Raw genomic sequence first — 41683 nt, forward strand, 5'->3', positions numbered from 1 at the left:
GGTCTTGCCGCAGCCGGTGGGGCCCATGAGCAGGATGTTGCTCTTCTGGAGCTCCACATCCTCCCCGCCGCCGAAGTAGATGCGCTTATAGTGGTTGTATACCGCCACGGACAGGGCCACCTTGGCGTCCTCCTGGCCGATGATATACTGATCCAGCACGTCCCGGATCTCCCGGGGGGTGGGGATCACATCGGGGATATCGGGGGACAGGGCCTCCTCCGGGTCGTAGTTGTCGTCCAGAATGCTCATGCACAGGTGGACGCACTCATTGCAGATATAGGCCCCGGGGCCGGCAATGATGCGGGCCACCTGGTCCTGGTGCTTGCCGCAAAAGGAACAGCGTACGCTTTTGCGCTCGTCGTTTTTTGGCATATCGTTACCTCGTCGTACTCTGGATTGGTTGCAGATGGGAGCAGGTAAAAAGCCGGAAAGGGAGCGGGGCGTTTTCTCCCCGCTCCCCCGCAGATTACCGGGAATAGATGACCTTGTCGATCAGGCCAAACTCCTTGGCTTCCTCAGCGGACATGAAGTTGTCGCGCTCACAGGCGGCAGTGACTTCCGCCACATTCTTGCCGGTGTTGTCGGCCAGGATCTGGTTCATACGCTTCTTGATGATCTCCAGGCGCTTGAGGTGGATGGCCATATCAGTGATCTGGCCCTGAGTGCCGGCGGAGGGCTGATGGATCATGATCTCCGCGTTGGGCAGTGCCAGGCGCTTGCCCTTGGCGCCGGAAGAGAGCAGGAAGGCCCCCATGCTGGCCGCCATACCAATGCAGATGGTGGATACATCACACTTGATGTACTGCATGGTATCATAGATGGCCATACCGTCTGTAACAGATCCGCCGGGACTGTTGATATAAAACTGGATATCCTTGTCCGGGTCCTGGGCCTCCAGGTACAGCAGCTGGGCTACCACCAGGCTGGCGGTAGTGGCATTGACCTCCTCGCCCAGGAAGATGATGCGGTCGTTGAGCAGGCGGGAGAAAATGTCGTAGGACCGCTCGCCCCGATTGGTTTGCTCCACTACATAGGGTACTAAGCTCATGATTGCGAAACTCCTTTATTCTGATGTTGGGGCGCCGGGCCTCCCTCTCAGAGACCCGGGCCCCGGACCATCCCCACCCTTGGGCAGGCTTACCTCAAAGTATGCCCGCCTCACGGCGTCTTATTCCTCAGTTTTCTCCTGAGCGGGAGCCTCCTCAGCGGGAGCCTCCTCGGTCTTCTTCTTGGTGGTGCGGCGCTTCTTGGGCTTCTCCTCGCCCTCGGCAGCCTCACCCTCGGCCTCCTCGACCTTCTTCTTGGTGGTCTTCTTCTTGGCGGGAGCCTTGCCCACCTTGGCGCTGTCATAGATGACCTGCTCGGCCTTCTGGATGGCCAGGCCCTTCTTCACGTCCTCAGCGGGAGCGGCAGCCTTCACCTGATCCAGCTCCATGTGGTACTCGTCGGCCAGACGCTTGTACTCGGCCTCCAGGTCCTCGTCGCTGATCTCAATGTTCTCAGCAGCCACAACGGCGCCCAGAGCCAGGTCACGGCGCACCCGCTCCATGGCGGCGGCGGCGGCCTGAGAGCGGACAATGTCGATGGTCATGCCGGTCATAGCCATATACTGCTCGAAGGGGATGCCCTGAGCCTGGATGCGGCGGGCCATATCCTCCACCATCTGGTCGGTCTCGTAGGCCACCATGGCGTCGGGGATCTCAACCTCCATGTTGTCCATGACCTGCTCCATGATAGCGGCCTCAAAGGCGCGCTTGGCCTGGGCCTCACGGCGCTCGGTCAGCTTGTCGGCCAGGTCCTTCTTGAAGGCCTCCAGGGTGTCAAACTCGGACACATCCTTGGCGAACTCGTCATCCACGGTGGGCAGCTGCTTCTCCTTGACCTCGTGGACCTTGACCTTGAACACCACGGGGGCGCCGGCCAGATCCTCGGCGTGATAGTCCTCGGGGAAGGTGACGTTCACGTCCTTCTCGTCGCCGGCCTTGGTGCCAACCAGCTGATCCTCAAAGCCGGGGATGAAGGCGCCGGAACCCAGCTCCAGGCTGTGGCCCTCGGCCTTGCCGCCGTCGAAGGGAACGCCGTCCTTGAAGCCCTCGAAGTCGATGACCACGGTGTCGCCGTTCTGAGCCTCACGCTCCACGGTCACCATACGGCTGGCGCGGTTGATGTAGGGCTTGAGCTCGTTGTCGATGTCCTCGTCGGTGATCTTGACCTCTTCCTTCTCAGCGGTGAGGCCCTTGTACTCGCCCAGCTTCACCTCGGGACGGACAGTGACGGTGGCCTTAAAGGTCAGGCCGTCCTTGCCGGCCTCCAGAACCTCCACGTTGGGCCAGGACACCACGTCCAGCTTCTCCTGCTCCACGGCATCGGCATAGGCCTTGGGATAGAGCTCATTGATGGCATCTTCATAGAACACGCCGGAGCCGAACATACCCTCGATGATCTTCCGGGGAGCCTTGCCCTTCCGGAAGCCGGGCACGTTGATCTTGTTGCGCTGCTTCAGATAAGCCTTCTGGACCGCGGCCTCAAACTCCTCGCCGCCGATCTCGATGACCAGCTCCACGGCGCTCTTTTCCTGCTTCTCGACGCTTTTGACATTCATCTTGTTAACTTCCTCCTGTCAGCCCCGGGGCCCGGACAGGGGTCCAGGACGGGGCAGCTTTCGCGTTATCCGTTATATATTATCAGATGTGCGCGGAAATTGCCATAGTTTTTTTCAATTATTCCAGGATTTTTTGAGGCTGGAACCCCACATAGTCCGCCGCCACCAGATGATAGACCACCGGACCGTACTTTCCTTCCACCGCCAAACGGTGGCTTCCGCCGTGCAGATGGCCGTAATAACAGGCCTCCACCTCATACTTTTCAAGCAGTGCGATGATCTCCGCACAGCGGTAGCCCTGGTACAGGGGCGGGTAGTGGAGAAAACACAGCTTCTTCCTCTCCCCCGCCGCCTTCAGGGAGGCCTCCAGCCGGATCAGTTCCCGGTTGAACACCTTCTGGTCCCCTTTTTCCTCGTAAAACCAGCCCCGGGTGCCGCACAGAGCGTACTCACCGTATTCGTAGCAGTTGTTGTGGAGGATCTTCAGGGTAGAAAAGCCCTTCTCGGCAAAAAAGCGGTTCATCTTGGATGCGGTATTCCACCAGTAGTCATGGTTGCCCTTGAGCATCAGCTTGCGGACGCCGGGCAGGCTGTCCAGAAAGGCAAAGTCGGCCTCCGCCTCCTCCAGGCTCATACCCCAGGACAGATCGCCGCACAGCACCACCGTGTCCTCCGGGCCTACCGCCTGAAAGCCCTCCCGCAGCTTGTCCACATAGCCCTCCCAGCCGCCGCCGAACACGTCCATGGGCTTATTGGAGGCCAGGGAAAGGTGGGTATCGCCAATGACAAACAGGGCCATTTACTTGAGCATCTCCAGCACCTGGTCCACCATGTGCTCCTTGGAGACGGTCTGGTTAAAGCGCACGCTCTTATTCTTGAGGGCAGCCAGAGGAGCAGGCACGGGCACGCCGGTGAGCTCGGCCAGCTGATCCAGGATAGCGGTGCCCTCCGCCAGCTCGGTGACGCCCAGGGCGCCCAGCACGCTGTCGCAGAACTTGAAGGGGCTGGCGGTGGACACCACCACAGCGGGGATCTCGTCGCCGGTCTCCTTCCGGTACTGATCCAGCACGTCAAAGGCAACGGCGGTATGAGGATCGATGAGATACTTGTGCTCCTGCCACATCTGACCGATGACCTTCTGGGTCTGGGCATCATCGCAGCAGCCGGCGGCAAAGATGCGGCTGAGCTTGGTCTGGATGGCAGGGCTTACCTTATACATTCCCACGGTGTTCAGCTGGTTCATATAGCCCCGCACCTCGGCATCGTCATGGTTGCTCAGGGCAAAGAGCATCCGCTCCAGGTTGGAGGAGATCAGGATGTCCATGGAGGGGGACATCGTATTGTAGAAGGTGCGGTTGCGGTCGTACTGACCGGTGCGGATGAAGTCGGTGAGCACGTTGTTGGCATTGGAGGCACAGATCAGCTTATTGATGGGCACGCCCATCTCCTTGGCGTAGTAGGCCGCCAGGATATTGCCGAAGTTGCCGGTGGGGACGCAGACATTGATGGGGTCCCCCTTCTGGATCTTCTCGTCCCGCAGCAGGTCGCAGTAGGCCGAGATGTAGTAGACGATCTGGGGCAGCACCCGGCCCCAGTTGATGGAGTTGGCGGAGGACAGGAAATACTCCCGCTCTGCCAGCTGCTCCCGCAGGGCCTCATCGGAGAAGAGCTTCTTCACGCCGGTCTGGGCATCGTCGAAGTTGCCCACCACGGAGCAGACTCCCACGTTGCCGCCCTCCTGGGTGTTCATCTGCAGCTCCTGGATAGCAGACACGCCGTCCTTGGGATAGAACACCAGAATGCGGGTGCGGTCCACGTCCCGGAAGCCCTCCAGGGCAGCCTTACCGGTGTCGCCGGAGGTGGCCACCAGAATGCACACCGTCTTGGACTCCTGATTCTTCTTCAGGGAGGCGGTAAGCAGGTAAGGCAGCATCTGCAGCGCCATGTCCTTGAAGGCACAGGTGGGGCCGTGCCACAGTTCCAGGCAGTAGGTCTTGTCGTCCACCTGCCGGACAGGAGCCACCTCAGGTACGTCAAACTTGGCGCCACCGTAGGCCTTGCTGGCAAAGGAGGTCAGCTCGGAGGAGGTGAAGTCGTCCAGATAGGAGTTCATCACAAAGACCGCCCGCTGCTGGTAGGACATATCCCGCATGGTATTCAGGCCGTTGGGAGACAGCTTGGGGAACACCTCGGGGGTCATGAGGCCGCCGTCGGCGGCCAGTCCCCGGGCAATGGCCTGAGCTGCGGTGCAGCGGTCCTGTTTGTTTCTCGTGCTTACATAGTACATACTTTGCTCACTACCCTCATCAGATTATTGAAGAACAGATCCTGCACCAGGGCCAGGCCGTAGCCCCGCTCCAGCAGGAAGTGGTAAAGCCGTTCATAGTCCTGGACTCCGGCCATGCTGCCGGCCAGGGGGCTGCATCCGTCCAGATCGCCCCCCAGGGCGATGTTTTTCTCGCCCCCCAGCTCCAGCCAGTGGTCCAGATGGGCGGCAATGGCCTCCAGATCCGCCTTACCGCCCACAAACTCAGCGTAGAGGTTCAGTCCCGCCACGCCGCCATGCTCTATTATGGCAGTAAATTGCTCGTCGGTCAAGTTCCGGGGATGAGAAAACGCAGACCGGCTGTTGGAATGACTGGCAAAAAAGGGACCGGACAGGGTATCCGCCACATCCCAGAAGCCCGGGTCGGACAGATGGGACACATCCACCAGCACTCCCAGCTCCTCCGCTTTGCGGACAAAGGCCTTTCCCTGAACGGTCAAGCCCTTGTCGGTGTCCTCTGCGTTGGTGCCGCCCAGAGCGTTGGCCCGGTTCCAGGTGGGATTGACCGCCCGGACACCCAAAGCACAGGCCTCCTCCAGCCGTTCCACAGAACAGTCCAGCAGCTCTGCCCCCTCTACAGACAGGAAGGCGGCCATCTTCCCGGCGGCGAAGGCCTTCTCCGCCTCCTCTGCCGTCCGGCAGTGGGTAATCACAGAGGCGTTGGCCTCCATTTCCCGGGAAAAGAGCTGGTATTCCCGCTCAAAGGTCTCCCGGGGTGTAAGCCCGGGGAAATCCTCCGGCTGACCAAAAAGGGCAAAGAATTGAGCGTACCGGCGGAAGGCTCTCCCCCGCTCCAGATCCACATGATAGGAATTGCGGCCAAAGCCGCCCCCCTCCAAGCAGCATTTCAGCACCGTATCACAGTGTCCGCCAAAGACGTCGATCTCCGGCAAGGCACCCGCCTCCTTTTAAAACGCATTTTCCCAATAGTGAAACTCCGGTTCCCGGGTAGCCATGCCCTGGGGCGCATACAGCTCCGCCACGTCGAACCGGGGCTGGAGCCCCATATCAGGGTGTTCCGCCAACCAGCACTCCGCCGTGGTACGCAGCTTCTGCTGCTTCCGCCGGTCCACCGCCGCCCGCCCGGGGGCAAAGGAATCATTCTTCCGCAGCTTCACTTCTATAAAGCATAAATACTTGTCAGTCGTTGCAATCAGGTCGATTTCTCCAAACCGGCAGTGATAACCGGCGGCAACGATGGTATAGCCCCGCTGCCGCAGCAGCTCCGCCGTCTTGGCCTCCCCCCAACGGCCCAGCAGCTTGGCCTCTCCCCCGCTCACAGCTTTTTCAGGAAGGTGCGGCGGTGGATGGGACAGGGCCCGTACTGCCGCAGCCGTTCATAGTGGAGTTTTGTGGGATATCCCTTGTGCTGCTCAAAGGCGTACTGGGGGTACTGTTCCGCCATCTCCTCCATGTACCGGTCCCGGCTCACCTTGGCCAGAATGGAGGCGGCGGCAATAGATGCCGACAGGGAATCTCCCTTTACAACTGTTGCGTGGGGCGTGGTGACGGCTCCGTGCTTTCCATGGTCCCGGTTACCGTCGATGAGGGCGAAGTCGGGCCTGACGCTCAAGCCGTCAATGGCCCGCTGCATGGCGTTCATCCGGGCGCTGAGGATATCAGTTTCATCAATCTCCTCCGCCTCTACCCATGCCACGCTCCAGGCCTGGGCCTGCTCTATAATCAGATCGTAGAGCTGATCCCGCTTTTTAGGGGTCAGCTTTTTGGAGTCGTTGAGGCCGGGGATATCTAGTTCCCGGGGCAGGATCACCGCGGCGGCGTACACCCGCCCGGCCAGGGGACCTGCCCCCGCCTCGTCGCAGCCACACACCAGTTCATGGCCCTGGGCCCAGCAGTCCCGCTCCAGTTCCCACAGATCCATATAGTATATCTCCTTTACACCTCTTGGGGAGTCTCCAGGGTAAAGTTACCCAGCTTGCCGCTGCGGTACTCCTCCAGCAGCACCCGGGCCATACGCTCGGTGTCCACCTCGCCGCCGGAGATCAAGAAGCCCCGCTTGCGGCCGCAGGCCTCCAGCAGCTCCCAGCCAGCTAAACCGGGCTGGGGCTCCACCTTGTAGCGGTCGGTGATGGCCTGGGGATACCGCTGTCCCAAAATCTCCATCAGGTGGCAGGCCAGGGTCTCCCGGTCCATGATTTCATCCTTCACCGCCCCGGTAAAGGCCAGGTGCATTCCGGTGATCTCGTCCTCAAACTTGGGCCAGAGAATGCCGGGGGTGTCCAGCAGGTCCAGGCCCGGGTCCACGTTGACCCACTGCTTGCCCCGGGTGACGCCGGGCTTGTTGCCCGCCTTGGCGGACTTCTTTTTGGCCACCTGATTGATGAAGGTGGACTTGCCTACGTTGGGCACCCCCACCACCATGGCCCGCACCGGGCGGCCCACCAGGCCTTTGGCCTTCCACTGCTCGATCTTGTCCTTCAGGGCGGACTTGATAGCGGCGGAGAATTGATTGACTCCCTTGCCGTCCCGGGCGTTGGTCTCCATGACCCACCAGCCCCGCTGGCGGAACCAGTCCCCCCACACCTTGTTCATGGCCGGGTCGGCCTGATCCGCCCGGTTGAGGATGATGAGCCGGGGCTTGTCGCCCACAATCTCATCGATATCCGGGTTGCGGCTGGAAATGGGAATGCGGGCATCGATGATCTCCGCCACCAGGTCCACCAGCTTCAGATCCGCCTGGATCTGCCGCCGGGTCTTTGTCATATGGCCGGGATACCATTGGATGTTCATGCTCCCGCCTCCTTTGGTTTGGTTAGAATAGATTTTATGCTCCATTATACACAAGATATAGTAGTTTGAAAAGAGCAAACACGCACAAAAAAGCGGCTCCGGATCAATCCGGAGCCGCTTTGCGGAACAGAGAATTTACTTGAGCCAGCCGACAGAGACACAGGAGCTGAGGCCGTACCAGGTCACGTTGCGGCCCAGGCCCTCAAAGAGGGCGCGCACGCCCACATACTCCACACCGTTGACGGTCTTGATCTCCACCTCAGCGGTCTTGTCCTCCACAGTGATGGTGGCCTTGGAGCCGTCCCGGGTCACAGTGGCGGTCAGTCCGTTGACCAGGTCGCTCAGCGGCGCATAGATCGTGCCGGGCTCAGTGTAGAAGGGACTGTTAAAGGTCAGGGGCAGGCCGTTCCACATAATGGTGGGCTTGCTGTTGTCCCGGGTAAAGACTACCTCGCCGCCGGAGACCGTCATCAGGGCCTGGGTGTCCTTGATGTCCTCCTCGGGGCAGGTCATAATATCGCGGTCCAGCACCACGAAGTCGGCCAGCTTGCCAACCTCCAGGGAGCCCTTGATGTCCTCGTTGAACTCGCCGTAGGCCGCCCAGATGGTGAAGGAGCGCAGGGCCTCCTCCCGGGTCATGCACTGCTCGGCATGCCAGCCCTCGGGCGGCTCGCCCAGACGGTCCTTGCGGGTGACCGCGGCATACAGGCCATGGTAGGGATTGACCAGTTCCACGGGGGCGTCGGAGCCGTTGATGATGATACTGCCGCTGTCAATGATGGTGCGCCAGGCGTAGGCGCCCTTCAGCCGCTCGGCGCCGATGCGGTCCTCGGCCACCAGCATATCGGAGGTGGCGTGGGTGGTCTGCATGGAGGGCAGGACCCCCATATCAATGGCCCGCTGGATGTCTTCCAGGGTCAGGATCTGGAAGTGCTCGATGCGCAGGCGGGGATCCTCTCTGGGATTCTCCTCCATCACCCGCTCATAGGCGTCCAGCAGCTGGTGGTTGGCGCCGTCGCCGATGGCGTGGCTGCCCGTCTGATAGCCGTTATCATAGGCCAGCTTCACCAGCTGGTACATCTCCTCGTCGGAGGATCTGTAATTGCCCAGATGACCGGCCCGGTCGCTGTACTCCTCCAGCATGGCGGCGGAGCGGGCCCCCAGGGAGCCGTCGCTGAACAGCTTGACCGCCCGGACGTCCATGTGTTCATTATACAGACCGTCCTGAGGCTTATTGTTGCGCAGATAATCGGCCTGAGCCCCCTCGGTGGAGGACAGGGACATCAGAATATAAGCGCGCAGCTTCAGACTGCCGTCCTCATACAGGGGCTTGTACACCTCGTTCAGGGTCTCCACGGAGGTGCCGGCGTTCATGGCCGAAGTGAGCCCGTAGGAGAACAGCTGATCCTGGGCCAGCAGCAGGGCCTGCTTCTGCTCCTCGATGGAGAACGCGGGGAGCAGGGCGCTGATCGGACTCATGGCGGTATCGGTCACACAGCCCAGCAGTTCTCCGTCCTCCGTCTTCAGATACTCGCCGCCCTGGGGATTTGGGGTATCCTTCGTGATGCCCGCCAGCTCAAAAGCCATGGAGTTCACCCAGCACATATGGCCGTCCGCCCGGGTGAGGTACACCGGGTTGTTGGGGGCCACCGCGTCCAGCTCCTCCTTGGTGGGATAGTCGCTGTCCTCCCACACGGTGTTCATCCAGCCCCGGCCGCGGATCCACTCGCCGGGCTGGGCCGCGTCGGCCGCCTCCTTCACCGCGGCCAGAATGTCCTCCTTGGGTTTCCAGAAGGCATCGATCTGAAGCAGGCTTTCGCCAAGACCGTTGATATGCATATGGCCCTCGATCAGGCCGGGGATCACGGTGTTGCCGCCCAGATCCACCACCTTGGTGCCGGCGCCGATGTAGGCCTCCACACCGGCCTCATCGCCCACATAGACCAGCCGGTCGCCCTTGACGGCAATGGCGCTGGCCACGGTGAACTCCTCATCCACCGTATAAATATTGCCGTTGCGGTATACACTGTCGGCAGCTTCGGGTGCCGCCGCAGAGGCGGGGAAGAGGGAGAGAAGCATGGTAAGTGCCAAAATCGTGCCAAGAATGCGTCCAAAGCCTTTGCGTGACATGAATTTCGCCTCCTATTTGATTCTTCTTTCTCAGTTTCCCGGTGTGTGCGATTGGGCCTATCCTCCTTTCCTCTTGCTCTTGCCTGTAGCGTATCATGAAGCATTTTCTTTTGCAAGACGGTTTTTCAAAAGTCCATTTATGCCTCTGTATTCCTCTATTCTGTCTGAAACCATTTAAAAACCTTAAAAATATTTCAGTTTCTTTATGAATTATAACCAAAACAAGAATATCAAACTTCGTCGTTCTCAATTTGGAAATGCATTTTTGTGCAAGATGGCAAATAGTTTGCATATTCTAACCACTTTTAGACATAAAAAAAGAGAGAGGCAACTGCCTCTCTCCTTTTTCGGATAAATCCAATGCGATTAGATGCGCTCCTTAACCTTGGCGCTCTTACCCACGCGGTCACGCAGATAATACAGCTTGGCGCGGCGCACCTTACCCTTGCGGACGATCTCGATCTTGTCCACAGCGGGAGCGTGGATGGGGAACACCTTCTCCACACCAACGCCGTAGGACACGCGGCGAACAGTGATGGTCTCCTCGATGCCGCCGTGCTTCTTGGCGATCACGGTGCCCTCAAAGACCTGGATACGCTCGCGGTTGCCTTCCTTGATGTGCACGTGCACACGGACGGTGTCGCCCACATTGGCCACGGGGGGCTCAGCCTTCTGATACTTGGCGCTGAAAGCCTGCATAAGATCCATTTGATTTTCCTCCTGTTGATAGGCGTTCTTACCGGCCATATTCCCGCCGTCCTTCTCTGGACAGCAGCCGCAGAGGACCGCCCTTTATTGAGTCCGAGATAGTATATCATGCCCCGCCACAAATTGCAAGCAGATTTTTCATTTTTTCTTGGTTTTCCGCAGCGGGATGGCAGACAGCCACAGAGCAACCAGCAGCAAGGTCAGGTTGCCCTCCCCTACCCGCCACAGCAACAGCGCCCCCATGGTCAGGCCCATGGACAGCCCAACGGAAAGCAGGCCCACCACCGGCTGTGCCCAGTCCTCCCTGCCCGCCAGGGTCAGCAGGCAGCTCAGCGCCCGGCCTCCGTCCAGCGGCCCCACCGGCAGCAGATTAAACAGGCCCAGAGCCAGATGGAGGCCGGTAAAGCACCACCAGGTCTCCCCCAGTCCCGAACAGAGCCAGGCACACAGCAGGTTGACCGCCGGTCCGGCCAGGGCGGCCGCCAGCTCCCGGGCGGGGCCCAGGGGACAGCGTGCAGACAGGGCCATCTCCGCCCCCACGCAGGAGAGTTTCAGCCGGGCCACTCTGCCTCCCAGCAGCCGGATGGCGGCATAATGGCCCAGCTCATGGAGGGCGCAGGCCGCCAAAGCCTGGGGCACCAACCCCCCGCTGTCCAGATAGTACAGCAGGGCCCACAGCAGCAGGGCCCCTGCCGTGATCTCCACACGCCCCCATCTCATTCAGTTGGTCTCGATATAGTAGATGGGATTGATCCGCACCCCGTTGAACCGCAACTCCAGATGCAAATGGGGTCCGGTGGTGTTGCCGGTGTCGCCGGACAGGGCCACCGTGTCCCCTGCCTTCACCGTCTGGCCCTGACTGACCAGCAGCTGACTGCAATGGGCGTAAAAGCTCTTTACCCCGTTGGCGTGGCTGATCTGGAGATAGAGGCCGTACTGATCGGGGTCGTCGCCGATATAGTCTACCACCCCATCGGCAAAGGCCTTGACCTGGGTACCGGTGTTCACTGCCAGATCCACCCCGTTGTGGAACTTCTCCTCCCCGTCCACCGGGTGCTCCCGCCAGCCAAAGGGTGAGGTGAGCACCCCCATCACCGGGCTCACTGTCTCCCCCACATCCAGCCGGTACTTATCCATGGAGGTGTTGTCCGGCAGAGCGGGACCGGTGTAGTCCACGTGCTCCACCGCCGGTTCCGGGGTGGGAGTCGGCTCTGGGGTGACCTCCGGCTGTGGCGCCGGTGTGGCGGCCACCGCCGGGGTCGCCTGGGGGTCGATCTTCAGCCCCAGGGTCCCGGTGCCTTCCTGACGGCCAAAGCCGCTGAGCCAGGCAGCCTGGGCGGCATAGAGGGCGTTCTCCCCCGCCGTTCCGCCGGTCTTGGCCTCTTCCCCGCCCAGCATCTGGCTCCAGGCATCCCCCAGGGTATCCAACATCGGCTCTCCCTTGGAGATAGACTGGCCCAGGTCGGCAAAGACCGCCTGAAAATCCGTGTCCCCCCGCAGCAGTCCCAGCACCTGCTCCCGCAGGTCGGCGATCCGCTCCGGGAAGATCCCTTTTCCGATAAATACCGCCAAAAACAGTGCCAGACAGACCACCAGCTGGGTGATCCGCCGCCTCTCCCGTGGGCCCAGCACTGTTTTTCCCTTCTTTTGTCCCGTTCTTCTGCTGGCAACCCTGCTTCGCTGCTCTCTCATGCCGGCCCGCATCCCTTCTGTATGAGTGTGGGCTATCTATATGCGGCAGAGCAGTGGTTTATGCGGACAACCCGATTTAAGGTTTGCCCCCCATGATGGCGTCCCAGTACCGTTTGGCGGCCTGTTCCACCTTGTTATCTCCGTACTGATAATAGTGACTGCCCGCCAGAGCGTCGGGCAGATACTGCTGTTTCACCCAGTGGTTGGGGAAATCGTGGGGGTAGAGGTACCCCTGCTCCCGCTCCATCCCGGCCGAATCGGCGTGGACGTTCTGGAGGTGCCGGGGATAGTCCCCCGTCTTGCCCTTGCGGATGTCAGCCTGGGCGGCGGCAATGGCCTTGTACACCGAGTTGGACTTGGGGGCGGTGGCCAGCAGGATGGCCGCCTGGGCCAGAGGCAGCCGGGCCTCGGGCAGGCCCAGCTGGAGGGCGTTGTCCACCAGAGCCTTAACGATGAGGGCCGCCTGGGGATAGGCCATGCCTACATCCTCGCTGGCCGAGCACAGCAGCCGCCGGATTGCAGTGATCAGATCCCCCGCCTCCAGCAGCCGGGCCAGATAGTGGCAGGCGGCATCCGGGTCGGAGCCCCGGAGGGACTTCATCAGGGCGGAGGCAATGTCGTAGTGGTCGTCCCCCTCCCGGTCATACCGCATGGCGGAGCGCTGAGCCACCGTCTGGGCGTCGGCCAGAGTGACAAGGAGCTTTCCTTGCTCCCGCTTGGCGGAGTTGAGGAGCAGCTCCACCGCGTTCATGGCCTTGCGCACGTCCCCGCCGCAGGCGGAGGCGATATGCTCCTTCACGCCCTCCTCGCACACTACCTCGCCCTCCAGCCGCTCCCCCATGAGTCGGATGCCCCGCTCCACGGCGGGCAGCACGTCGGCGGCGGTGAGGGGTTTGAATTCAAAGACGCTGGAGCGGCTGAGCACCGCGTTATAGACATAGAAGTAGGGATTCTCGGTGGTAGAAGCGATCAGGGTGATCTTGCCGTTCTCCATGAACTCCAGCAGAGACTGCTGCTGTTTCTTATTAAAATACTGGATCTCGTCCAGGTAGAGCAGCACCCCGTCGGGGGCCAGCATGGTGCCGATCTGAGCAGCCATGATCTCCTTGATGTCGGAGATGGAGGCGGTGGTGGCGTTGAGCCGGTGGAGGGGCCGGTTGGTGCGCTTGGCGATGATGTTAGCCACCGTGGTCTTGCCGGTGCCCGATGGGCCGTAAAACACCAGATTGGGGATGTTGCCTCCCTCAATGATGCGGCGGAGCAACCCTCCCTCCCCCAATATGTGGCGCTGGCCCACCACCTCGTCCAGAGATTGAGGCCGGATCTCGTCCGCCAAAGGCCGGTATGTCATGGGAACGACCTCCCTTAAAAGCAGAATGGAGCGGAATTACTTCCGCTCCATGCCATTTTGAACCTTTCACAAAGGTTCAAAATGTATTTGACTGAACGCGAAAGACAACCCTGACGGTTTTCTTTCACACTATCTTTCCCTCCGAAACCTTAACCCCGGAGGTTCCTTCCTCAGTCCAAGCAGAATGGAGCGGAATTACTTCCGCTCCATTCTAACACGCGTTCGAGTATTCGTAAAGGGAACGGGGCGGGAAAATTCCCGTCCCACGGGATGTTTCAGCTCCCGGAGCGCGGGGTCACCTGCCTGGTTGTCAGGTCCAGCTGGTACTGCACCCCGTCTACTGTGTAAGAAAACGTGTCCTGGCTGTCGTTCACCGACCAGTCAGAGCCTATCTTGGCCGCCGACAGCACCTGCACCCGTCCGTCCCGGTAGATGACCAGCAGTTCCTCGGAAAAATGCATCATATTCCGGTGGCGGATGGCCAGGACGGTGCCCCAGGGCGTATCCGCCTGGAACTCCGGGATGTTGGTGCCGGGGTCGCCCTTGTGGAACACCTCCCACAGCTCCTGCTGATAGGCCGCCTCCTCCAGCTTGATCACGTTGCCCTTGGTGGCACTCACCGGGGCGTCCTTATACAGCCGCAGGAAGGTAACTGCCGCCTGCTCCCGGCTGTAGGTGCCCAGCGGGTCAAAGGTCAGCGCGGAGGTAGAGGTGCTTCCCATGATGTCCAGTCCCACCACGGAAGCAATGCTGTCTATGGCCCAGATGGCCATTTCGCTATAGTCGGTATAGCCGCTGTACAGCGCAATCCGGTGGTCCTCCGGGTCCAGCTTCTGATAGACCCGGGCCAACAGACAGGCCGCCTCCTGCCGGGTAATGGTACCCTCCGGGTCATAGAGGGTGCCGTCCCCCTTGCCGTTGACCAGGCCCATGTGGTAGGCAGCCTGGATATAGCCTCGCTGCTCTCCCGTGGGCAGATCTGTGAAGCAGGAGCCGCTCTTCTCATCGGAGAACCGCTGCCACCAGGTCAGCCCGTCGCCGAAGTCCTCCTCCCCCCAGAATTCGTCGTTGCGGTCGGGGCAGTAGGTCATATAGTCGTTGACCAGCTGCTCATCGGTTCGGCCATAGGTCACGGCCAGATAGCGGATGACCATCATGGCAAACTCGCCTCGGGTCATAGGCTGCTGCCAATCCTCCTGAAGGGACTGGGGCACCAGGCCAACCTCCACCGCACGGCTCACCTCCTCTTCCGCCCAGGGAGAGGGGCCGTCCTCCACCGCCATGGCAGTAGGCAGGCAGCCCAGCAGCAATGCCAGGGAAAGGGCTAGAGATGCAATTCGTTTCATGATCATGACCTTCCTTTCTGCTTGGACGTTTCTAATCTTATTCTACTACAAAAACCCTCCAGCCGGGGCATTTGTGACAGGATTTTTATAAAAATTTCAGAAATGACACAAGGCCGCCCGAAGGCGGCCTTGTGAACAGCGCTTATTCGTACAGGGGGTATTTGGCGGTGAGCTGGGCCACCTGGGCACGCAGGTTCTCCTGGTTGCCCTCGAAGTTGGTAGCGGTCTGCCACATGACCTGGGCGATGACCTTCATGTCCTCCTCCACAAAGCCCCGGCTGGTGGCGGCGGGAGTGCCCACCCGGATACCGGAGGTGACGAAGGGCTTCTCGGGGTCATTGGGGATGGCGTTCTTGTTGACGGTGATGTTGACCTCGTCCAGGCGGTGCTCCATCTCCTTGCCGGTGAGGTGGGCGGGCCGCAGATCCACCAGCATCAGGTGGTTATCGGTGCCGCCGGACACCAGATCAAAGCCCTCCTTCAGCAGGGCGTCCGCCAGGGCGGCGGCGTTCTTCACGATCTGCTCCTGGTAGGTCTTAAACTCCGGCTTGAGGGCCTCGCCCAGAGCCACTGCCTTGGCGGCAATGATGTGCTCCAGAGGGCCGCCCTGGCTGCCCGGGAAGATGGCTGAGTCGATCTTCTTGGCCAGCTCCTCCTTGCACAGGATCATGCCGCCCCGGGGACCCCGGAGGGTCTTGTGGGTGGTGGTGGACACCACGTCGGCATAGGGCACCGGGTTGGGATGGAGCCCGGCGGCCACCAGACCGGCGATGTGTGCCATATCCACAAAGAGGTAGGCCCCCACCTCATGGGCGATGTCGGCAAAGGTCTTGAAGTCGATGATGCGGGGATAGGCGGAGGCGCCGGCCAGGATCATCTTGGGCTGATGCTTCTTGGCCAGATCCCGGACCTGGTCGTAGTCAATATACCCCTGCTCATTGACGCCATAGGCCACCATGTTGTAGTTCTTGCCGGAGAAGTTGACGGGAGAGCCGTGGGTCAGGTGGCCGCCGTTGGCCAGATCCATGCCCAGCACGGTGTCGCCGTGCTCGCACAGAGCCTGATAGACCGCGAAATTGGCGTTGGCGCCGCAGTGGGGCTGCACATTGGCGTGGTCGGCTCCGAAGAGCTGGCAGGCCCGCTTGCGGGCGATCTCCTCCACCACGTCCACGCACTGGCAGCCGCCGTAGTACCGCTTGCCGGGATAGCCCTCGGCATATTTATTGGTGAGCACCGTGCCCGCCGCGGCCAGCACCGCCTGGCTGACGAAGTTCTCAGAGGCGATGAGCTCAATGTTGCGCTGCTGCCGGGCGTACTCCGCCTCAACGGCCTGACCTACCTCCGGGTCCTGGGCGGTAAGAAACTCCATGATATCCTTGACCAATGTCTGTCGCCACCTTTCAAAATTTTAGCGATTTAACTCATTATACCGGATGATTCCCAAAATTACAATCGTCACCATAGGAAAAACCCTCTCGTTTTTTGCTGCGTTGTGTGTTATATTGTCTAACGAGGTGATCCTATGAAAGACCATCAGGATGTCATTGCCATTGTGGAGGAGCTCAAGCGCCTCTACCCCGACGCCCTGTGTTCCCTGCAATATCCCAAGCCCTATGAGCTGCTCTTCGCCGTCCGTCTGGCTGCCCAGTGCACCGACGAGCGGGTCAATATGGTCACGCCCGCCCTGTACGCCCGCTTCCCCACTCTGGAATCCCTGGCGGAGGCCGACGTCAGCGAGGTGGAGACCTACATCCACTCCACCGGCTTCTTCCGGGCCAAGGCCCGGGACATCGTGGCCGCCGCCAGGATGCTGGTGGATGTGTACGGCGGCGTGGTACCCGACAATATGGAGGACCTGCTAAAGCTGCCCGGCGTGGGCCGCAAGACCGCCAATCTGATCCTGGGCGACGTATACAAGACCCCCGGCGTGGTGGTGGCCGACACCCACTGCATCCGCATTACCGGCCTGCTGGGCCTCACCGACGGCACCAAGGACCCGGTCAAGACCGAGATGCAGCTGCGGAAAATCCTTCCCCCGGAGGAATCCAGCGACTTCTGCCACCGGATGGTGCTCCACGGCCGGGCGGTGTGCGTGGCCCGGCGGCCCGACTGCCAAAACTGTACCCTGCGGCCCTGGTGCGATCATTTCCAGAAGAGCGTTGGAGATTAAGCCGATTAGTTCCAAATAGTTTCGCCCTGTTGGGCGAGTGCCTTTCTGTGCGGACAGAAAGGCACCAAAGAACCGTCAAAGGGGAGAGGGATTTCGATTTCCCTCTCCCCTTTGAAATCCCCTCTCCTTAAAACGACCAATCAGGGGGGAGACTGCGGTCTCCCCCCTATTGGATGTACCCCCCCTGGGGACGGGCCGATGAGGACATCGGCCCCTACATCAATCTTGGAAGTCTGTTTGTAGGGGCGGGCGCCCACACCCGCCCGCCCATCCCATCTAGTCGAATTTTGTGCGTGCAATTTTGTGCACTCTCCCATATTCCACCCAAACTTTCATACTATATATCCAAGATGCGTGCAATCGCACGCAAAGCAGGATGGAGGTGTGAAAGACATGGGAAAAGAAGTCAAACACATTGGCTTACGGGTCACGCCTGAGATCCATCAGAAACTGCGGTATATTGCATCTTATGAGGGCAGAACCATCAATGGACAGGCACATTATCTGATCCAAAGCTGCATCCGGGAATTTGAAAAGGAGCACGGGCCGATTCCGGCGGAGGCATCAAAATGAGCGGGCCGCTGGGCTTTGTGCTGGACCTGCTCTTCCCGCCCAAGTGCGTGTTCTGCGGGAAGGTGCTGGACTCCGGCGAAAGCGGCTTCTGCCGGCGCTGCCAGCGGGAACTGCCCTGGCTCACCGACGGCGAAGCGGAACTGACAGGGGAATTTTTCTCTCTGTGTGCCGCGCCGCTGCGCTATCAGGCTAAGGTGCGGGATTCCATCCACCGGTACAAATTCAAAGGACGCCGTGGCTATCATAAAGTATACGGCAAATTGGTGGCCCAGTGTGTCCATGATCATTTGGACGGGCGGTACGATCTCATCACCTGGGTGCCTCTCTCCGACCGGCGAAAGAGGGAGCGTGGCTATGATCAGGCCTTCCTGCTGGCCAGCGCCGCCGCTCTGGAGCTGGGAGATGTGGCGGTGGAGACCCTGCGGAAGGAGCGGAATACCGATCCCCAGTCCGGCATCACCGAGGATGCCCAGCGCCGGGCCAATGTACTGGGCGCCTATACCCCGGTGGACCCGGAGCTGGTGGCGGGAAAGCGGGTCCTGCTCATTGACGATGTGGTAACCACCGGTTCCACCCTGTCCGAATGCGCCCGCACCCTGCGTACCATGGGGGCAGAGGATGTGGTGTGCGCCGCCCTGGCCCGGGCCAGATAGGCGGACTGACCGGTCATCTGCCGGGAAAATTCAGAAAATTAGCGGAAATTTACGTTGAAATGGCGGGCATACTTCTGTATAATATAGAGGATTCAGACTGGGGCATTGCATCCAGTCTTGTTTGACTGAGTTGGCTTTCTGGTCAGTCATCACCATTCATCATACAGAGTAAAACGTCGAGGTGCAGGTATGTTCAGTAAAGATATCGGTATCGACCTGGGTACTGCTTCTATCCTGGTCTATGTAAAGGGCAAGGGCGTGGTCCTGCGGGAGCCCTCCGTGGTGGCCATTGACAAGAATACGGGCAAGCTGCTCAAAGTAGGCACTGAGGCTCAGCAGATGCTGGGCCGTACTCCCGGCAACATCGTGGCCATCCGTCCCCTGCGGGAGGGCGTCATCTCCGACTATGACATGACCGAGCGGATGCTCAAGGAGTTTATCCGGAAGGTGACCTCCTTCCGGCTCTTCAAGCCCCGCATCGTCATCTGCGTCCCCTCCGGTATCACCGAGGTGGAGGAGCGGGCCGTCATCGACGCCGGCATCCAGGCCGGCGCCCGCCGGGTCTACCTCATTGAGGAGCCCGTGGCCGCCGCCATCGGCGCCGGTATCGACATTGCCAAGCCCGACGGACATATGATCGTGGACATCGGCGGCGGCACCACCGATATCGCCGTCATCTCTCTGTCCGGCATCGTGGAGTCCACCTCCATCAAGATTGCCGGCGATCAGTTTGACGAGGCCATTGTCAAGTATATCCGCCGCAAGCACAATGTGCTCATCGGCGAGCGCACCGCTGAGGAGCTGAAGATGCAGATCGGCTGCGTCTTCCCCCGCCCCGAGGAGCAGACCGTGGAGATCAAGGGCCGCTGCCTGATGACCGGCCTGCCCCGGGTGTTCTCCGTGTCCTCCAGCGAGATGATCGAGGCCTTTGAGGAGGTCTCCACCCGCATCCTGGAGGCCATCCACGGCGTGCTGGAGCGCACCCCTCCCGAGCTGGTGGCCGATATCTCCACCAACGGTATCTGCATGACCGGCGGCGGCTCCCTGGTCTGGGGCTTCGACAAGCTTATCGAATCCCACACCGGCATTGAGACCCACGTGGCCGACGACGCCATCTCCTGTGTGGCCTACGGCACCGGCAAGAGCCTGGACGACGTGGACTCCATGCAGGACGGTACCATCAACCTGTCCCGCCGCAAGCAGATGAATTAAATCCTGCCGATTTTCTTCCGGAGTGCTGCAATTCTTGCAGCACTCCGTTTTTTTGCTCGATGTTCGTCAAAAAATATCATACTTGACTTTTGGCCTTTTAAGTGCTAAACTGCAAAATCAGTATAAGTGCTTCCTGTATCTCTCAGATATGGGGGTGCAAACAAGGAAAAGAGGTCAATCTCATGAATAAGCGTATCTCAGCCGGACTGCTCACCGGCGCACTGGCCCTCACCCTCACCGCCTGCGGCGGCGGCACCTCCGGCGCCGCCAGTTCCCCCGCCGGCAACTCCCAGACTCCCTCCGGCGGAGAACCCGCCGCCAGCGGCGAGACCTACACCGTAGGCATCTGCCAGCAGATGACCCACGATGCGCTGGACGCCGCCACCCAGGGCTTCAAGGACGCCCTCAATGAGAAGCTGCCCGGCCAGGTGACCTTTGAGGAGCAGGACGCCGGCGGCGAATACGCCAACTGCGGCACTATTATGGACGGCTTTGTGGCCGATCAGGTGGACCTGATTCTTGCCAACGCCACCTATCCCCTCCAGGCCGCCGCCTCTGCCACCGCCGACATTCCCATTCTGGGCACCTCGGTGACCGACTACGCCACCGCCCTCTCCATCACCGACTGGACCGGCACCGTGGGCGGCAACATCTCCGGCACCTCCGACCTGGCTCCCCTGGACCAGCAGGCCGCCATGCTCAATGAGCTCTTCCCCGACGCCCAGAACGTAGGCCTGCTCTACTGCTCCGGCGAGCCCAATTCGGTCTATCAGGTACAGACCATCCAGGGCTATCTGGAGGATATGGGCTACACCTGCACCCAGTATGCCTTCACCGACGTCAACGACCTGTCCTCCGTGACCCAGACCGCCTGTGACAGTTCCGACGTGATCTACATCCCCACCGATAACACCGCCGCCGCCAACACTGAGACCATCGCCAACGTGGTTCTCCCCGCCGGCGTGCCGGTGATCGCCGGTGAGTCCGGTATCTGCTCCGGCTGCGGCGTGGCCACCCTGTCCATCAGCTACTACGACATCGGCTACAAGACCGGTGAGATGGCCGCCCAGATCCTGACCGGCGAGGCGGACATCTCCACCATGCCCATCGAGTACGCCCCCACCGTGACCAAGATGTACAACGCCGCCAACTGCGAGACTCTGGGGCTGACCATGCCTGAGGACTACGAGCCCATCGCCTGAACACCCACGCCCGGACAAAAGAGCGGAGAAGGGACTTCCCTTCTCCGCCCTTTTCCGGTATGCGATGCAAGATTTTAATCATTTGGAGGCAGAATCATGGACTTCCTGTTCTCATTTTTCAACTCTCTGCCCGGCGCCTTCGGCCAGGGACTGGCCTGGGGCATCATGGCCATCGGGGTGTATATCACCTTCCGCATCCTGGATATTGCCGACCTGACGGTGGACGGCTCCCTGGCCACCGGCGGCGCGGTGGCGGCCCTGTTTATCAGCCAGGGCTGGAACCCCTGGCTGGCCCTGCTGATGGCCGTCATCGCCGGAATGCTGGCGGGACTGATTACCGGCCTGCTCCACACCGCCTGCGGCATCCCCGCTATTCTGGCCGGTATCCTGACCCAGCTGGCCCTCTACTCCATTAACCTGCGCATCATGGCTCTCTGGAGCGACGCCAAGACCAAGGCCACCCTGGCCCTCAGCGTGGACAAGCAGGATTTGCTGGTCTCCTCCCGCTACATCCGGGAGCTTGACCTGACCAATCCCCTGTTCCTGCTGGCCATCTTTACGGTGGTGCTCATTGCCGTGCTCTACTGGTTCTTCGGCACGGAGCTGGGCTGCGCCCTGCGGGCCACCGGCGCCAATCAGGCCATGGCCCGGGCCCAGGGCATCAACACCAGCTGGTGCAAGGTACTGGGTCTGGTGGTGTCCAACGGCCTTGTGGCCCTGTCCGGCGCTCTGCTGGCCCAGTATCAGGGCAGCTCCACCGTGGATATGGGCCGTGGCGCCATCGTCATCGGCCTGGCCGCCGTCATCATCGGCGAGGTGCTGCTGGGCAAGGTGTTCCGAAACTTCGCCCTGAAGCTGCTCTCCGCCGTCATCGGCTCCATCATCTACTACATCGTGCTCCAGTTCGTGCTGCGCCTGGGCCTGGAGTCCACCGACCTGAAGCTGCTCTCCGCCGTGGTGGTGGCCCTGTTCCTCAGCATCCCCTACTGGAAGGGCAAGTACTTCACCAAGACGGTTCGAAAGGAGGCGGCGCGCAATGCTTGAGGTGCGTAATCTCTACAAGACCTTCAATGCCGGCACCATCAACGAAAAGCGGGCCATGAACGGCCTGTCCCTCACGCTAGAGGACGGGGACTTCGTTACCGTCATCGGCGGCAACGGCGCAGGCAAATCCACCCTGCTCAATCTGGTAGCCGGTGTCTTCCCTCCCGACAGCGGCACCATCTCCATTGACGGCCAGAATGTGACCAAGCTGCCCGAGCACAAGCGGGCCAAATTCATCGGCCGGGTCTTTCAGGACCCCATGATGGGTACCGCCGCCACCATGGGCATTGAGGAAAATCTGGCGCTGGCCTTCCGCCGGGGCCAGGGCCGGGGACTGCGCTACGGCATCACCAACGCCGAGCGCAAGCAGTACCGGGAGAAGCTGGCCATCCTGGGCCTGGGGCTGGAGGACCGGCTCACCAGCAAGGTGGGCCTGCTCTCAGGCGGCCAGCGGCAGGCCCTCACCCTGCTGATGGCCACCCTGAAAAAGCCCAAGCTGCTGCTGCTGGACGAGCATACCGCCGCCCTGGACCCCAAGACGGCGGCCAAGGTGCTGGAGACCACCGAGCGGATCGTCCGCCGGGACAAGCTCACCACCCTGATGATCACCCACAATATGCGGGATGCCATTGCCCACGGCAACCGGCTCATCATGATGGACAGCGGCCAGATCGTGGCGGACATCCGGGGGGAGGAGAAGCAGAATCTCACCGTTCAGGACCTGCTGGACAAATTCCATGTGGAGAATGACCGGATGCTCCTCAGCGAATAGGACAAACGAATCAAAAATGCCTGGGTACCTTGGTACCCAGGCATTTTTACTTACAGGCTCTGTATGCCCTTCTCCCGCTCATAGATGATACGCAGGCCGTCCAGCACCAGCTGGGGGTCCACCACGTCGATGAGGTCGGTGTTGTCCGCCACCATCCGGGCCAGGCCGCCGGTGGCGATCACCTTCACATCCGGTTCTCCCATTTCTTTTTTGGCCTGGCGGATCAGATACTCGATAGCCCCGATGTAGCCCATGACAGCCCCTGCCTGGATCTGGCCCACGGCGGTGGTACCCAGCACGGTGGCCGGTTTCACCAGCTCCACCCGGGGCAGCAAAGCAGTCTTTTGGAACAACCCGTCGATAGATACCCGTACCCCGGCGGTGATACAGCCGCCCAGGTACACCCCGTCCCGACTCACCGCGTCCAGGGTAGTGGCGGTGCCGAAGTCCAGCACAATCAGAGGTTTCCCGTATTTGGCCATGGCAGCGATGTCGGCCGCCGCCCGGTCGGGACCCAACCGCTCCTCACTGGCACAGGGCACATAGGGAAGCCGGGGGTCCAGTCCGTCATCCAACACCAGAGGGGTCTTGCCCACATACTTTTTCATGGCGTTGGTGAGGGTGTGCATCACCTGGGGCACCACCGAGCCGATCACCACATCCTCGATCTGGTCTAGCTCCAGGCCGAAGCGCTGGAAATACTGGCACACCAGCAGCCCCAGCTCATCAGAGGTGCGGTCGCTGTCCGTCATGGTGCGGAAGCTGCCCTTCAGCTCCGCCCCCTCATAGATGCCGAACACCATATTGGTGTTGCCCACGTCCACCGCAAGCAGCATAGCCATCCTTCCCTTCTCTTATAAATGACTGAGGTAACACACCGCGCCGCCATCCTCCAGGACAGCCACAGCGTAGGTGTGAGGTCCAAAGGTACCAACCGAACCGGGATTCACGATCCACATCCCGTTTTCAAACTCGCAGAAGGCCTCGTGGGTGTGGCCAAAGCACAGCAGATGGGCCCCTGCTTCCCTGGCCGCCCGCACCGCCATTCCCATACCCATCTTCACATGGTAGATGTGGCCGTGGGTCATCAGAATCTTACAGCCCTCCAGGGTAAAAACCCGCTCCTCCGGCAGGTCGGGCCGTCGTCCGTCGCAGTTGCCGGGGACGTAGGTTACCGGGATGTTCGGGAACTTGGCGGCCAGGTCCTCGGCGTCCCGGGCCAAATCCCCCAGGTGGAGGATGCGATCAGGGCTCTTCAGCCGCACAATATCCTCCATGTTGGCCACATTGCCATGGGAATCAGAAAAAATCAGCAGTTTCATACAATCACCTTCTCAAGGGCGGTACATATAATGAAGTGAACGCCACTATATATTAGGGATGGAGTTGATGATATGGGTCAGAACAAAACCGATCCCACCGCCGCCCTGGAGCACAACCGGGCCCTGCTGGAGCAGGTGATCCACTCCCCGGACGCCCAGCGGCTGATGGAATTGCTCAATCAAAATGCCGGCGGCAAGCTGAAAACCGCCGCCGCATCCGCCGCTCTGGGGGATACCAAAGATCTGCTGGCCATGGTGCGCCAGGTGATGCAGAACCCAGAGGGCGCCAAACTGGTGGAACGGCTCAATCAAACCGCTCCCAAACAGGACTGATTTTACGCCAAGGAGGGATGGCCCGTGGCCCAGTTGGAAGAACAACTCAACCAGATCCTGGGCAATCCCCAAGCCATGGAACAGATCATGTCCCTGGCCCAGTCCCTCTCGGGCAAGCAGGAGGAGCAGGCATCCGAACAGCCCGCGGCAGAACCGGAGTCTGAACCGGCCGACCAGCCGCCGGCAGAGAGCGACGCTCCCTCCCCCCTGTCCGCCCTGGACGGGCTGGACCCCAGGCTGCTGCGGATGGGGATGGGGCTTTTGTCGGAGTATTCCGCCCAGGACGATAAAAAGACCGCCCTGCTGGCCGCACTCAAGCCCTTTCTCAAGCCGGAGCGGCAGGAAAAGATGGATCAGGCCGTCCGCATCGCCCGGCTTACCCGGGTGATCCGGACAGCGCTGCGGATGTTCCGTGACCGCGGAGAGGAGGAGGACGATGTATAACCGCTACATCCCCAACGGCACCTCCTATACCAGGATACCCCAGGAGGATGCCCCCTCTCCCCCGCCCCGGGAAGAGAAGCGCCCCCCAAAGGCGGGGGGCAAAAAGAAAGCAGGCGCGCTGGGTGAGCTGCTGAAAAGCCTGAAGCTGGACAGTCTGGACACCGGGGATGTGCTGCTTCTGCTCATCCTGCTCTTTCTCTTTCTGGAGGGGGACGACATGGAACTGGTCATCACCCTGGCTCTGGTGCTGCTGTTGGGACTCAATTAACTCAGGTCGTGGAGCACCGTACCATCGGGCAGCACAAAGGATGCGTTTTCCGGCACGGGCCGGTCCACCGAAAAGGCGCTCATCCGATAAATCAGCTGACCTTCCAGCCTGGTTTCCGCACAGGAGAGCAAGCCGCTGTCCGTGGAGATCCAGTATCGCTCTACATAACCCTGACTGTCAGGCACGGTCTCCACAAAGATGCAGGAGACGCCCTCCTTATCCTCATAGCCGGCATCGGCAATATCCGACTGCTTCAGCTTGAGCACATCCTCATAGGTGGGGATACGCTGACCTTCCAGATCGGCGGAGTCCTCATCCGCCGCCCCGGTAAGCACCCGGCTATTCCCCTCGTACCAGAGCCAGAACTGATCATCCCCTACAATGGAATAGCGGACGGTACCTCCGGGCAGCGTGGCAGTGGTGTGGGTCCAGCCATCATCCACCCACACGGTAGCGTGGGTAACACCGCTCTGGCCCTCTCCCCAGAAATCCTCAATGGTCACATTCCGTCCGTAACTCTCCGGCCGAGTCAGGGTGTGCTCCACCACATACTGTACTGTCTCAGTGGTGATCTCCACCCGCACATACTCCTCCTCCCCTGCCGGCTCCTGGGACTGGCTGGCCGCCGGGGTAGGAAGCTGGATTTTGGCGGTATCAGGCGCAAAAAGGCCGAGCCCAAAGCTGGAGAGCATGGCGACAGTAATGACGATGCCGATGAGCACCACCAGGATATTCCGATTGCGCCGTTCCATGCCGCTCCCTCCTCAGGCTCGACCAAGGGATCTGATCTATTCACAAACTTGCTTAAACGCCGAACTCCTCCGGCTTATCACTTCTCAGGCCGAACTGCCACTCGATAGCATCCACAATTCTGCGGCAGGCAAAGCCGTCGCCGTAGGGGTTGACTGCGTGGGCCATTTCATGGTAGGCCTTCTCGTCGGTCAGCAGCTCAGAAGCCATACGGAAGATGGTCTCCTCCTCAGTACCGGCGATCTTGACGGTACCGGCTTCCACGGCCTCGGGCCGCTCAGTCTCCCGCCGCAGGACAAGCACAGGCCGTCCCAGGGCCGGGGCCTCCTCCTGCAAGCCGCCGGAGTCGGTCATCACCAAATAGGACCGGGCCATCAGGTTGTGCATCTCCTCCACATCCAGAGGATCGATGAGGTGGATGCGCTGGTGGCCGGACAGGTACTTGGCCGCCGCCTCCCGCACCACGGGAGACAGGTGGACCGGATACACCAGTTCCACATCCTCAAAGGACTCCGCCACCCGGCGGAGGGCGGTCATGATATTGGCCATGGGCTGGCCGTAATTCTCCCGCCGGTGACAGGTGACCAGAATGATTTTTTTGTGCTCATAGTCCAGCTGGTTGAGCAGCTCAGTCGAAAAGTGATAATCCTTTACAACCGTTGTCTTAAGGGCGTCAATGACGGTATTGCCGGTGATAAACACCCCGTCGGTGATGTCCTCCCGGGCCAGATTGGCCACGTTACTCTTCGTGGGACAGAAATGCAGGTCGGCAATGTCGCCCACCAGCTTCCGGTTCATCTCCTCCGGGAAGGGGGAGTACTTGTCCCACGTCCGCAGGCCGGCCTCCACATGGCCCACCTTGACCTGATGGTAGAAGGCGGCCAGAGCACCGGCAAAGGTGGTGGAGGTGTCGCCGTGAACCAGCACCAGATCGGGCTTGGCCTGCTCCAGCACCTCCTCCATGCCCAGCAGGCACTTGGTGGTGATGGTGGACAGAGTCTGTCGGGGCTCCATGATATTCAGGTCATAGTCCGGCTTCAGATGGAAGATGTCCAGCACGGAGTCCAGCATCTGGCGGTGCTGGGCAGTGACGCAGCAGATGGAGGTGATGCCCGGACGGTTTTGAAGCTCCTGCACCAGGGGGGCCATTTTAATGGCCTCCGGCCGGGTGCCGAAGATGGTCATAACACGGATCTCTTTCATTTCTGCTCCTCCTCCGGACTTTCTTCCGGCTGCTCCTCAGATGCTTTTCCCTTCTCCATATCCTTCCGGTTATTGCTCAGGAAGATATGTCCGGCAATGGCGCCGGCAAAACACAGGGCCATCAGCAGCAGCATGGCCTTCACCGGTCCGCTGGTGGTGAGCACCACGGCGGACAGACCCAGAATACCGCTGATGATATAGAGCACCGCCACCGCCTGCTTCTGGTTGAAGCCCATATCGATGAGCCGGTGATGCACATGGCTGCGGTCAGCGTGCATGGGACTCTGGCCGTGGGCAATGCGGCGGATGAAGGCAAAACAGGTGTCGAAGATGGGCAGGCCCAGCATCAGGAAGGGCACGGCAAAGGAGATAATGGTATAGAACTTGAACAGGCCGTTGACCGACACCACCGCCAGGATATAGCCCAGGAAGGTGGAGCCGGTGTCGCCCATGAAGATCTTGGCGGGGTTCATGTTGTAGGGCAAAAAGCCGATACACCCGCCGGCCAGAGCGGCCATAAGCAGGGCCACGTCGCCCTCGCTGACCACCAGGGCGATGACCAGCAGCGTCATGGAGCTGATGGTGGAGACACCGCAGGCCAGGCCGTCCAGGCCGTCGATCAGGTTGACGGCGTTGGTGATGGCAACGATCCACAGCACCGTCACCGGGATGGACAGCCAGCCCAGGTCCCAGTACAGATTGGAAGAGAAGACGTTGGGATTGGACAGGGTCTCGATGACATTGCCCGAGAGCACCGCCACCAGGGCGGCGCCGATCTGGATCAGAAACTTCAGCTTGGCGCCCAGAGCATAGATATCGTCAAAAATACCCAGCACCACGATGATGGTGGCGCCCAGCAGCATTCCCCGCATCTGGGCGTTCAGATCCAGGAAGAGCAGTACGCTGAGCAGGAAGCCCAGGTAAATGGCAAGGCCTCCCATCCGGGGAATAGGATGATCGTGCATCCGGCGGTTGTCCTTGGGTACGTCCACCGCGCCCACCTTAAAGGCCAGGCTCTTGACCACCGGCGTGGCAATCAGCGCCACCAGAAAGGCCACCACCAGAGCGGCCGCCACCATCCCCAGCAGGGGAAGCTCGGAATTGATTGGCATAGGAAAGATGCTCCTTTATCTCTCAGCGGGGGATGAAGCCCACTTTTTTATGGACCTTACGCAGGGTCCGCTGGGCCACCGAGGCGGCCTTCTCTGCGCCGGCGCGGTACAGGCCCTCCAGATAGGCCTTGTCGCCCAGCAGGCGCACCGTCTCCTCCCGGACAGGCCGGAGCAGTTCCACCACGGCCGCACCCACAGCGGGCTTGAAGGCGCCGTAGCCCTTGCCCTCAAACTCCACCTCGATCTGCTCATAGGTCTTGCCGGTAACGGCGGCATAGATGTCGATGAGGGTGGCCACGCCGGGCTTGTTGGCACGGTCATAGCGGACACAGTTTTCCGTGTCGCTGTCGGTGATCGCACGCTTGAACTTGCGCATAATATCGTCGGGGCTGTCCATCAGGTAGACGCAGCCCTCGGGGATGGACTTGCTCATCTTGCTGTCGGGCTGGTTCAGGCTCATGACCCGGGCGCCCACCTTGGGGATATAGGCGTCAGGCATGGTGAACACATCGCCGTAGATGCCGTTGAAGCGCTGGACAATGTTGCGGGTGAGCTCCACGTGCTGCTTCTGGTCCTCCCCCACCGGCACCAGGTCGGCCTGATAGAGCATGATATCAGCGGCCATCAGGGAGGGGTAGGTGAACAGGCCGGCGTTGACGTTGTCGGCGTGCTTGGCGGACTTGTCCTTGAACTGGGTCATGCGGGACAGCTCACCGAACATGGTGTAGCAGTTGAGCACCCAGGCCAGCTCGGCATGGGCGGGGACGTGGGACTGGATGAACAGGATGGACTTCTCCGGGTCGATGCCGCAGGCCACCAGCTGGGCAAAGAGCTCGATGGTCTGGCGGCGGAGGGCGGCGGGGTCCTGCCGCACGGTAATGGCGTGCTCATCCACCACACAGTAGACACAGTTATATTCGTCCTGCAGGGCTACCCAGTTGCGCAGGGCTCCCAGATAGTTGCCCAGGTGGAGGGCGCCGCTGGGCTGGATGCCGCTGAAGATGACTTTCTTATTCGTTTCCATAACAGGTTCACACCCTTGTCAAGAGATTTCTGCATAGTTGACGATATAATACCACATTTCCCGGCGGTTGACAAGAATAACAGGGCCGCACTATTGACAATTCTAGGGCTGAAACGGTAGAATAAAGGTTACGATTTGACACCCGTCACCCGGGTATTTTGTTCAACGGAGGGATCTGTATGGATCTGAACTGGTTTGAGGAACTGGAGGGCCGCATCCCCCACGACGGCGTGCGCACCCGTTTCGCCCCTTCCCCCACGGGCTATATGCACGTCGGCAACCTGCGTACCGCCCTGTACACCTGGCTCATCGCCCGTCACAACGGCGGTAAATTCATTCTCCGCATCGAGGACACCGACCAGGGCCGTCTGGTGGAGGGCGCCACCGACGTCATCTACAACACCCTGCGCAAGTGCGGCCTGACCTGGGACGAGGGTCCCGATCTGGGCGGCCCTGTGGGCCCCTACATCCAGACCCAGCGCCGTGACCTGTACGGCAAGTTTGCCGAGCTGCTGGTGGAGAAGGGCCACGCCTACTACTGCTTCTGTGAAAAGACCGAATCCGAGGAGGACTCCGGCGATTTTGACCGGGCCGCCGATCCCTGCCGGGATCTGGACCCGGAGGTTGCCAAGGCCCGGGTGGCCGCCGGCGAGCCCTACGTCATCCGCCAGCGCATCCCTGCTGAGGGCACCACCACCTTCTCCGACGCTGTGTTCGGCGATATCACCGTGGAGAACAAGACCCTGGACGACCAGGTGCTCATGAAGCGGGACGGTCTGCCCACCTATAACTTTGCCAACGTTATCGACGACCATCTCATGGGCATCACCCATGTGGTACGCGGCTCCGAGTACCTGTCCTCCGCCCCCAAGTACAACCTGCTGTACGAGGGCTTCGGCTGGGAGGTGCCCACCTATATCCACTGCTCCCCCGTTATGCGTGACCAGCACAACAAGATGAGCAAGCGCAAGGGTGACCCCTCCTACGAGGACCTCATCGCCATGGGCTACCTGTCCGAGGCAGTGGTGAACTACGTCACCCTGCTGGGTTGGTCCCCCAAGGGCGAGTATGCTGAGCGGGAGTTCTTCACCCTCAGCGAGTTGGCTGATGTGTTCGACATCGGCGGTATCTCCAAGTCCCCCGCCATCTTTGACATCGAAAAGCTGAAATACTTCAACGCCAACTATCTCCGCGCCCTCTCCCCCGAGGCCTTCTATGAGGGTGCCGAGCCCTACCTGAAGGAAGCCGTCAAGACCGAGGGCATTGACCTGAAGCTCATCGCTCCCCTGGTGCAGCCCCGGTGCGACACCTGGCTGGACATCGCTCCTCAGGTGGACTTCTTCGACGCCCTGCCCGAGTACTCCAATGAGCTTTACTGCCACAAGAAGATGAAGACCAACGAGGAGAACTCCCTGGAGGCCCTGGAGCAGGTGCTGCCCGTGCTGGAGAATCTGCCCGAGTGGACCTACGACGCCATCCACGACGCCCTCATCGGCCTGGCTCAGAAGCTGGAGCTGAAGAACGGCCGCATCATGTGGCCGGTGCGTACCGCCCTGTCTGGTAAGGCGGTCACCCCCGGCGGCGCGGTAGAGCTGTGCCACATTCTGGGCAAGGAGGAGACCCTCCGCCGCATCAAGCTGGGTATGGCTCAGCTGGCAAAATAAGTGTCACATAGTATGCCCCCTTTTCCCCATACTAGAGGAAAAGGGGGCGTTTTTATGTCAAAACAAAAGATTCGGGTGCTGGCTGTCAGCTTTCTGGCGGCGGCCTTCGCCATCACCGCCGGCTTTGCCATCCAGGGCCACGCCCAGGCCAGGCAGTACCGGCGGCTGCTGGACAACGGCTACCGCCATGCCTTCGCCGAGCTGACCACCGCCACGGGGGAACTGGAGGTGGCCCTGACCAAAATGAGCCACGCCACCTCCCCCGCCCTGTTCGCCTCCCTGTGCACCCAGGCCTACTCCAAGGCTCAGGCCGCCCAGGCTGCTCTGGGCGAGCTGCCCTACGGCAATGTGGAGCTGGAGCAGACTGCCGCCTTCCTGGCCCGGGCGGGTGATTACGCCATGGCCCTGGCCCAGGGGACCTCAGCGGAGCTGGTATGCACCGACGAGCACCGAGACGCCCTGTTCCAGCTGTCCGAGGCGGCCGGCGAACTCTCCCTCACCCTGGAGACCCTCCAGGCCCAGCTCACCGCCGGGGCCATCCGGCCGGAGGAACTGGCGGAGGCCCAGGACCGGCTGGCGGCCAGCGACGGCCAGGAGCAGGTCAGCGGCGGCTCCGCCTTCCAGAGCGTGGAGGCCGACTTCCCCGAGGTGCCCACTCTGATCTACGACGGCCCCTTCTCGGAGCATCTGGATGGACGCACCCCCAGGATGCTGGAGGGCCTGCCCCAGGTCACCGAGGCGGAGGCCCGTGAGGCGGCGGCAGCCTTCCTGGGGCTGCGGCCCGAGGTGTTCACCCTCACCGCCAAGTCTGAGGGCAGCCTGCCCGCCTACGGCTTCACCGCCCTGGTGGACGGCGGACAGCTCTATATCCAGGTCACCTGTCAGGGCGGACAGATCCTGGAGGTATTCTCCTCCCGTACCGCCGGAGAGCCGGTGCTCAGCCGGACGGAGGGCTGTGAAAAAGCCGCCGCCTTCCTGGCGGAAAAAGGCTACGCCAATATGGCCCCCAGCTATTTCATAGAGCAGGACGGAGTGCTGGCAATCAACTTTGCCCCGGTGGAGAACGGCGTCTACTGCTACCCCGATCTGGTGAAGGTGTCGGTGGACCTGGACACCGGCGAGGTGGTGGGCTTTGAGGCGGCGGGCTACCTGACCCACCACGGCAGCCGGGACCTGTCCTCCCCCGCCGTGGACGCCCAGACCGCCCAGGCCCTGGTGGACGACTCCCTCACCGTTCTCTCCCACCAGTTGGCTCTCATCCCCACCGGCGGCGAATACGAGGTATTATGCCACGAATTCAAGTGCCAGGCCCAGGACGGCACCCATGTTCTCATCTACGTCAACGCCCAAACCGGCAAGCAGCAGCACATTCTCCTTCTTCTGGAGGCCGAAAACGGCACCTTGGTTCTATGATAAAAGCCACAGCAGGCGTACAGTTGTATGCCTGCTGTGGCTTTTTTTGCGGAAATTGGTAGAACCAAAAGTTTGGAACGAATAGTTTCTTCTTCATGGATTGACAAAGAATTAACAATGTGCCATAATAGGGGCCGTAAGATCGTTAAACATTTAACGATCAAAATTTAATGAGACATACGGAGGTATTTACCATGTCCCGTTTTACCCTTCCCAGAGACATCTATTACGGCCCCAACGCCCTGGAAAATCTGAAGAATCTGAAGGGCACCCGCGCGGTACTGGTGCTGGGCGGCGGCTCCATGAAGCGCTTCGGCTTTGTGGACAAGGCGGTTGCCTATCTGAAGGAAGCCGGTATTGAGACCAAGCTCATCGAGAACGTGGAGCCCGATCCCTCTGTGGAGACCGTCATGAGCGGCGCTGCCGTGATGCGGGAATTCCAGCCCGACTGGATCATCTCCATGGGCGGCGGCTCCCCCATCGACGCCGCCAAGGCAATGTGGGCCTTCTATGAATACCCCGAGACCACCTTTGAGGATCTGATCACCCCCTTCTCCTTCCCCGAGCTGCGTCAGAAAGCCAAGTTCTGCGCCATCCCCTCTACCTCCGGCACTGCCACCGAGGTCACCGCCTTCTCCGTCATCACCGACTATCAGAAGGGCATCAAGTATCCTCTGGCCGACTTCAACATCACCCCCGACGTGGCCATCATCGACCCCGCTCTGGCCGAAACCATGCCCCCCAAGCTGGTGGCTCACACCGGCATGGACGCTCTGACTCACGCCATCGAGGCCTATGTGTCCACCCTGCACACCGTCTTTACCGATCCTCTGGCCCTGAAGGCCATTGACATTGTGAACCATGATCTCATCAAGTCCTACAACGGCGACATGACTTGCCGTGAGGAGATGCACTACGGTCAGTGCCTGGCCGGTATGGCTTTCTCCAACGCTCTGCTGGGCATCGTTCACTCCATGGCCCACAAGACCGGCGCCGCCTTCTCCACCGGCCACATCACCCATGGCCTGGCCAACGCCATGTACCTGCCCTACGTCATCGCCTACAACGCGAAAGCGCCCGGCGTGGCGGAGCGCTATGCTGACATCGCGAAGACCATGGGCATCACCGGCACCGTGGAGGAGTGCGTGGAGGGCCTGCGTGCCAAGATCCGCTCCATGAACGACGCCATGGGCATCCCCAACACCCTGAAGGACTTCGGCATCATCGAGGACGAGTTCAAGGAGAAGCTGACCGCCATCGCCACCAACGCGGTGGGCGACGCCTGCACCGGCTCCAACCCCCGTCCCATCGATCCCGAGACCATGGCCAAGCTCTTCACCTGCATCTACTACGGTGAAGAAGTCAACTTCTGATCTCCCACAAACCCTTACCCATACATACAAGAGGAGCGCAGCTGTCGGGCTGCGCTCCTCTTGTATGTTATCTTTTTGATCAGACGCGAAAGACAACCCTGACGGTTTATCTCCGCGCTAAGTGCCGCCACCTTGTGGCGGTTGCGCTTCGAATCGCCCTGCGGGGCAGTCTTTCACACTATCTTTCCCTCCGAAATCTGGGCCATACAGGTTTTGGGGCAGTCTCATAAAGATAGGAGGAGCGCAGTCCGGCGACTGCGCTCCTCTTGTTTGATTTGATTACAGCTCTTTGACATAGAAATAGTGGCCGTAGCTGCCGGTCCCCTGCTCTACCGCACCGAAGCGGTGGTAGCCCATCTTCTCATAGAAGCGGGGGGCCTGAAAGCCGAAGGTATTCAGCTCCAGCCGCTTGGCGCCCTGCCGGGCTGCGTTCTCCTCCAGCTGCTCCAGGATGCAGGCTCCCAGACCGGCGCCCCGGTGGTCCTCTGCCATCCACAGCACATCCAGCATGGCCAGCTCCCCCATCCGGAAGGCATCGCAGCCGCCGATGATCCGCCCGGCCTGGTCGGCAACCACCAGGGACAGATCCGCCGTATCCGGCACAAACTTCCGGTTATAGGCCCGCAGTCCGGCGTGGATGGCCTCACCGGCCCTCTCGTCGGCGGGACGGATTACAAACTGCTCCATTCCCATCACTCCATATCAAAGGGGGGCATATCCCGGCTCTGGGGAATGGCATCCCCCTCAAACTCCAGCTCGTCGGGCACCGGCTCCGGCGCACTGCCGGCCATGTCCTGCTTGAACTGCATCTCCTGCCACTGTTCCTTACTGATGAGTACCTGCCGGGGCTTGGAGCCCTCAAAGGGTCCAACGACCCCCTTCTCCTCCATCTGATCCACCAGACGGGCGGCGCGGGAGTAGCCCAGCTTGAGCCGCCGCTGGAGCATGGACACACTGGCCATGCCGGTCTCCACCACCACTTCGATGGCGGCGGGAAGCAGCTCGTCGTAGTCGTCTCCCACATCCTCGGGTGCGGAGCCGCCCACGCCCTTGGAGCCCTTTTCCTTCTCGGCGGCGTGCTTTTCGATGTCGTGCATAATCTCCTGATCGTACTCGGCCCCGCCGCTGTTCTGCTTGATGAAGCCCACCACGGCGGCCACCTCCTCATCGGAGATCAGGCAGCCCTGAACACGCTGGGGCTTCCCGGAGCCCAGGGGGAAATACAGCATATCGCCCCGGCCCACCAGCTTTTCCGCGCCGGTGGTATCAAGAATAATACGGGACTCCAGAGAGGAGGCCACGGCGAAGGCGATACGGCTGGGGATGTTGGCCTTCATCAGGCCGGTGATCACGTCGGCAGAGGGCCGCTGGGTGGCGATGATGAGGTGCATACCGGCGGCACGGCCCATCTGGGCAACCCGGCAGATGGATTCCTCCACCTCCTTGGCGGCCACCAGCATCAGGTCGGCCAGCTCGTCGATGACCACCACGATCTGGGGCATCTTCTCCATGTCGTCGGTCTTGGCGGCGTGGGCATTGTAGGAGGCCAGGTCCCGGACGCCGATCTCGGAGAACGCCCGGTATCGCTTCATCATCTCCACCACCGCCCATTGGAGAGCGCCGGCGGCCTTCTTGGGGTCGGTAACCACCGGGATGAGCAGATGAGGAATGCCGTTGTAGATGCCCAGCTCCACCATCTTTGGGTCCACCATGATGAGGCGGACCTCCTCCGGGGTGGCCTTGTACAGCAGGGAGATAATGAGGGAGTTGGTACACACCGACTTACCGGAGCCAGTGGTACCGGCGATCAGCAGGTGGGGCAGCTTGGCGATGTTGCCCACAATATTGTTGCCGCCGATGTCCTTGCCCACGGCAAAGGATACCTTGGAGGGGTTGTCCCGGAATTCCCGGGAGTCGATGACGTCATGGATGTACACCGGGGACACCAAGCGGTTGGGTACCTCGATGCCCACCATGGAGATTTGGTTGGGGATGGGGGCGATACGCACGCCGGTGGCGCCCAGAGCCAGAGCGATGTCGTCGGCCAGGTTGGTCAGCTTGTTGAGCCGCACGCCCTGATCCAGCTCCAGCTCATACCGGGTCACCGAGGGGCCCCGGGTCACGTTGGAGATGCTGGCGTCGATGCCGAAGGAACGGATGGTGTCGGACAGACGGGCCTGATTGACCCGCAGCTCCCCCGCCACATCGGAGCTGGATACCCCCTCCCCTTCCGTCAACAGCGAGACAGGGGGATACTGGTAAGCCACAGGCTCTTCCTCCAGGCTTCGGGCAATGTCCTGGGCCACCTCGGCGGCAACCTGGGCGGTCTCCTCCTTCTGGCGGGCCTTGGCGGAGGTGGGGGGCACGGCGGGCTCCCGCACGATCTCAGGCACAGGCTGAGTCTCCGGAATGGGTTCCGGCTCCGGCTGGACCACAGGCTGGGGCTGGACGGCCTCTTGCCGGATCTCCGCCGGAGCGGCAAAGGGCAGGGCCTCCTCCTCCGGCGCCTCCGTCTGGGCCTGGGTAGTGCCGGTCAGCACCTGGTCGGGGGTGGGCACCGAAGGCTTGCGGTTGAAGAAGCGCTCCTTCTTCTCAATGGGCTTGGGCTCCCGCTTCTTGCCCACCAGGGGACCGTCGTCCACCGGGATGTCGATCTGGGGCTGCTGTCTGCGGCCCTCCCGGACAGGTTCCGGCTCACGCTCGGCTTTCTTCCGGCGGGGACGGGGCTCGGGGATCTCCTCCTCCTCGTACTCCGGACGGCTGCGAAGCCTGTCCACCACATCGGTGGGAGAAATATGGAAGCACACCATAACCAGGATCACAGCCAGCAGCACAAAAATGATACCGGCGCCGATCTTGCTGAACACAGCCGTGAGACCCAGTGCAATCACACCGCTGATCACACCGCCGCTGGCCAAAGCCTCGCCCTGTTTCCAGAGCAGTTCCGGCAGCTTCATATCCCAGGCATAGGCAGCCTGGGCCAGCAGCAGGTGGAAGAAGCCGCCTGCCAGCACCGGCAGCAGCAGAGCGCACCACACCCGAAGCCGCACCGGGCGGCCCCGATGGAAGGCCAGAATACCGCTGGCCACCAACAGCATGGGAGGCAGCAGCAGATAGCCGTAGCCGATGAGGCCCTTGACCAGTCCGCAGAAGAAGTCGATGAAGATGGCCTGGATGTGGAAATAGCCCAGCGCAGCGAAGATGGCCAGCAGCAAACACACCACGGCCCCCACCTCCCGCCGGACCGGGCGGGGGGCGGGCTTTTTGCGGCTGGATGTGGTGCGGGAAGAGGAGGACCGGCTGGAAGAGGCAGTCCGCTTCCCTCCGGTGCTTTTCTTCTTTGCGGTGGCCATGGTATCAGATCCTTTCAGGGTCGGGTTTCCCGCCCACAGGTGGGCGGTGCCGATTTACATCATAACGGTTTTCACAATGCCGGCGATGAGGCTGCCCAGGCCCACCGCCCAGCAGTAGTAGGCGAACTTGCCGAACTTGCCCTTGTCGGACAGGCTCTTGACCAACCGAATGGCGAAATAGCCTACCACGGCAGCCACCGCCACACCCACCAGGTACATGGGCAGTTCAGAGGTTACAAAGCCGCTCTCCGCCGCGTCCTTCAGTTCCAAAATATTGGCGCCCACAATGGCGGGCATGGACATGAGGAAGGAAAAGCGGACGGCAAAGGCCCGGTCAAAGCCCCGCAGCATACCCACGGAGATGGTGGTACCGGAGCGGGACAGGCCGGGGATCACCGCCAGCGCCTGGCCGCAGCCCACGATGAGAGCGTCCACCACGGTGGCGTTCTTGGCGGTCTTGCGACCATGAGCCAGCCGGTCAGAGAAAAAAAGGATAAAGCCGGTGGCCAGCAGCGCAATGGACACCATAATGGAACTGGCAAACAGAGCGTTTACCGCATCCTGGAGCAGCACCATTATAAACAGGGGCAGAGTGGCGATGATGATGAGCATTACCATCCGCCGGGCAGGGGGTGGAGGTGTACCGGTGTCCTTCCCTGCCAGGGCGGCAATACCCAGGAAGAATTCCCGGATCATCTCCGCCACATCCTTCCAATAGACCACCAGCACCGAGAGCAGGGTACCGAAGTGGAGCATCACCGTAAACATCATGTACTTCTCTTCTACGTTCTCCATACCGAAGAACTGCTGGAACAGGGCCAGGTGGCCGGAGCTGGAGATGGGCAGAAACTCCGCCACACCCTGGATGATCCCCATGAGGATGGCCATCAAATAGCTCAAAACGACTTCCTCCATTCACGATTTTTGGGAATCAAAACCCGTTTGAAAATGAGTTCGTCCCCGGTACATCGCCCCTGTACGCGGTATACTGCGTCAGGGCGGTTAGTTTTTATCATATCATATCCGGCGGAGTTTTTCCATCCTTTTTCCCACCAGTTGAAAAAATTGCGGAATTTACCGCTATGCTGTACACTGCCCTGGCGCAGAAGAATGCTCTGCCTCAGGCACCCGAAGGTGTGGAGGAGCCCCTCTTTGCTGACGTGGAAGGCACTTGGGCCGCCAACTACATCCATCAGGCCGCCCAACTGGGTCTGGTGGCTGGCACCGATGAAAACACCTTTGCCCCTGACCGCCCCATTACCCGGCAGGAGATGATGACCATCATCGACCGTTGCCTGGACCTGCCCGACGAAAACGGCCTGGGCTTTGCCGATGACGGCGACATTGCCTTCTGGGCCCTGGAAGCCGCTGCCCGCACCTCCGCCGCCGGGCTGTTCCAGGGCGGCAGCGGCAATGCTCTGATGCCGTTGGCCGCCTCCACCCGGGCCGAGGCCGCCACTGTGCTCAGCCGTGTGGTTGAGACGCTGGAACAATAAAGGAGAATGGGTATGATGAGACGCGCTGCCGCTCTGCTGTGCGCCCTGGCACCGCTGGCCGGTCTGGCCGCCTGCGGCGCCCCACAGCCGGAACCTTCCTCAACGCCTCCTTCACCCTCGCCCTCCCCCACGCAGACTCCCATCCCCTCGACCACTCCGGAGCCTTCTCCCACCCCCAGCGCGGAGCCCACACCGCCCCCCACCCCAACCGTACCTGTGTGGGATGAGGACCATACCCTGGACCGGAGCGTCCCCAAGCTGACCGGCGGGCTGGAGCTGCCGGTCTACGGCGCCACCGGCTATGCCGCGGTAGAACAGGGCCTGTGGGCCGCCATTCCCGCGCCCACACCTACCCCCACAGCCACCCCCTCCCCCACGCCTGTTGTGACGCCTTCTCCCACACCTGCTCCAACACCTGCCCTCTCCGCTGAACCGGAGCCCTCTGGTTCTTCCGCACCAGAGCCGGCCCTTTCGGAGACACCAGCCGCGGAGCCGTCCGTCTCGCCCACTCCGGAAGCCAGTCCCCTGCCCTCCCCTGTTCAGGCCCAGGCCACGACTCAGCTTTCTGAGGCCCAGCCCGCCGCCGATCCCTACGCCGGGGCCGCCGCGGTGCTCCCCGCCGGTGCTTCCTTTACCATCCTGGGGGAAAAGGGAAACTGGTGGAAGGTGTCCTCTGGCTACGGAACCGGCTGGGTAGACCATCGCCTGTGCATGATCAATCTGCCCGACGTGGTCCCTTCTATCGTATATGACGCCACCAACGCTTATGCCTCCCGGTACACCAGCTCGGGTAAAGATATCCCCGGTATCACCGGCCAGGCCCTCTACCAGGGCAAGGTGTATAACCCCCGCTTTGATGAGGAGCAGTTCCTCATGCCGGTGCTCTACGCCACCGCCAAAAAGATCTGTGCCGCCCAGCAAAAGGCCCTGGCCCAGGGCAACAGTCTGAAGCTATACGAGGCCTACCGGCCTTATGCCACCCAGCGGGCGGTGGTCAAGACCCTGACCGCTCTGGCAGAGAAGGACCCGGAGGTGAAGGCGGGCATCACCACAAAGCCCTGGTCCATGACCTACTTCATCAACACCGGCTACTCCAATCACCAGAAGGGTTTTGCGGTGGATGTAAGCCTGGTGAAGGTATTCCGCACCGAGACCCGTACCACCGGCGGCCATACCTATCTGGTACCGGTGGACTATCAGGAGTACGAAATGCCAACCCCCATCCATGAACTGAGCATGGCGGCGGCCTCCACCACCGGTCCCGGCGAAACAACCCTGGCTTCCACCATGAATGACCCGGCTCTGGCCCTGCGGAGTTATTTCCGCAAGGCGGGCATGACGCCCCTGGAGTCGGAGTGGTGGCATTTCAACGACTACGCCGCCCGCACTCTGGCGGGAGGACGCACCTCCACCGGCGGCTTTGAGATCACCCGCTGCCGCAGCACCACACCTGGATAAAGAGAGAGGCAGGACATTTCGTCCTGCCTCTCTCTTTGATCTGATCTAGTTTTTGACACCGGAACCGCCACAGCCGCTGCACAGCCTCTGGCCGGTTCCGCCGCAGTAGGTACACTTCTGAGGGGTCTCGATCCCCATGACGGAGATAGACTGCCCCTGACCGGTGCCTCTGCAATAGGGGCAGGTCACCATTCCGTCTCCGCCGCAGACGGCGCAGGGCTCAGAGCCCACGGCGGAGCCGCCGCTGCCGGAACTGCTGCCGCCGGAGGTACTGGTACCGTTGTTGAATATCTCTTTCACGTTGCTGCCGTTACTGTCCATAATATAGATGGAGGTAGCGCCCCAGGAGCTGGACCCGGCAGTAAAGCCGCTCTGGCTCTCAAGAAAGACCACCTTGGAGTCGTTGTTGGCCAGGCATCTGCACTGGTAGCTGCCCTGATAGAGCACCTCCTGGAGGTCGGTGCTGCGGTTGACCCGCACCACCTTGGTCTGGCTGTGACCATACTGCCAATCCGCCGTCCAGGTATAGACGTTGGCCTGCCGGAAACCATTCTCGGCAGCGTTGTAGCTGCTCTCGCTGACACTCTGACGGACGCCGGTGGAGGCGTTGTGGAAGTAATAGGCGCCGTCGTCATCAAAGTAGATGCCCGAGCCGTCCGCTGCGCAGAAGAGATCGCTCCCCACGTTGTCATATAGAGTCCGGCTGGCGCCGGTGGCCGGATCGGCCTCAATGATGGAGTGGGACCAGGCGGCATTGGAATAGAAGTAGTCGCTGAGATAGATCTTGCCGCCCGCAGCCGTCATATTGATGTAATTGGACAGCCCATCGTTGTGGTAGAGCTGCCTGCTGCTGCCGGTGTTCAGGTCCACGGCGTACACCGAGTTCTCGTTCTCGCCGGTGACTACCAGATAGTCCCGGTAAATCATCATCTGCGCGATCTCCAGTTTCCCGTCCTGATTGAATACGATGGACCGGGCACCGGTGGCGGGATCGATGCGGTAGACGGCCTGATTGCTGCCGCTCCCATGGTAGTAGACCTTCCCATCGTAAGGAATGATCTCAGCGGGATAGACCGCCGCGTTGAAGGAGGTGACAGAGACACCGTCATACCGGTAGAGCGTGGTCTGCCCCCCGAAGGAGAAGTAGAGGATGTCCCCGTCAAACACCGCCCTGCTCCGAACCTCCTTGTAGGTGATGTCCTTGTACACCCGGTTTTCACCGGCGGCAGCCGACTGACCGCCGGAGGTGATAACCACCCGGTTGTTGGCCCCGTCCCACTGCACGTCGCAGTCCAACGACTCGGACACCGCCCGGACGGGCACCAGGGTCCGGCCGTTTAGGGCGAAGGGGGCCACGTCCAGCTGGAAGTACTGGGCCTGACCGCCGCCCACCTGCTTGGCCAGCACGTTTTTGCCCAGCTGCAGCACCACCAGGGTGTCCCCCCGTTGAGCGGCCACCCCCTGCTGCTCGGGATACCACTCCACCTGGGCGCCCAGCTTCTCGAAGATGGCCCGGAAGGGCACCAGCACCCGCCCGTTCTGGGCGACGGGCGGCTGATCGAAGGTCAGCTTCGCCCCATCCACATACACGGAGATCTCGCTGCCCGCCGCCTGGGCAGCGCCCCCGGCGGGCACAAAGGCCGCCGTCAACAGCAGCACAGAGAGCATCAGGGACAAGAATCTGCGTCTTTTCATGGGATCCACTCCATTTCCATTTTTATTTTTGTTGGAAGTAGTATACCATATTTATCCTTGTATATCAACCCATGCCAGTTCTTTTTTGCCGTCCGGGCAAGCAAATAGGGAGCGCCCGGCCTGATGGCCGGGCGCTCCCTATTTGCTTTTTACTTACTGAGCTTCGTAAACCGCCTTCATGCCCTTGTAGGTCATATAGCAGTCCAGCTTGGACACGGTCTCGAAGGGGGCGTGCATGGAGAG

41 protein-coding genes are annotated in these 41683 nt (G+C 61.0%); 15 read left to right on the forward strand and 26 right to left on the reverse strand.

The features are described from left to right. The 16 genes from IHN22_RS06300 to glyA all read right to left on the reverse strand — a co-directional run. The coding region (locus IHN22_RS06300; RefSeq protein ID WP_300985718.1) for a ClpX C4-type zinc finger protein at nt 1–372 on the reverse strand (372 nt) is incomplete at its 3' end. 94 nt (nt 373–466) lie between these two features. Then, the gene (locus tag IHN22_RS06305; protein ID WP_087187897.1) at nt 467–1048 is read right to left on the reverse strand and encodes an ATP-dependent Clp protease proteolytic subunit; all 582 of its coding nucleotides are present in this window, start codon (nt 1046–1048) and stop codon (nt 467–469) included. Nucleotides 1049–1168: 120 nt separating this feature from the next. Next, complete coding sequence (tig, locus tag IHN22_RS06310) at nt 1169–2602, reverse strand: trigger factor (protein WP_191434207.1); 1434 nt, start codon at nt 2600–2602, stop codon at nt 1169–1171. A 118-nt stretch (nt 2603–2720) separates the two neighbouring features. Then, nucleotides 2721–3401, reverse strand: a complete 681-nt coding sequence (locus tag IHN22_RS06315) for a metallophosphoesterase (RefSeq protein ID WP_087187895.1) — start codon at nt 3399–3401, stop codon at nt 2721–2723. Next, nucleotides 3402–4889 carry a threonine synthase gene (gene thrC, locus IHN22_RS06320; RefSeq protein ID WP_191434208.1) on the reverse strand — a complete coding sequence of 496 codons (1488 nt, stop codon included), beginning with the start codon at nt 4887–4889 and terminating at the stop codon, nt 3402–3404. Beyond that, the gene (locus IHN22_RS06325) at nt 4877–5821 is read right to left on the reverse strand and encodes a dipeptidase (protein WP_191434210.1); all 945 of its coding nucleotides are present in this window, start codon (nt 5819–5821) and stop codon (nt 4877–4879) included. Before IHN22_RS06325 ends, thrC begins: the two co-directional genes overlap by 13 nt. A 15-nt stretch (nt 5822–5836) precedes the next feature. Next, complete coding sequence (locus IHN22_RS06330; protein WP_087389427.1) at nt 5837–6208, reverse strand: YraN family protein; 372 nt, start codon at nt 6206–6208, stop codon at nt 5837–5839. Then, nucleotides 6205–6810, reverse strand: a complete 606-nt coding sequence (locus IHN22_RS06335) for a ribonuclease HII (RefSeq protein WP_191434212.1) — start codon at nt 6808–6810, stop codon at nt 6205–6207. Before IHN22_RS06335 ends, IHN22_RS06330 begins: the two co-directional genes overlap by 4 nt. 14 nt (nt 6811–6824) lie before the next feature. Further along, nucleotides 6825–7679, reverse strand: coding sequence for a ribosome biogenesis GTPase YlqF (ylqF, locus tag IHN22_RS06340; protein WP_087389429.1), 855 nt, complete (start codon nt 7677–7679; stop codon nt 6825–6827). 135 nt (nt 7680–7814) lie between these two features. Further along, on the reverse strand, nt 7815–9809 hold the full coding sequence (locus IHN22_RS06345; RefSeq protein ID WP_191434214.1) for an amidohydrolase family protein: 1995 nt from the start codon (nt 9807–9809) through the stop codon (nt 7815–7817). A gap of 366 nt (nt 9810–10175) precedes the next feature. Next, nucleotides 10176–10517: a 50S ribosomal protein L19 gene (gene rplS, locus IHN22_RS06350; RefSeq protein WP_087187964.1), complete on the reverse strand. Its 342-nt coding sequence runs from the start codon at nt 10515–10517 to the stop codon at nt 10176–10178. Between the two features lie 138 nt (nt 10518–10655). Further along, a complete protein-coding gene (locus IHN22_RS06355; protein ID WP_300985728.1) occupies nt 10656–11222 on the reverse strand; it encodes a site-2 protease family protein in 567 nt (188 codons plus the stop codon). Between the two features lie 15 nt (nt 11223–11237). Further along, complete coding sequence (locus IHN22_RS06360) at nt 11238–12149, reverse strand: M23 family metallopeptidase (RefSeq protein WP_300985730.1); 912 nt, start codon at nt 12147–12149, stop codon at nt 11238–11240. A gap of 136 nt (nt 12150–12285) precedes the next feature. After that, the gene (locus tag IHN22_RS06365) at nt 12286–13560 is read right to left on the reverse strand and encodes a replication-associated recombination protein A (protein ID WP_191434218.1); all 1275 of its coding nucleotides are present in this window, start codon (nt 13558–13560) and stop codon (nt 12286–12288) included. 275 nt (nt 13561–13835) lie between these two features. Continuing rightward, complete coding sequence (locus IHN22_RS06370) at nt 13836–14906, reverse strand: S-layer homology domain-containing protein (protein ID WP_207733070.1); 1071 nt, start codon at nt 14904–14906, stop codon at nt 13836–13838. A 142-nt stretch (nt 14907–15048) separates the two neighbouring features. Then, nucleotides 15049–16290, reverse strand: a complete 1242-nt coding sequence (gene glyA / locus IHN22_RS06375) for a serine hydroxymethyltransferase (RefSeq protein ID WP_300985734.1) — start codon at nt 16288–16290, stop codon at nt 15049–15051. 138 nt (nt 16291–16428) lie between these two features. Between glyA and nth the strand changes: the two genes are divergently transcribed. The 7 genes from nth (at nt 16429) to IHN22_RS06410 (ending at nt 22532) form a co-directional block, all read left to right on the forward strand. Next, entirely contained in the window at nt 16429–17076 is a 648-nt protein-coding gene (gene nth, locus IHN22_RS06380; RefSeq protein ID WP_087187883.1) for an endonuclease III, read from the forward strand. 393 nt (nt 17077–17469) lie between these two features. Next, nucleotides 17470–17649, forward strand: a complete 180-nt coding sequence (locus IHN22_RS06385; protein ID WP_087398611.1) for a hypothetical protein — start codon at nt 17470–17472, stop codon at nt 17647–17649. Next, nucleotides 17646–18302: a ComF family protein gene (locus IHN22_RS06390; RefSeq protein WP_087268487.1), complete on the forward strand. Its 657-nt coding sequence runs from the start codon at nt 17646–17648 to the stop codon at nt 18300–18302. The genes IHN22_RS06385 and IHN22_RS06390 overlap by 4 nt, the downstream gene beginning before the upstream one ends. A gap of 189 nt (nt 18303–18491) precedes the next feature. Beyond that, on the forward strand, nt 18492–19514 hold the full coding sequence (gene mreB / locus IHN22_RS06395; RefSeq protein ID WP_007494905.1) for a rod shape-determining protein: 1023 nt from the start codon (nt 18492–18494) through the stop codon (nt 19512–19514). A 182-nt stretch (nt 19515–19696) separates the two neighbouring features. Continuing rightward, nucleotides 19697–20716 carry an ABC transporter substrate-binding protein gene (locus tag IHN22_RS06400; protein WP_087388976.1) on the forward strand — a complete coding sequence of 340 codons (1020 nt, stop codon included), beginning with the start codon at nt 19697–19699 and terminating at the stop codon, nt 20714–20716. Nucleotides 20717–20812: 96 nt separating this feature from the next. Beyond that, on the forward strand, nt 20813–21760 hold the full coding sequence (locus IHN22_RS06405) for an ABC transporter permease (RefSeq protein ID WP_191434221.1): 948 nt from the start codon (nt 20813–20815) through the stop codon (nt 21758–21760). After that, nucleotides 21753–22532 (forward strand): ABC transporter ATP-binding protein, encoded by a 780-nt coding sequence (locus tag IHN22_RS06410; RefSeq protein ID WP_191434223.1) that lies wholly within the window; start codon nt 21753–21755, stop codon nt 22530–22532. The genes IHN22_RS06405 and IHN22_RS06410 overlap by 8 nt, the downstream gene beginning before the upstream one ends. Before the next feature lie 50 nt (nt 22533–22582). On the opposite strand, the gene IHN22_RS06415 is transcribed toward IHN22_RS06410, so the two are convergent. Together IHN22_RS06415 and IHN22_RS06420 are read right to left on the reverse strand one after the other, a co-directional pair. Beyond that, nucleotides 22583–23374: a type III pantothenate kinase gene (locus IHN22_RS06415; protein WP_300985746.1), complete on the reverse strand. Its 792-nt coding sequence runs from the start codon at nt 23372–23374 to the stop codon at nt 22583–22585. 12 nt (nt 23375–23386) lie between these two features. Then, nucleotides 23387–23854 carry a metallophosphoesterase family protein gene (locus IHN22_RS06420; protein WP_191434224.1) on the reverse strand — a complete coding sequence of 156 codons (468 nt, stop codon included), beginning with the start codon at nt 23852–23854 and terminating at the stop codon, nt 23387–23389. Between the two features lie 72 nt (nt 23855–23926). Between IHN22_RS06420 and IHN22_RS06425 the strand changes: the two genes are divergently transcribed. From IHN22_RS06425 to IHN22_RS06435, 3 genes are read left to right on the forward strand one after another with little or no spacing between them, the layout of a single operon-like run. After that, nucleotides 23927–24187, forward strand: a complete 261-nt coding sequence (locus tag IHN22_RS06425; protein WP_087187878.1) for a hypothetical protein — start codon at nt 23927–23929, stop codon at nt 24185–24187. 24 nt (nt 24188–24211) lie between these two features. Further along, nucleotides 24212–24631, forward strand: a complete 420-nt coding sequence (locus IHN22_RS06430) for a hypothetical protein (protein ID WP_191434226.1) — start codon at nt 24212–24214, stop codon at nt 24629–24631. Continuing rightward, the gene (locus IHN22_RS06435) at nt 24624–24899 is read left to right on the forward strand and encodes a hypothetical protein (protein ID WP_087187876.1); all 276 of its coding nucleotides are present in this window, start codon (nt 24624–24626) and stop codon (nt 24897–24899) included. Before IHN22_RS06430 ends, IHN22_RS06435 begins: the two co-directional genes overlap by 8 nt. Here the strand turns inward: IHN22_RS06435 and IHN22_RS06440 are convergent. The 4 genes from IHN22_RS06440 to trpS are packed head-to-tail and all read right to left on the reverse strand — an operon-like array spanning nt 24896 to nt 28988. Beyond that, entirely contained in the window at nt 24896–25651 is a 756-nt protein-coding gene (locus tag IHN22_RS06440) for a hypothetical protein (RefSeq protein WP_191434228.1), read from the reverse strand. The two genes, IHN22_RS06435 and IHN22_RS06440, sit on opposite strands and share 4 nt — an antisense overlap. 52 nt (nt 25652–25703) lie before the next feature. Next, nucleotides 25704–26852 carry a non-hydrolyzing UDP-N-acetylglucosamine 2-epimerase gene (wecB, locus tag IHN22_RS06445; RefSeq protein WP_191434230.1) on the reverse strand — a complete coding sequence of 383 codons (1149 nt, stop codon included), beginning with the start codon at nt 26850–26852 and terminating at the stop codon, nt 25704–25706. After that, nucleotides 26849–27964, reverse strand: a complete 1116-nt coding sequence (locus IHN22_RS06450; RefSeq protein WP_087187873.1) for an MraY family glycosyltransferase — start codon at nt 27962–27964, stop codon at nt 26849–26851. Before IHN22_RS06450 ends, wecB begins: the two co-directional genes overlap by 4 nt. Before the next feature lie 22 nt (nt 27965–27986). Continuing rightward, on the reverse strand, nt 27987–28988 hold the full coding sequence (gene trpS / locus IHN22_RS06455) for a tryptophan--tRNA ligase (protein ID WP_087388972.1): 1002 nt from the start codon (nt 28986–28988) through the stop codon (nt 27987–27989). 179 nt (nt 28989–29167) lie between these two features. Between trpS and gltX the strand changes: the two genes are divergently transcribed. The 3 genes from gltX (at nt 29168) to IHN22_RS06470 (ending at nt 33438) form a co-directional block, all read left to right on the forward strand. After that, on the forward strand, nt 29168–30652 hold the full coding sequence (gene gltX / locus IHN22_RS06460; protein ID WP_087268464.1) for a glutamate--tRNA ligase: 1485 nt from the start codon (nt 29168–29170) through the stop codon (nt 30650–30652). 54 nt (nt 30653–30706) lie between these two features. Continuing rightward, nucleotides 30707–32065 carry a PepSY1/2 domain-containing protein gene (locus IHN22_RS06465; protein WP_191434231.1) on the forward strand — a complete coding sequence of 453 codons (1359 nt, stop codon included), beginning with the start codon at nt 30707–30709 and terminating at the stop codon, nt 32063–32065. A gap of 194 nt (nt 32066–32259) precedes the next feature. Further along, nucleotides 32260–33438 carry an iron-containing alcohol dehydrogenase gene (locus tag IHN22_RS06470; protein ID WP_087187869.1) on the forward strand — a complete coding sequence of 393 codons (1179 nt, stop codon included), beginning with the start codon at nt 32260–32262 and terminating at the stop codon, nt 33436–33438. 279 nt (nt 33439–33717) lie between these two features. On the opposite strand, the gene IHN22_RS06475 is transcribed toward IHN22_RS06470, so the two are convergent. The 3 genes from IHN22_RS06475 to IHN22_RS06485 are packed head-to-tail and all read right to left on the reverse strand — an operon-like array spanning nt 33718 to nt 37691. Beyond that, nucleotides 33718–34125 carry a GNAT family N-acetyltransferase gene (locus IHN22_RS06475; protein ID WP_191434233.1) on the reverse strand — a complete coding sequence of 136 codons (408 nt, stop codon included), beginning with the start codon at nt 34123–34125 and terminating at the stop codon, nt 33718–33720. A gap of 5 nt (nt 34126–34130) precedes the next feature. Next, nucleotides 34131–36791 carry a DNA translocase FtsK gene (locus tag IHN22_RS06480; protein ID WP_191434235.1) on the reverse strand — a complete coding sequence of 887 codons (2661 nt, stop codon included), beginning with the start codon at nt 36789–36791 and terminating at the stop codon, nt 34131–34133. 54 nt (nt 36792–36845) lie between these two features. Continuing rightward, nucleotides 36846–37691, reverse strand: a complete 846-nt coding sequence (locus IHN22_RS06485) for an undecaprenyl-diphosphate phosphatase (protein WP_300985759.1) — start codon at nt 37689–37691, stop codon at nt 36846–36848. Between the two features lie 182 nt (nt 37692–37873). Between IHN22_RS06485 and IHN22_RS06490 the strand changes: the two genes are divergently transcribed. Beyond that, nucleotides 37874–38287 carry an S-layer homology domain-containing protein gene (locus IHN22_RS06490; protein ID WP_191434237.1) on the forward strand — a complete coding sequence of 138 codons (414 nt, stop codon included), beginning with the start codon at nt 37874–37876 and terminating at the stop codon, nt 38285–38287. Nucleotides 38288–38299: 12 nt separating this feature from the next. Further along, nucleotides 38300–39745, forward strand: coding sequence for an SH3 domain-containing protein (locus IHN22_RS06495; protein ID WP_191434239.1), 1446 nt, complete (start codon nt 38300–38302; stop codon nt 39743–39745). A gap of 45 nt (nt 39746–39790) precedes the next feature. On the opposite strand, the gene IHN22_RS06500 is transcribed toward IHN22_RS06495, so the two are convergent. Then, nucleotides 39791–41440, reverse strand: coding sequence for a stalk domain-containing protein (locus IHN22_RS06500; RefSeq protein WP_191434241.1), 1650 nt, complete (start codon nt 41438–41440; stop codon nt 39791–39793). Between the last annotated feature and the right edge of the window lie 243 nt (nt 41441–41683).

The organism is Flavonifractor sp. An112, from assembly GCF_904377885.1.
Classification (GTDB): domain Bacteria; phylum Bacillota; class Clostridia; order Oscillospirales; family Oscillospiraceae; genus Flavonifractor; species Flavonifractor avicola.

What these genes read in the sequence shown, in the direction of transcription:
- IHN22_RS06480 (WP_191434235.1), bottom strand. Translation starts at nt 36,791, where the DNA reads ATGGCCACCGCAAAGAAGAAAAGCACCGGAGGGAAGCGGACTGCCTCT.
- IHN22_RS06405 (WP_191434221.1), top strand. Translation starts at nt 20,813, where the DNA reads ATGGACTTCCTGTTCTCATTTTTCAACTCTCTGCCCGGCGCCTTCGGC.
- rplS (WP_087187964.1), bottom strand. Translation starts at nt 10,517, where the DNA reads ATGGATCTTATGCAGGCTTTCAGCGCCAAGTATCAGAAGGCTGAGCCC.
- trpS (WP_087388972.1), bottom strand. Translation starts at nt 28,988, where the DNA reads ATGGAAACGAATAAGAAAGTCATCTTCAGCGGCATCCAGCCCAGCGGC.
- IHN22_RS06305 (WP_087187897.1), bottom strand. Translation starts at nt 1,048, where the DNA reads ATGAGCTTAGTACCCTATGTAGTGGAGCAAACCAATCGGGGCGAGCGG.
- IHN22_RS06415 (WP_300985746.1), bottom strand. Translation starts at nt 23,374, where the DNA reads ATGGCTATGCTGCTTGCGGTGGACGTGGGCAACACCAATATGGTGTTC.
- IHN22_RS06420 (WP_191434224.1), bottom strand. Translation starts at nt 23,854, where the DNA reads ATGAAACTGCTGATTTTTTCTGATTCCCATGGCAATGTGGCCAACATG.
- thrC (WP_191434208.1), bottom strand. Translation starts at nt 4,889, where the DNA reads ATGTACTATGTAAGCACGAGAAACAAACAGGACCGCTGCACCGCAGCT.
- ylqF (WP_087389429.1), bottom strand. Translation starts at nt 7,679, where the DNA reads ATGAACATCCAATGGTATCCCGGCCATATGACAAAGACCCGGCGGCAG.
- IHN22_RS06400 (WP_087388976.1), top strand. Translation starts at nt 19,697, where the DNA reads ATGAATAAGCGTATCTCAGCCGGACTGCTCACCGGCGCACTGGCCCTC.
- IHN22_RS06335 (WP_191434212.1), bottom strand. Translation starts at nt 6,810, where the DNA reads ATGGATCTGTGGGAACTGGAGCGGGACTGCTGGGCCCAGGGCCATGAA.
- IHN22_RS06410 (WP_191434223.1), top strand. Translation starts at nt 21,753, where the DNA reads ATGCTTGAGGTGCGTAATCTCTACAAGACCTTCAATGCCGGCACCATC.
- IHN22_RS06465 (WP_191434231.1), top strand. Translation starts at nt 30,707, where the DNA reads ATGTCAAAACAAAAGATTCGGGTGCTGGCTGTCAGCTTTCTGGCGGCG.
- IHN22_RS06370 (WP_207733070.1), bottom strand. Translation starts at nt 14,906, where the DNA reads ATGAAACGAATTGCATCTCTAGCCCTTTCCCTGGCATTGCTGCTGGGC.
- IHN22_RS06470 (WP_087187869.1), top strand. Translation starts at nt 32,260, where the DNA reads ATGTCCCGTTTTACCCTTCCCAGAGACATCTATTACGGCCCCAACGCC.
- wecB (WP_191434230.1), bottom strand. Translation starts at nt 26,852, where the DNA reads ATGAAAGAGATCCGTGTTATGACCATCTTCGGCACCCGGCCGGAGGCC.
- IHN22_RS06490 (WP_191434237.1), top strand. Translation starts at nt 37,874, where the DNA reads ATGCTGTACACTGCCCTGGCGCAGAAGAATGCTCTGCCTCAGGCACCC.
- IHN22_RS06495 (WP_191434239.1), top strand. Translation starts at nt 38,300, where the DNA reads ATGATGAGACGCGCTGCCGCTCTGCTGTGCGCCCTGGCACCGCTGGCC.
- IHN22_RS06315 (WP_087187895.1), bottom strand. Translation starts at nt 3,401, where the DNA reads ATGGCCCTGTTTGTCATTGGCGATACCCACCTTTCCCTGGCCTCCAAT.
- IHN22_RS06390 (WP_087268487.1), top strand. Translation starts at nt 17,646, where the DNA reads ATGAGCGGGCCGCTGGGCTTTGTGCTGGACCTGCTCTTCCCGCCCAAG.
- nth (WP_087187883.1), top strand. Translation starts at nt 16,429, where the DNA reads ATGAAAGACCATCAGGATGTCATTGCCATTGTGGAGGAGCTCAAGCGC.
- IHN22_RS06345 (WP_191434214.1), bottom strand. Translation starts at nt 9,809, where the DNA reads ATGTCACGCAAAGGCTTTGGACGCATTCTTGGCACGATTTTGGCACTT.
- IHN22_RS06475 (WP_191434233.1), bottom strand. Translation starts at nt 34,125, where the DNA reads ATGGAGCAGTTTGTAATCCGTCCCGCCGACGAGAGGGCCGGTGAGGCC.
- IHN22_RS06425 (WP_087187878.1), top strand. Translation starts at nt 23,927, where the DNA reads ATGGGTCAGAACAAAACCGATCCCACCGCCGCCCTGGAGCACAACCGG.
- gltX (WP_087268464.1), top strand. Translation starts at nt 29,168, where the DNA reads ATGGATCTGAACTGGTTTGAGGAACTGGAGGGCCGCATCCCCCACGAC.
- IHN22_RS06435 (WP_087187876.1), top strand. Translation starts at nt 24,624, where the DNA reads ATGTATAACCGCTACATCCCCAACGGCACCTCCTATACCAGGATACCC.
- IHN22_RS06440 (WP_191434228.1), bottom strand. Translation starts at nt 25,651, where the DNA reads ATGGAACGGCGCAATCGGAATATCCTGGTGGTGCTCATCGGCATCGTC.
- IHN22_RS06385 (WP_087398611.1), top strand. Translation starts at nt 17,470, where the DNA reads ATGGGAAAAGAAGTCAAACACATTGGCTTACGGGTCACGCCTGAGATC.
- mreB (WP_007494905.1), top strand. Translation starts at nt 18,492, where the DNA reads ATGTTCAGTAAAGATATCGGTATCGACCTGGGTACTGCTTCTATCCTG.
- IHN22_RS06450 (WP_087187873.1), bottom strand. Translation starts at nt 27,964, where the DNA reads ATGCCAATCAATTCCGAGCTTCCCCTGCTGGGGATGGTGGCGGCCGCT.
- IHN22_RS06500 (WP_191434241.1), bottom strand. Translation starts at nt 41,440, where the DNA reads ATGAAAAGACGCAGATTCTTGTCCCTGATGCTCTCTGTGCTGCTGTTG.
- tig (WP_191434207.1), bottom strand. Translation starts at nt 2,602, where the DNA reads ATGAATGTCAAAAGCGTCGAGAAGCAGGAAAAGAGCGCCGTGGAGCTG.
- IHN22_RS06365 (WP_191434218.1), bottom strand. Translation starts at nt 13,560, where the DNA reads ATGACATACCGGCCTTTGGCGGACGAGATCCGGCCTCAATCTCTGGAC.